The following is a 52,493-nucleotide window of genomic DNA, read 5'->3' as shown; positions in this document are numbered from 1 at the left end:
CGCAGCGCCGCATTGTAGTCGGACCAGTTCGTCGTGCGGTAGCGGGTCGGGAAAGGCTTTGGCATACCCTCGACCTAACCCTCAGGATGCGCTCGGTGAATCCCCCTCACCGAGATGTGCAACAGCGTCCTTCTTCGCGACCTTTCCACAGCTTGAAGACATCCGCTTCACTCATGCCTGGAGCGGGCCGATCGCGCTGACCACCCGCATGGCCTTGCATTTCCAGAGCTATTACGGCGGCAAGGGGCTCTATCCGGGCGGCTATTCAGGCTTTGGCGTTTCGGCCTCGCGGTTCGGCGCGCGGATCGGGCTGGCGCGGCTCGACGATGCGGACGATCCCGATCCGGCTCTCGAATTTGCGCGGACCATGCCCGCTCCGATTCCGCCCGAGCCGCTGCGCACGATCGGCGACCGGGTGACGATGCACGCGCTCAACACCGTCGACGCCAAAGGGGGCTGGCGACGCAGCTGGATCGATTTCGTCGGGCGCCTCGGATTTCCGTTGAGCTGAGGGCTCATGTGCGCACCGTTCTGATGAAGAGATTTGCCCCTTGGCGGGAGGGGGAGGCATCGACCCGTGTCCGAGGCCCGCCCATGAAATGCGGCCTTGTCGAAGCGCACAAGATATGGGCGTTCGCCTTGGCGAAAGCCGAGGGATTCACGAGCAGCGCCACAACCGCTGGTACATGGGTCGCCCAGTCGCTAGAAGGCCCGAAAATCGCGGGCCGACCAGAAAAGAACGGGTGACATGGCAAATACCTCAGCCAAGCTGCGGCAAACCATAGCGGGTATGGACGACGAACAGCTTCCGGTGCCACGGCATCGTCTGCACGGGCCGGGGCATTTCCTCGGCCTCTATGCGGCCGAACACGTGGCGGCGACGGAATTCGTGATCGGCGCGGCCTTCGTGGCGCTCGGTGCCACGATCAACGACATCCTGATCGGCCTGCTGATCGGCAATCTGCTCGCGGTGCTGAGCTTCTGGCTGATCACCGCGCCGATTGCCGTGAAGACCCGGCTCAGCCTCTACACCTATCTCGAACAGAACATGGGTGAGCTGTTCTCACGTCTCTATAACGGGGCCAACGTGCTGATCTTCGTGGTCATTTCGGCGGCGATGATCACCGTCTCGGCCACCGCGCTGAGGGTGCTCTTCGGGGTGCCGCCACAGGACATGCCCTATCCAACGAGCGCGTCCTTCGTGCTGATCGCCGCATCGGCCAGCGTGATCGCCGTGCTGGTGGCCTATTACGGCTTCAACGTGCTCAGCGAATTTGCCTCGATCTGCGCGCCGTGGCTGATGGTGATGTTCACGGCGGGCGGCATGGTGCTGATCCCGGCCCTGAACGACGCGTTGACCGGCCAGACCGTGCTGGCGAGCTTTGGGGACTTCGTGGATCTGGCGGGGGCGACGGTGTTCACCGGCACCAACGCCGAGGGCGAGCCGGGGATCGGCATCTGGGAGGTGATCGGTTTCGCTTGGGCCGCGAACACATTCGCCCATTTCGGCCTGATCGACATGGCGCTGCTGCGCTATGCCCGCAAGAAGCGCTATGGCCTGTGCACGGCGACCGGCATGATGTTCGGCCACTATGTCGCGTGGATCTCCGCCGCGCTGATGGGCGCGGCCACCGCCGCCTTCATGCAGACTTCGATCGCGGTCGTGTCGCCGGGCGACGTCGCTTACCTCGCGCTCGGGGCCAGCGGCTTCGTCATCGTCATCGTCGCCGGCTGGACCACCGCGAACTCCAACCTCTATCGCGCGGGCCTCGCCGCGCAGGCGGTTTTTCCCAACACCTCGCGCACCAAGGTGACGCTGATCGTGGGCGCCGTGGTGGTCGTGGGCAGCTGCTTCCCGATCATCTATCGCAGCTTCCTGCCGCTTCTGACCTATGCGGGCCTGCTGCTGGTGCCCGTGGGCGGCATCGTCTTCGCCGAGCAGCATTTGTTCCCGCGCATGGGGATGAAGACCTATTGGCACAAGCTGCGCGGGGCGCATCAGAACGTTCCGGCGATCGTCACATGGGGCGTGGCGCTTGTCTTCGGCTTCGGGTTGAACCTGATCGACCTGTTCCCCTTCTATTACCTCTTCGTGCCGACATGGATCCTGTCGGTGCTGCTCTACGCTTGGCTGGCAAAGCGCGCCGGGGCGGATGGCGACTGGCCGGAGGCCGAAGCCCAACTCGCGGCGTTCGACGAGGCGGTGAAGGAGCATCACCGGGAGCTGGCGCTGCGCGAAGCCATCGAGCCCTTCAAGGACACCAGCCTTCTGACCAAGATCATCCGGGCGGTCTGGATCGTGATCGGCCTCGTCGTTCCGGCGGTGCTGGCTTGGCGGGTGCTGTTCAACAGCCCCGATCTGGCGGCGTACTACCTGAACCGGGAGCTTTTCTACAGCCTGACCATCTGGTGCACAGTGATCTACTTCACCTTCGCATGGTGGGATCTGCAGCGTTCCAAGGGGCCGCGGCGGGCGGCCACTTCGGCGGAAATTCCGGCTGAGTGAAACGGACATGAGGTAAGGCGCGACCGGCGGGAGAGCCTTACTTCCGCCGGTTGGGCTGGGACTCCAGTCCGCCCCGGTCGGGGAAGCGGTGGTCGCAAACCTTGAGCTTTCGCGGCCCCTGGATTGTAGGGGCGCAAGGCAGCGGCATCTTTGATGAATGTGTGAAAGTCCCGTCGGCGGTCAGGGCGCGGAACTGCTGTCTTGATGGAGCGCCACGAACCCGCCCGACCGCCAGCAAGGCAGGTGCATGGCACCAAGGCGTGTCGTCCACGCCGGTCACGAACCGCGGGCATCGTGGCGCCGCGCGGCTCGCGAAACAAGGCTCAGAGCGAGAGGGCGGCGCGGTTGTCGGCCGGGGGTGCGGCGCGCAGTGGCGCGGCGGGCCGGTTCGGCAGGTCGCCGATCACCATGGCATCGGCTCCGAAATCGTCCTGCGCCTCAGCGGCGATCCTGCGGGCCTCTTCGATCGTCTCGGCGGGCTTGCGCCACAAGAACTCGTTCTTGCCCTTGGCGACCCGGCGCGCGACCACGTCGTATTCGGTTGCGGCCTTGAACTTGGTCCTGAGCCGGAGCCCGGTTTCGGTGCAGTGAAGCGGAACGATTTCGATCGAATGGGTCATCGGATATTCATGCGTTGTTTCGGATGCGCCATCCTTAACCCAAGCGATGCCAAGTTGTAACCGTCGCGCCGATCAAGCCCGCAAAGGTGTGACACAAGCTTGAAAAGCGATGTGTGCAAAGATCGGCTAGAGCGGCCCGTACCACGGATGAAACAGGGCCCTGCCGGGGCTATTCGAGGATAGAAGCACCGGGGTCGTGCCGATTTTGGGGACAGCCTCCGCTCGCACTGAAAGACGGGCGAAATGGCACCTTGAGTCGTAAGGGGAATTTGCGCATCTTCGCGCCGATCCGCAGCGAGTCGGGTCTTGCCCGTATCGTGACCCATCCGGGTCTCTGGCGGGCCGCGGTCCCATAGCTCAACTGGATAGAGCAGCTGACTTCTAATCAGCAGGTTCGGGGTTCGAGTCCTCGTGGGATCGCCATATCACTTCCATTCGGACCGTCCGCTGTCCCGATGCGGGGGAGATGTGTTCTCCGACGAAGCGCGTACCTCGTCGGAGGGCCATGGCCGAACATAGGTGACCGGCGGGGCCGCCTCCGAATGTAGATACGATTTTCGAAAGATGCTCAGCGCGCGGTCGCGGCTCGTGTCAGCGCGGCTCCTGCTTCAGCCGGGCGGCGCGCAGCGCTGCGATCTTGGCATTGCGGTTTTCGGTTTCGGCATCGAGGATGGCGCGGGCGGCGCGGGTGGTCACGTCGCCCTTGGTCTCGGCGACGGGGGCGGGGGCGGGGCGACCGGGGGCGCTGCCTGCGGCCTTGGTCATGCGGGCTTCGAGGTCGGCAAAGGTCGATTCAAGGGCGTTCATGGTCTGTCCTTTGGTCAGGCATCCGGGACGCAGGCGAGACGACCGCGTCGTATGACACATATGCCGCCATTCCGACTCGGCAAGGTCTCGCGCATTCGCCGCGATGTCGCAGCCAGACGCGTCGTACCCTCGAATAGGGCTGTGGAGTCGCGCGGGCGCGGTGTAGAAGCGAGCCCGGACGCGGCATCAAGACCAACCCCACGAGGACAGAGCAGATGATCAAGCAAGCATTCAAAACAGCGGCGCTGATAGGGGTTGGCCTGACCCTTGCGGGTGGCGCTCAGGCGCAGGGTTTCGCGGGGGGCACCCTCGCGATCGAGACGTCGGCCTTCTTCGAGGAAGGCGATGTCGGCTACACGACCTATTCGGGCGGGTTGCAATTCGACCTCGGGCTCGGCTTTGGCACCGAGATCAACCTCGCCTCCTACGGCTTTTCGGGCTTTGGCGCGGATGGCAGCAACGTGACGCTGCACGCGCTTTACGACTTTGGCCCTCTTTTGGCCTTTGGCGACGCCAATCTCGGCGCCTTCATCGGCCGCGACGGTTATGAGGATGGCGATGCCGAGATCTTCGGCGTCGAGGCCTCGGGCGAGATCTACGGCCTTCGTGCGGAGGGCTATCTCGCGCGGCATGACGGCGATCTGGGCCGGATCAACCTCGCCGGGATCTCGGCGCAATACGACATCACCCCGCAGATTTTCGCGATGGGCGATCTCGGCCTTGCCGATGGCGAGGGCGACGCCGAGCTTCTGCGCGCGGCGCTGGGTGGCGGCTACCAGATCGACGGTGGCCCGCGGCTGTGGGGCGAGCTGGGGCGCATCGACGCCGAGGAGGGTGCCTTCACAGGGGACGAGACCTACCTCGCCATCGGTGCCGAGATCAATTTTGGCCCCAACTCCGGCACCAGCTTCGGCTCGCGTAGCCTGTTCGACATAGTGCCGGGGCTCTGAGACCTCAGGGCGCGGCTTGGGCCGCGCCCGCATGGCCTGTGGCGCGCAGGAATCGCGTCACATGGTCGGCCCAGTCACCGGGACGCTCCACGGGTGGCAGATGTCCGGCGCGGCGGATGATCTCGAACCGCGCGCCGGGGATCAGATCGACCGTTTCACGCGCGAGATCGGCAGGCACCGAACGGTCCTCGGACCCCGCGAGCCCCAGCACCGGCAGGCGCAGCCCAGAGGTCGGCGTCCAGAAATCGGTGCCCGACACGGCGGCGCATCCGCCGATGTAACCCTCGACCGACATCGCCCCCAGCACCCGCCGTGCCCTTGCGGCCACGGCCCCGTGGCGTGCGTCGCGCCCGAGCCAGCGGTCGAGCACCGCCTCGGACTGCGCGGCGAGACCGCTGCGGCGGATCACGGCGATCCGCTCCTCCCAGATCTTCGGCGTGCCGATCTTGGCCGCGGTGTTCGACAGCACGAGGCCCCGCACGAGATCGAGCCGCTTGATCGCCAGCCCTTGCGCCACCATGCCGCCGAGCGATAGCCCCGCAAAGACCGTGTCCGTCAGCCCATGCGCCTCGATCACCGCCTCGGCGTCCGAGACCATTTGACCCATGGTATAGGGCGCGTCGGGCGCGTCCGAGCCGCCGTGGCCGCGCAGATCATAGCGCAGCACCCGGATGTCGCCGGGCAGCAGCGGCAGCACCTCGTCCCACAGCGTCATGTCCATGCCGAGGCCATGCGCCAGCACCAAAGCGGGCGCGTGATCCGGCCCCTCGATCCGGGTGGAGAGACGGCAGCCGTCGCGCGCCTCGACGATCATGCCGCGGTCCCCGGCGCCTCGAGCGTCTGCAACGCGCGCGCGTAGAGCGCGCCATCGACATTGCCGCCGGTGGCGACGGCGATCACCGCGTCGCCGACGATGTCTCGCGGCCGGAACAGTGCCGCGGCGAGCGCCACCGCACCGCCCGGCTCGATCACCACCCGCAGGTGCCGGAACGCCAGCGCCATGGCGCGCAGCACCTCTTCCTCGGTCACCGCAAGGCCGGGGCCGCAAAGGCGGTTCAGAATCGGGAAGGTGAGATTGCCCGGCTGCGGCGTGACGATGGCATCGCAGATCGAGCCGCCGAGGCGGTCGTTGCGACGGATCTCTCCAGCCGCAATGCTGCGCGCCACGTCGTCGAAACTTTCGGGCTCGGCAGTGCGCACCCGCAATCCCGGCGCCTCGGCCTCGAGCGCCAGCGCCACGCCCGACGTCAGCCCGCCGCCGCCGCAGCAGACCAGCACATCGGCCTCGGTCACGCCCGCTCGCGCTGCCTGTTCGGCAAGCTCCAGCCCCAGCGTGCCCTGACCCGCGATGACCAATGCGTCGTCGAAGGGCTTAATCAACGTCAGCCCGCGCGCCTCGGCCAACTCCGCACCTAGGGCGTCGCGGTCGTCGCGTTCCCGGTCGAAGAGCACCACCTCGGCCCCGAGCGCCCGCGTGTTGTCGATCTTGGCGCGAGGCGCGTCTTTTGGCATCAGGATCACCGCCGGGACGCCGTGTTCGCGCGCGGCATGGGCCACGCCCTGCGCATGGTTGCCTGAAGAGAAGGCGATGACGCCGCGCGCGCGGATCTGCGGCGCGATGGCCGAGACCGCCGACCAGCCGCCCCTCGCCTTGAACGAGCCGGTGATCTGCAGGCATTCGGCCTTGAGCAGGACGCGCCGTCCGGCGATCTCGTCGAGCGCGGGCGCCGACAGGAGCGGCGTGCGCCGCAGGTTGTTGCCGATGCGGTCGCGCGCGGCGCGGATCATGTCGATATCGCTCAAGCCCTGTCTCCCTCGAAGGGCCGGCAGCGCGCCAGCCAGTCGTTCAATGCCGCGAGCGCCTCCGGCTCGTCAAGAAAGGGGACATGGCCACGCCCCGGCACCTCGGCATAGATCATCCCGGGGTTGCGGCGGCGCATCTCTTCGGCCGTCTTTGCGGTCAGAAGCTCCGAATTGGCACCCCGGATCAGCGCCACGGGCAGCGGCGAGAGCGCTTCGAACAGCGGCCAGAGATCGGGAGCGGGCTGCACCGCGCCGCCCAACACCGCATCGCGCAGCGCCGGGTCGTAGCGCAGCGTCAGCCCTTGGGGTGTCTGATCGTAATGCGCCCGGACCTCGGCGAGCCAGCGCGCCTGCGGCACGTTCTCAAAGCCGGCCCATGTCCGGGCGCGAAACTGCGCGGCCTCCTCCCATGTCGCCTGCGCGGGTGGCAGGCCGAGATACCCCTTGATCGTCTCGAGGCCCGCTGGCGCGATCTCGGGGCCGATGTCGTTGAGCGCCACCCCGATCAGCCGCTCCTTCACGGTCGCGGCAAGCGCCATGGCGATGAGCCCGCCACGCGAGGTGCCAAGGATCGCCGCGCGCGCCAGCCCCAGATGCGCCATCAGCGCCAGCACGTCGCGCGCCTCCTGCCGCACCGTGTAGCTGGCCGGATCGGCCCAGTCGGAGAGGCCGCGCCCGCGGTAATCGGGCCGGATCAGTCGGATTCCCGCCAGATGCGGCGCCACGTGGTCGAAATCGGCCGCGTTGCGCGACAGGCCGGGCAGGCACAGGAGCGGCAGGCCCTCGCCCTCGTCGAGATAGTGCAGCCGAACGCCGTCCTCGGCCCGGAACTCCGGCATCAGGCGAATTCCGCGATATGGGTCAGGTTGGGCAGCACATGGGTCGGGCGCGACCAGAGCCTGTCGCGTGGCTCGTCATGGCGGTTCACCCAAGCGGTGATGAAGCCGTAGCCCGTCGCCCCGGCGATGTCCCAGAAGTTGGAGCTAACGAAGAGCACCTCGTTCTTCTCGCAACCGAAACGCTGGCCCACGAGATCGTAGACCCGCGCGTCGGGCTTGTAGACCCCGGCCGCCTCGGCCGAGAGCACCGCGTCGAGGCTGCCGCCGATGCCGGCGCTCTCGACCGCGCGGTCGAGCATCTCGGGCGCGCCGTTCGACAGGATCGCGACGTTGCGACCCTTGGCCTTGAGGTCGGCCAGCACCTCGCGCGCCTCGGGATAGGCGGGCAGGGTGTCATAGAGCGCCAGCAGCCGGGCGCGGAGGTCCGGGTCCGACAGCCCCGCCTTTTCCAGCGTCCATGTCAGCGCGTCGGCGGTGACATGGCCGAAATCGATGTGATGCCCCGCGATGCTGCGCAGCCATGTGTATTCGAGCTGCTTGGTGCGCCAGTCGCGCGAGACCTGCTCCCAGCTTTCTGCCAGAGCCTCGCCGCCCGGCTCGGCGCTGGCGATGCGGGCCGCGCCGGCCACGTCGAAGATCGTGCCATAGGCGTCGAAGACGATTGTGCTGATGGTCATGTAATCCCCCCTGTGGTGACGAGGCTGGCATGCCTCGCCTCCGGGTAAAAGGCTTCTCGGGGCGATCGGGTTGCGAACCGGGCTCAGTCTTCCTACCTTGGGGGGGACCGACGAGGAGCACCCGCAGTTGCGGCCTCCAGCCATTCACCCCAAGATCCCCAGTTCAAGGAGAGGCTCATGACGCAAGTCAAGCAGGGCGACACCGTACGCATTCACTACACTGGTACTCTGAATGACGGCCAGACCTTCGATTCGAGCGAAGGCCGCGAGCCGCTCGAGTTCCAGGTCGGTTCGGGCCAGATCATCCCCGGTCTCGACAGCGCCATGCCCGGCATGGAAGTCGGCGAGAAGAAGACCGTCGAGGTCGCTTGCGACAACGCCTATGGCCAGCCCGACCCGAACGCGCGTCAGGCCGTGCCGCGCGATTCGATCCCGGACGACATTCCGGTCGATCCGGGCACTCGCCTGCAGATGCAGACCCCGCAGGGCCAGGTCGTGCCGGTGACGGTGATGGAAGCGACCGAGGAGCAGGTCGTGCTCGACGCGAACCACCCGCTGGCCGGTCAGGACCTGACCTTCAACGTCGAGTTGGTCGGCGTCGATCCGGCCTGATCCCGGACGATCGAAGACGAAAGGCCCCGGCGACACACGTTGCCGGGGCCTTTTCATGTCGAACGCCCGGTACGGCCGGTTGCGTCATGCCGGCGGGACGGTTGGCGAGGGGTTGGGTTTCAGCCCTTCTGCGCCGCCATTGCCGCCCGCATCTTCTCGGTGTCCATCCAGCCCGGCTCGAAGGTGTTGCCGTCAGGGTCGCGGAAACAGCGGCCATACATGACGTCGCCATATTCCTGCTTGCGACCGGTGTCGCTGCCGCCATGCGCCACCGCCGCCTCGACGATGGCGTCGACCGCCTCGCGAATGTCGCGCGGGATCGCGACGAGCACCCCGGTGCTCTCGTGCGGATCGGCGACGGGGCCGGGGCCGGGGGCGAAACTGGCGAAGGTCTCGCGGTCAAGCAGCATCAGGCAGGCGCCCTCGGTCAAGCGGATGCAGGTCGTGTGCTCGCCGGTGAACTGCTCCACCGTCGAAAAGCCCAGCCCCTCGTAGAAGGCACGGGCGCGGGCGGCGTCCGCCACCGGCAGGTTGACGTAGACGATATGTGACATGGAAGGGCTCGCGACAGGGTGACCTGTCACGAGCCTATACCCGTCGCGCCATCGCGCAAGCTTTCAGAGATTCTCGCTCTGCGGCATGCCGAGTACGTGGTAGCCGCCATCGACATGGATGATCTCGCCGGTGGTGCAGGCCGCGGCGTCCGAGCAGAGATAGAGCGCGGTGCCGCCCACCGCCTCGAGCGTCGCGTTGGACCGCATCGGCGCGTTGGCGTCGGTGTGCTTGAAAGTCTTGCGCGCGCCGCCGATGGCGGCCCCCGCCAGCGTCTTCATGGGCCCCGGCGAGACCGCGTTGACGCGGATGCCCTCGGGGCCGAGATCGTTGGCGAGGTAGCGCACGGAGGATTCCAGCGCCGCCTTGGCCACGCCCATCACGTTGTAGAACGGCGTCACCTTGTTCGAGCCCTGATAGGTCAGGGTGATGATCGAGCCACCGGCGCTCATCAGCGGATGCGCCCGGCGCGCGATGTCGATCAGTGAGTAGCAGGAGATGGTGAGCGAGTTACGGAAGTTTTCGCGGCTGGTGTTGATGAACCGGCCCGCCAGCTCGTCCTTGTTGGAATAGGCGATGGCGTGGATCACGAAGTCGAGCCGACCCCAGCGCTCCTCGATCTTCTTGAACGCCGCGTCGAGCGAGGCGTCGTCGGTGACGTCCACATCGAGCAGGAAGTCCGAGTTCACCTGCGCCACGAGCGGCGCGACGCGCCGCCCGAAGGTCTCTCCCTGGTAGGAGAAAGCCAGCTCGGCACCTGCGCCATGCAGCGCCTTGGCGATGCCCCAGGCGATCGAGCGGTCGTTCGCCACGCCCATCACAAGGCCGCGCTTGCCCACCATCGAGATCATCGGCTCACTCCGTTCAAAATCGTCAGTCGTTGAAGCGGGACAGCAGCATCGAGCCGTTGGTGCCGCCGAAACCGAAGCTGTTGGTCATCACCGTCTCGAGTCCGGCATTCTCGCGCAGCTCGGTCGCGATCTCGCCCTCGTTGATCCCCTCGGCGAGGTTCTCGACGTTGATCGACGGCGCGATGTAGTCGCCCTTGAGCATCAGCAGGCAGTAGATCGCCTCCTGTGCGCCGGTCGCGCCCTGGCTGTGGCCGGTCATCGACTTGGTCGAGGAAATGGGCGGGGTATTGCCCTCGCCGAAGACGCGGCGGACCGCCTCGACCTCGCCCACGTCGCCCACCGGCGTCGAGGTGCCATGCGCGTTGATGTAGCCGACGCGGCGGCCTTCGGGCAGGGTGGAGAGCGCGATGCGCATCGCCCGCTCGCCGCCTTCGCCCGAGGGCGCCACCATGTCGTGCCCGTCCGAGGTTGCGGCAAAGCCGGTGACTTCGGCGTAGATCTTGGCGCCCCGGGCCTTCGCGTGCTCCAGATCCTCGAGCACCACCATGCCGCCACCACCGGCGATGACAAAGCCGTCACGGTCACGGTCGAAGGCCCGGCTGGCCTTCTGGGGCGTGTCGTTGAACTTGGAGGACATCGCGCCCATCGCGTCGAACAGGCACGACAGGGTCCAGTCGAGTTCCTCGCCGCCACCGGCGAACATCACATCCTGCTTGCCCATCATGATCTGCTCGGCAGCCGCGCCGATGCAGTGCAGCGAAGTCGAGCAGGCCGAGGTGATCGAGTAGTTGATGCCCTTGATCGCGTAGGCGGTCGAGAGGTTCGCCGAGACCGTGGACGACATGCCGCGCGGCACCATGAGTGGTCCGATGCGCTTTGGCGAGCCGGTCTTGAGCACGGTCTGGTGTGCGGCGAAGAGGTTCGAGGTCGAAGGACCGCCCGAGCCCGCGATCAGGCCGGTGCGCTCGTTCGAGATATCGGCTTCTTCAAGACCCGCATCCGCGATGGCCTGACGCATCGAGAGATAGGCATAGCCCGCCCCCGGCCCCATGAAGCGCAGGGTACGCTTGTCGATCTCTTCCTTGAGATCGATCTTCAACGTGCCGGCGACACGACTGCGAAAGCCGTATTCGGACATTTCCTCCGAGGCCTCGATGCCCGAGCGGCCCGCGCGCAGCGCGGCGTCCACTTCCTCAGCCGAATTGCCGATGGGCGAGACGACCCCGAGACCGGTGACGACGACGCGACGCATGGCGTCTCCTTCCTTGACGGGTTCAGCTCTCGGAGAGAGCGACCTTCATGTCCTTGACGAGATAGATGGTTTCACCGTCGGCCTCGACCCGGCCGTCGGCGACGCCCATGGTCAGGCGGCGGGTCTGCACCGCCTTGGTGAAATCCACGTAATAGGTGAGCTTCTTGCGATCGGGGCGCACCATGCCGGTGAGCTTCACCTCGCCGACGCCGAGCGCGTAGCCGCGTCCCTTCCAGCCGCGCCAGCCGAGGTTGAACCCGGTGAGCTGCCACAGCCCGTCGAGCCCGAGGCAGCCGGGCATGATCGGGTTGCCGGGAAAGTGGCACTCGAAGAACCACAGATCCGGCGTGATGTCGAACTCGGCCACGACATGGCCCTTGCCATGCTCGCCCCGGTCGCCCGAGATGTCGGTGATGCGATCCATCATCAGCATCGGCGGCGCCGGAAGCTGGGCGTTGCCTTCGCCGAACAGTTCACCGCGCGCGCATTTGAGCAGCGCGTCCTTGTCGAACTGGGTCGGATATTCTGACATGTGGCCCCGTCGGTTTTAGCATGTTTGTCTGCCCCAAGGCTCTAGCACCGTGCCGCGCGATAGGGCAAGAGCGGCGCGGTCCGGCACGATGTCGTGCAACATTGAAATCGCGTCCGATAAAGGGCATATCTGTCGGGTCATGACGCACAACCCCCATCCTCGCGCCCGCCGCGGCGCCGATTGGCTGGCCACCGCCGGGCTGCGCCCGACGCGCCAGCGGCTGGCGCTCGCTACGCTTTTGGTAGGCGATGGGCAGGACCGCCACGTCACCGCCGAGAGCCTGTTCGAGGCGGCGTCGCAATCGGGGCACAAGGTCTCGCTCGCCACGGTCTACAACACGCTTTCGGCCTTCTGCGCCGCGGGCCTGATGCGCGAGATCACGGTGGATGGCTCCAAGAGCTATTTCGACACCGACATGACGGATCACCCGCATTTCTTCTGGGAGGAGGAGGCGCGGCTTTCGGATGCGCCCGCCGACCAGCTCGAAATCTCGCGCCTGCCTTCGGCCCCCGAAGGGGCGGAGATCGCCAAGGTCGACGTGGTGATCCGCCTGCGCCGCTGCTGATCGGCCTCGATCCTCAAACACCGATGCCCCGACCTCGATGATGCTTGGGCCACCCTGCGAAGCCCAGGCGTCGGGTCATCTGCTTGCAGCTTGCGCCCCGCGCGCCTAGCCTCCCGCGCAAACTCAAAGGAGGTTGCGCCATGCAGATGGATGAAGTTGCGCGCCGGGGCCTCGTGCTCCTTGGCTGCGGCAAGATGGGTTCGGCGATGCTGGCGGGCTGGCTCGATGGCGGACTGCCCAAACAGTCGGTCACCGTGCTCGATCCCAAGCCGTCGGAATGGCTGCAAAAGCAGGGCGTGCGCCTGAACGAGGACCTGCCCGAGGACCCGGCGATCGTGCTGGTCGCGGTCAAGCCGCAGATGATGGGCGACGCGCTGCCCACGATGCAGGCCAAGGGCAACGGTTCCACGCTCTTCGTTTCGGTCGCCGCCGGCACGCCGATCGCCAAGTTCGAGCAGGCGCTGGGGGAAAAGACCCCCATCGTGCGCGCCATGCCCAACACGCCGTCGGCGATCGGCCGCGGCATCACCGCGATCATCGGCAACGAGCATGCGACGGCCGAGCAGGTCGATCTCGCCGAGAAACTCCTCAAGGCGGTGGGGCAGGTGGTCCGGCTCGACAACGAGGATCAGATGGACGGCGTGACGGCGGTGTCCGGCTCGGGCCCGGCCTATGTGTTCCACCTGATCGAGACGATGGCCAAGGCGGGCGAGGAGCAGGGGCTCAGCCCGGAGCTGGCGCTGCAGCTGGCCTCGGCCACGGTGGCGGGCGCGGGCGCTCTGGCGGATGGCTCGGACGAGCATCCGGGCAAGCTGCGCGAGAATGTGACCTCACCCAATGGCACCACGCAGGCCGCCCTCGACGTGCTGATGAACGAGACCGACGGCTTCCCGGTGCTTCTGAGCCGGGCGCTCAAGGCCGCCGCCGACCGCTCTCGCGAGCTTGCGAATGGGTGAGGCGCGATCCCCTGAGATCGTCTTCGACGATTTCGCCAAGGTCGACATCCGCGCGGGCCTCGTGACCCGCGCGGAGCCTTACCCCGAGGCGAGAAAGCCCGCGATCAAGCTCTGGATCGATTTCGGCGACGAGATTGGCGAAAAACGGTCCTCGGCGCAGATCACCACACATTACGACCCCGCAACCCTCGAAGGCCGGCAGGTGCTGGCGGTGGTGAACTTTCCGCCGCGCCAGATCGGCAAGTTCGTCTCCGAAGTGCTGGTCCTCGGCCTGCCCGACGCGGATGGCGCGATCGTGCTGATCGGCCCCGACCAGCCCGTGCCGCTCGGAGGGCGGCTGTCATGAGCAAGAAGACCCTTCTCGTCACGCGGCCCTTGCCGCAATCCGTGCTCGATGCCTGCGCCGACGCCTTCGACGCCACCTTCCGCGACGCGGATCGCGGCCTGACCGAGGCCGAGGCGGCGCAGGCCTTGGGCGATTACGACGCGATCCTGTGCACACTGGGCGACCGCTTCACGGCCCGGGCCTTCGAACAGGCGGGCGAGATCCGCTGCGGCATGCTCGCCAATTTCGGGGTGGGCTACAACCACATCGACGCGAAGGCCGCGCGCACCGCCGGTGTCGCGGTATCGAACACGCCCGACACGGTGACCGACGCCACCGCCGATATCGGCATTACGTTGCTTCTGGCCGCCGCGCGCCGCGCGGGCGAGGGTGAGCGGCTGGTGCGCGCAGGAAAGTGGTCCGGCTGGGCTCCGACGCAGATGCTGGGCGCCCATGTCACCGGCAAGACCGTGGGCATCGTCGGCATGGGCCGGATCGGGCAGGCGGTGGCGACGCGCTGCGCGCTGGGCTTCAACATGCAGGTGCTGTTCCACAACCGGTCGTCCAAATCCGTGCCCCTTCCGGCGCTTCAGGTCGGCGATCTCGAGGAGCTGATGTCCTCGTCGGATTTCATCATTGTCACCGTGCCCGCGACGCCCGAGACGCGGCACATGATCTCGGCCGAGATGATCGCCGCGATGAAGCCCGGCGCAATCCTCGTCAACATCGCGCGCGGCGACGTGGTCGACGAGCAGGCGCTGATCGAGGCGCTGCGAGAGCGCCGGATCGGCGGCGCCGGGCTCGATGTCTACGAGAACGAGCCCGAGGTGCCCCAAAGCCTGCGCGAGCTGGAGAACGTCGTGCTGTTGCCGCACTTGGGCACCGCGGCGCTCGAGGTGCGGGAGGCGATGGGGCGGATGGCGCTCGACAACGCGATCGCTTGGGTCGGTGGCGAGACGCCGCCACAGATCGTCAACTGATCCTCACGCGGGGCGGTCGCCGATCGCCTCGCGGAAATGCCGTCGGCAGAGCGAGACATAGCGGTCGTTGCCGCCGATCTCGACCTGATCGCCGCCCGTGGCGACCCGACCTTGGGCATCCTTGCGCACCACCATCGTCGCCTTGCGCCCGCAATGGCAGATCGTGCGCACCTCGCGCATTTCGTCAGCCAGCGCCAGAAGCGTGGCCGAGCCGGGAAACAGCTCCCCGAGGAAATCGACGCGCAGCCCGTAGCACATCACCGGCACGTTCAGATCGTCCACCGCGCGGGCAAGCTGCCAGACCTGCCGGGGCGACAGGAACTGCGCCTCGTCGATGAAGACGCAGGCGCAGGGCGTCTCCAGCCGTCGCTCGATCTTGTCGAAGAGGTCGTCATCCGTGTCGAAGGTGTCGGCCGGACTGCCGATGCCGATCCGGCTCTTGATGAAGCCCTCACCGCCGCGGTTGTCGAACTTGGCGGTGAGCAGGTAGGTCTGCATCCCGCGCTCGTCGTAATTATGCGCTGCCTGCAGCAGCACCGTCGACTTGCCGGCGTTCATCGTCGAGTAGTTGAAATAGAGCTTGGCCATGAGCCGGTCAGATACAGTGAGCGGCGCGTCGTGACAACGCGCCGCTCCCGGCTGGATGGTTATTTCCGGGGCCCGTGCGTCAGACGCGCGACGGCACCTCGCCCTCGATCCGCATCCGGCCGATCGGGCGCACGCTCGTCGCCTGCGGCCCCATGCCGTTGGGCCCGTCATCGACAATGGAGAGCTCGACCGGCGTGTCCTCCTCGAGCTTCTCGAAGCCGTTCTCGGCCACGCTCGCCTTGTGGAACCAGATGTCGCGGCCGTCGAGCGTCTCGATGAAGCCGTATTCCGTGAAAAGCTGGCGCACTCGGCCCTGCGGCGGACCCTCGTGGTTCTTCACTTCGCCCTGCACCTTCTGGGCGGCGTGTTCGAGCTGCCGTTCCATCGCATAGAAGGCGTCGCGGACCGCGAGGTAAGGGTCATGCTTGTCGCCTTTTCCGGGATCGTGGCTCACCACGAGTTCCTTGCCCGGCACGCGGCACTCGATGCGCACGTGGTATCCCTTGGCCCCCGCCTGACTGCGGTTGGGCACCTCGACCACGACGTGGCAGCTAGTGATATGGCTGTGAAAACGCTCGAGCTTGTCGGCCCGTTCGCGGATCTTGGCCTCAAGCCCGTCGGAGCTGTCCATGTTGTGGAAGGCGATCTCGAGGGGGGTGTCCATGCGTCTCTCCCTTCTGGTTGGTGAGGGAGAAACGCATGGTGCCTTAGGCCGTTCCGGCTGACGTCACGCCTGCAGCGAACGCACGCCCACCTCGCCCTCGACACGGGCCTTCATCGCCTGCGCCGCGGCTTGTGCCGCGGCAGCGGTGGTGAAGTAGGGGATCTTGGCATGCAGTGCTGCCGAGCGGATGTCGCGGCTGTCCTCGATCGCCTGCGCGCCCTCGGTGGTGTTCATCACCAGCGCCACGTGCCCGTCCTTGAGCCGGTCGACGATGGTGAGCCCGCCCTCGTAGAGCTTGTTGACCAATTCCGCCTCGACGCCGTTCTCCTTGAGCCAGCCCAGCGTGCCGCGCGTGGCGAGGATGGTGAGGCCCAGAGAGGTGACGATGCGCGCGGCCTCGGCCATGTCGGCGGTCTTGTCGCCGTCGCGGATCGACAGGAACACGCGGCCCTCGCGCGGCAGATCCGAGCCCGCGCCCATCTGCGCCTTGAGAAAGGCCAGAGCAAAGCTGCGGTCCCAGCCCATCACCTCGCCGGTGGAGCGCATCTCCGGCCCGAGGATGGTGTCGACGCCGGGGAAGCGGGCGAAGGGCAGCACCGCCTCCTTGACCGAGAACCACGGCATGTTCGGGTCGGCCAGCGTCATCGGGTCGGCATAAGGCAGGTCGCTGTCGTAATCGACGTTCTCGTAGGCCGGGCGGAACGGGAAGGCCGACAGCTTTTCGCCCGCCATGAGGCGCGCGGCGATGCTCGCGATGGCGCTGTCGGTCGCCTTGGCGACGAAGGGCACGGTGCGCGAGGCACGCGGGTTGACCTCGATCAGGTAGACCTCATCATCCTTGACCGCGAACTGCACGTTCATCAGCCCGACCACGCCGAGCGCCAATGCCAGCGCCTCGGTCTGGCGCCGGATCTCGGCCTGGATCTCGGAGCTGAGCGAGTGCGGCGGCAGGCAGCACGCACTGTCGCCCGAATGCACGCCGGCCTCCTCGATGTGCTGCATGATCCCCGCGACATGGACCTTCTCGCCGTCGCAGAGCGCGTCCACGTCCACCTCGGTCGCGCCCGAGAGGTAGCTGTCGAGCAGCACCGGGCTGTCGCCCGAGACGATGACGGCGTTGCGGATGTAGCGCTTGAGATGGTCCATGTCGCGGACGATCTCCATGGCCCGGCCGCCCAGCACGTAGGAGGGGCGGATCACCAGCGGGAAGCCGATATCGTCGGCGATGTCGATCGCCTGCTGGTCGGTCGAGGCGATGCCGTTCACCGGCTGTTTGAGGCCGAGACGGTTCACGAGATCCTGGAACCGCTCGCGGTCCTCGGCGAGGTCGATCGCGTCGGGCGTGGTGCCGAGGATCGGGATGCCTTCGGCCTCGAGCGCGCGCGCCAGCTTGAGCGGGGTCTGGCCGCCGAACTGCACGATCACACCGTGCAGCGTGCCGTTCTCCTGCTCGACGCGCAGGATCTCCATCACGTGCTCGAAGGTAAGCGGTTCGAAATAGAGCCGGTCCGAAGTGTCGTAATCGGTCGAGACCGTCTCGGGGTTGCAGTTGACCATTATGGTCTCATAGCCCGCATCGGTCAGCGCAAAGCAGGCATGACAGCAGCAATAGTCGAACTCGATGCCTTGGCCGATCCGGTTCGGACCGCCGCCCAGGATCACGACTTTCTTGCGGTCCGAGGGCCGCGCCTCGTCTTCGACCTCGCCCATCACGGGATGCTCGTAGGTCGAATACATGTAGGGCGTCTGCGCCTCGAACTCGGCGGCGCAGGTGTCGATCCGCTTGAACACCGCCGTGACGCCGAGGCTGCGACGCGCGCGGCGGATGTCGTCCTCGTCGCGGCCCGTCAGCGTGGCAAGGCGCGCGTCGGTGAAACCCATCATCTTGAGGTGGCGCAGCCCCTCCTCGGTGGTGGGCAGGCCGGTCTTGCGCACGTCGTTCTCGGTGTCGACGATCTCGCGGATCCGGTCGAGGAACCACGGGTCGAACTTGGTCACCGCCTGAATCTCGTCATTCGACAGACCCTCGCGCATCGCCTGCGCGATGACGCGGATCCGGTCGGGGGTGGTCTTCGACAGCGCCTTGGTGATCGCCGCGCGGTCCGGCGCGCCGGCGATCTCGATCTCGTCGAAACCGGTGAGACCGGTCTCCATCGAGGCCAGCGCCTTCTGGAAGGATTCGTGGAAGGTCCGGCCGATGGCCATCGCCTCGCCCACCGATTTCATCGCGGTGGTGAGATGCGGCTCGGAGCCGGGGAACTTCTCGAAGGCAAAGCGCGGGATCTTGGTGACGACGTAATCGATGGTCGGCTCGAAGCTCGCGGGCGTCACTTTGGTGATGTCGTTGTCGAGTTCGTCGAGCGTGTAGCCCACGGCGAGCTTGGCCGCGATCTTGGCGATCGGAAAACCGGTGGCCTTGGAGGCCAGTGCCGAGGAGCGCGACACGCGCGGGTTCATCTCGATCACCACCATGCGGCCGTCATCGGGGTTCACCGCCCATTGCACGTTCGACCCGCCGGTCTCGACGCCGATCTCGCGCAGCACGGCAATCGATCCGTTGCGCATGTGCTGGTATTCGCGGTCGGTGAGCGTCAACGCCGGGGCCACGGTGATCGAATCGCCGGTATGCACGCCCATCGGATCGACGTTCTCGATGGCGCAGACGATGATGGCATTGTCGGCGCGGTCGCGCACGACTTCCATCTCGTATTCCTTCCAGCCGAGCAGGCTCTCATCCACGAGGATCTGGCCCACGGGCGAGGCGTCCATGCCGGTGCGGCAGTAATGCTCGTATTCGGCGCGGTTGTAGGCGATGCCGCCGCCCGTTCCGCCCAGCGTGAAGGCGGGGCGGATGATCGCTGGCAGGCCGATCTCCTCGAGCGCCTCGATGGCGAGGCTGACGCCCGCGTTCAGGTCGCGCTTGCCATTGGCCATCTTGGGCGCGGTGACGATCGTGGCCTTGGGGTTCTCGAGTCCGATCCGGTCCATCGCCTCGCGGAACAGCTTGCGGTCCTCGGCCATCTCGATGGCCTCGCGCTTGGCACCGATCATCTCGACGCCGAACTTCTCGAGCACGCCCATGTCGGCGAGCGCCAGCGAGGTGTTGAGACCGGTCTGCCCGCCCATGGTCGGCAAAAGCGCGTCGGGGCGCTCCTTTTCGATGATCTTGGCGACGACCTCGGGTGTGATCGGCTCGATATAGGTGGCATCGGCGAGACCGGGGTCGGTCATGATCGTTGCGGGGTTGGAGTTCACGAGGATGACCCGGTAGCCTTCCTCGCGCAGCGCCTTGCAGGCTTGCGCGCCCGAGTAATCGAACTCGCAGGCCTGGCCGATGACGATCGGCCCCGCGCCGATGATCATGATCGAGCGGATATCGGTTCTTTTCGGCATGGGACCCTCGTGTTTCTCGCGCCGCCTCAGGGGAGGGGGGCCGCGCAAATCGTCGCGGTTATAGACATGGGCGATCTCAGCGCAAGGCCCCGCGGTCCCGCTAGGGAAGGCAATCGCACCGCCCTCTGTTGCCTGACCGCCCGGCGATGTATCGGGGAGGCGCAAAAGAATGTGGGCGAACATGCGGATCGGCTTCGACAAGGGCCCCGAAGGACGGGGCGCCATATTTTCGCGGCCCCGGCGCCTGATCGAGGCGTGGCGGCCCGAAGGCGTGCCCCTCGCGCTCGCCGCGATCGAGGCGGCGCGGGCCGAAGGCGCCTGGATCGCGGGCTATGCGAGCTATGAGTTGGGCTATGCGCTGGAGCGGCGGCTGCGCGCCCTGATGCCGCCCGATCGCCGCCTGCCGCTGTTGCGCTTCGGCGTGTTCGAGGAGGGCCCCGGCGACTGGACGCCAGAGGCGGGGCCCGCGCAGTTGGGTGCGTTCGAGCCGCGATGGACGCCGCAGGATCACCGCGCGGCGCTGGAGCAGGTACGCGGCTATATCGGCGCGGGCGACATCTATCAGGCGAACCTGACATTCCCGCTCGACGCCGAATGCTCGGGCGGCGCAGAGGCACTCTTTGCCGCGCTGTCGCGGGGCCAGCCCGTGGCGCATGGTGCGATGGTCGAGCAGGACGGTCTGCCCGCACTGATCTCGCGTTCGCCGGAATTGTTCTTTGCCACCGACGGGGCAGGGGGCATCGAGACGCGGCCCATGAAGGGCACGCGGCCCCGCGGCGCGACCGAGGCCGAGGACGAGGCGCACCGCGCGTTCCTTGTCTCGGATGAGAAGAACCGCGCCGAAAACCTGATGATCGTCGATCTTCTGCGCAACGATCTGAGCCGGGTGGCCGTGCCCGGCTCGGTCGCGGTGCCGAAATTGTTCGAAGTCGAGACCTATGCCTCGGTGCACCAGATGGTGAGCCATGTGACCGCGAGGCTCGCCCCCGGCGCGGGGCTCGCGGCGATCCTTGCAGCGCTCTTTCCCTGCGGCTCGATCACCGGCGCGCCGAAGCTGCGCGCGATGGAGATCATCCGCGAGTTGGAGCCATGGCCGCGCGGGGCCTATTGCGGTGCGATCGGCTGGGCGGCACCCGACGGGCGGTCCTCGTTCAACGTGGCAATCCGCACGCTGACGGTCGAAGGCGGGCGCGCCACGCTCAATGTCGGCGGCGGCATCGTCTGGGACAGCGAGGCGGCCTCGGAATGGGACGAGGCGTTGTGGAAAACCCGCTTCGCGCGCAGTCTGGCGTGATCCGGCAACTTCGCTTGGAAAATACTCGGATCGCGCATATGCCCCACGCCACCCCGCCGAAGATCATCGAAACGCTGGGCGCCCATCCGGGCGAGGGGCCGCGCCGCTTGGCCGCGCATCTCGACAGGATGGAGCGCACCGCGCTGGCGCTGGGCTATCCCTTCGATCGCGCCCGGGCCGAAGCCCTGCTCGATCTCGCCCCCGAGACCCCGCAGCGCTGCCGGCTCACGCTCGATTCCGACGGCGCGCTCGACCTGACCACCGGTCCCCTGGCCCCGAACCCGACGCTCTGGCGCGTGGCGATCCATCCCGAGCCGCTGAATGCCGGTGATCCGTGGCTGGGATACAAGACGACGCGCCGGGCGCTCTATGACCGGGCGCGGGCCGCGCTGCCCGAAGGCATCGACGAATGGCTGTTCCTGAACCGGGCGGGGGAGGTCTGCGAGGGTACGATCACCAATCTCTTCACCGAGACGCTGACGCCCGCCTTGTCCTCGGGGCTGCTGCCCGGCGTGCTTCGGGCCGAGCTTCTGGGACAGGGCTGGCGCGAGGCGGTGCTGCGGCCCGCCGACCTCGATGGCGCACGCCTGTTCATGGGCAATTCGCTCCGGGGGCTGATCGAGGCGCGTCTCGTGGCTGTCTGACCTCTCGGCTTGCTTGACATCAAGGCCCCAACCCGGTGTATCGGCGCGACACCCGCCGAAAGGGACCCAAGAATGCACGCCTACCGCACCCACACCTGCGCCGCCCTGACCTCTGACAATGTCGGCGATACCGTCCGGCTGTCGGGCTGGGTGCATCGGATCCGCGACCATGGCGGCATCCTGTTCATCGACCTGCGTGACCATTACGGCATGACGCAGGTGCTGTGCGATCCCGACAGCGCCGCCTTCGCAGATGTCGAAAAGCTGCGCTCGGAATGGTGTATCCGCATCGACGGCGAGGTGAAGGCGCGCGCGCCCGAGCTGGTGAACTCCAAGCTGCCCACCGGCGAGATCGAGGTCTTCGTGCGCGGCGTCGAGGTGCTGGGTGCGTCGAAGGAGCTGCCGCTGCAGGTTTTCGGCGATCAGGAATACCCCGAGGAGACGCGTCTCAAGTACCGCTATCTCGACCTGCGCCGCGAGCAGATGCAGGCCAATATGACGCTGCGCTCGGACGTGGTCCGCTCGATCCGCCAGCGCATGTGGGACCAGAACTTCCGCGAGTACCAGACGCCGATCATCACCGCCTCCTCGCCCGAAGGCGCGCGCGACTTCCTCGTGCCGAGCCGCCTGCATCCGGGCAAGTTCTACGCGCTGCCGCAGGCGCCGCAGCAGTTCAAGCAGCTCCTGATGGTGTCGGGCTTCGACAAGTATTTCCAGATCGCGCCGTGTTTCCGCGACGAGGACCCGCGCGCCGACCGTTCGCCCACCGATTTCTACCAGCTCGATCTCGAGATGAGCTTTGTCGAGCAGAGCGACGTGTTCGACACGATCCAGCCAGTGATGCAGGGCATCTTCGAGGAGTTCGGCGGCGGCCGGAAGGTCGACACCGAATGGCCGCTGATCTCCTACAAGGACGCCGCCCTTTGGTACGGCACCGACAAGCCCGATCTGCGCAACCCGATCAGAATGCAGGACGTGTCCGAGCATTTCAAAGGCTCGGGCTTCGCGATCTTCGCCAAGCTTCTGGAGCAGGAGGGCACGCAGATCCGCGCCATCCCGGCACCCACGGGCGGCAGCCGCAAGTTCTGCGACCGGATGAACGCCTTCGCCCAGAAGGAGGGTCTTCCGGGGATGGGCTACATCTTCTGGCGCGAGGCCGAGGGCGGCATGGAAGCGGCAGGCCCGCTCGCCAAGAACATCGGGCCTGAGCGCACCGAGGCGATCCGCCAGCAGCTCGGCTTGGGCGTCGGTGACGCGGCCTTCTTCCTTGGTGGCAAGCCCGAGGGGTTCGAGCGCGTCGCCGGCAAGGCGCGCGTCGCGATCGGCGAGGAGCTTGGCCTGACCGAGACCGACCGTTTCGCCTTTGCTTGGATCGTCGACTTCCCGATGTACGAAAAGGACGACGAGGGCCGCATCGACTTTTCGCACAACCCGTTCTCGATGCCGCAGGGTGGGATGGAGGCGCTGCAGGGCGATCCGCTCGAAGTGCTTGGCTACCAGTACGACCTCGCCTGCAACGGCTACGAGCTGATCTCGGGCGCGATCCGGAACCACAAGCCGGAGATCATGTTCAAGGCGTTCGAGCTGGCGGGCTACGGCGAAGACGAGGTGAAGAAGCGCTTCGGCGGCATGGTCAACGCGTTCCAGTACGGCGCGCCTCCGCATGGCGGCTGCGCCGCCGGGATCGACCGGGTCGTGATGCTGCTCGCGGACGAGGCCAACATCCGCGAGGTCATCCTCTTTCCGATGAACCAGCGGGCCGAGGACCTGATGATGAACGCGCCGTCCGAGCCCGCGAACGAGCAGCTGCGCGAGCTGCGGCTGCGGGTACTGCCGCCCGAAAGCTGATCGGCGCAGGCACCGACAGAAAGAAGGCCGCATCCCTCAGGGATGCGGCCTTTCTCATGTCAGCCGTTGCGACGCGTCGATCAGAACACCAGCCCGCCCAGCACGCAGATCCAGGCCAGCCCCACGGCCGCGCCTGCGACGGCGACGGCTGCGGAGCCCGAATCCTTGGCCTGCTTGGCCAAGGCGCGGCGTTCTTCCGAGACGTCGTCGACGACACGCTCGATCGCGGTGTTGAGACATTCGAAGGCCAGCACCATGACGCCGCCCATCAGGATCATGCCGCGTTCGCCCGCCGAAACCGGCAGCACGAAGATCAGGATGGCCGAGACGATGTTGGCCCACATCCACTGATGCAGGCTGCCTTCGGTACGCCAGATATGCCTGAGCCCCTGCCAGGACCAGACCGCGCGCATGCGCAGCCTCTCGTAATGTTGTCGCATGTCTCGCCCCCGGGCTTCGCAAAAGCAGATATGACCTGTGCGAAAGGGGATGCCAATGAGGGCCCGCATCCTTTGGCATGATCATTTGTTGCCGTTGTCGCCACGTCCTCTACCTATGCGCTCTCCCACGGCACGCGGCATGCGCTAGATAACCACGCATGACACCGCAACACGAAGAATATCCCGCTTACGCACGCTCCGAGCGCATCGCTGATGGCGTGATCCACGCCCTCGGCGTGATCTTCGCCTTGGCCGGGGCCATCTTGCTGGTCTCGCTCTCGGCTTGGAGCGAAGAGGCGCGCATCGACCGGACCGTCGCCGTGGCGATCTATGGTGGTGCGCTGATCGCAACCTTTTCGGCCTCGGCATTCTATCACATGACGCCGTGGACCCGGCTGCGGCCGTTGCTGCGCCGGATCGATCACGCGGCGATCTATTTCAAGATCGCGGGCACCTACACGCCGCTCGTGGTGCTGATCGGCTCGGCCTTCGCCTATGCGATCCTCGCGGTGGTCTGGGCCATCGCGCTGGGCGGGGCCGTGACCAAGCTGTTCTTCTGGAAGAGCCCCGGCAGGCTCGGCCCGACGCTTTATCTTCTGATGGGCTGGCTCAGCATCGCGCTGGTCTGGTCGCTGGCGATGACGCTGCCCGTGGCCTCGACCGCGCTGGTGGTGATCGGCGGGCTGCTCTATTCGGCTGGCGTGATCTTCTTCGTCTGGGAAGGGCTGCGCTTTTCCAACGCGATCTGGCATGGTTTCGTGCTCGCCGCCTCGGCCTGCTTCTTCGCCGCGATCGCGATGGGGGTGCTCGGCTGAGCACCCCCGCCTCGCGTCAGAGCCGGGCGACGGTCTGGCGCACGATGTCCATGCGCTGCGCGTTCGGCGGGTGCGTCCCGAGCAGCCGGTCGCCGGGGTCGGGTATACGCAGGAAGAACTGTGCGCCATTGACCGCGTCATAACCCGCGCGCTGGGCGATGGTCGCCCCGAGGGCGTCGGCCTCGAGTTCGAAATCCTTGGAGTAGCTGCGCGCGCCGAATCCGGCGCCGAGCTGCTGCGCGGTGCGCACCGCGCTTTCGTTGCCGCCCCCCAGCCCGGTGGCGAGCTGTCCGAACACCGTCGCGCCGATCGCGGCGTTGCGGCTCTGGCGGTCGAGATGGCCCGCGATGTGATGCGCCGCCTCGTGGCTCAGCACGAAGGCCAGCTCGTCGGCGTTCTGCACTTCACTCAAAAGCGCCACGGTAAAGGCCAGAAGCGGACGGCCCTGCGCGTCGCGGGTCTGAAAGGCGTTGGCGGGCTGGCCGGGACGGTCGTCGACGACAATGCGGAAATCGCAATCGAGTTGCGGCGCGTTGGCGCGGCAGACCTGCTCGGCCACAGGTTCGAGCCGCTCCACGACCTGCACGAAATTGCGCGCCGCCGTTCGCGCGGCGTCGGGGTTGGCCACCGGGCCCGGACCCTTGGAAATGGTGACATTGGTGGGGGCGGGGGTGCCGGGGCGCGTCACGGTGGTGGTGCGCTGCGGCCCCGAGGCCACGACAACGGGCGGCGCACAGGCCGACAGCCCGAGGCCGGCGACCAGGGCGAAACAGGAAAGGCGAGACAACATCGGCAACTATATCCGGTTCGTCGTGAAGAATTACCACGATCCTAGCCGCCGCCCCGAGGCGCGACCAGCCCTGCGGGCGTGTCTCTCACGCGATCGGCATCGCGCCGCCGCTCGCGGCTTGCGCCGCCTTCGCGCGCCGCCTAGGCTGAGCCCATGTTCACCATCGAGCACGATTTCGACGCCACGGTCGTCACCCTCGTCGACGAAGGCGCCGCGCATCTTCAGGAAGACGTCACCGTCTGCGCCTTCGAGGATTGCGTGACGGTCGAGCAATACGATGCCCGTCGCGACGCGGTGGTGCGGATCACGCTGTCGCTGCATCAGGCGCGCGAGCTGCAGGCGGCGCTGAACCTGCCCGAGGGCATCTACCGCGCGAAACGCGGCGGCTGACCGGACGACCGGTCCGCGATGTCGCACCCGGCCGGAGCCGGGCGCCGTGAATATTCGTGGACTGAAGTTGCGAGGTCGGGCGCCCGTCGGGGCCGCCCTCACTCCTCTTCGGAATGGGCGGGAACCGCCTTGCCGAACTCGCGCCAGATCTCCGCACCGCGGCGGGCGAGGGGGGTGAGCGCGTCCGCCTCGTTGGTATCAAGCATCGCGAACAACCGGTCGCGCATACGTGGCTCCCAGAACGAGCGCAGATGTTCGGCCACGCGCTCGGCGCGTGTGCCCTCGGCCTGGCTCTCGAAGAAGGTGGCGATCTGGTTCGCCATGTAGACGAGCTTCTGGTCGGTGGTTCTAGAGGACATGGGCGGCTCCGATACGGGCGTGATGGGTAAAGATGCGGGTGCCATGGCGGTTGTGGGTGACAAGCGCGATGCCGGCTTCCTCGGCGAGACGCACGGCATGGGCCGTGGGCTGCGAGACCGACAGCATGAGCGGAGCGCCGATCATCGCGGTCTTCTGGACCATCTCCAGCGACAGCCGGGAGGTCAGCACGATGGCGCCCGAAGCGGGATCGGTCCCGGCCGCGGCCATGGCGCCCGCCAGCTTGTCGAGGGCGTTGTGGCGGCCCACATCCTCGCGCGCCAGAACGATGCCTTGGCCGGGGACGTAGAAGCCCGCCGCGTGGACCGCGCGGGTTTCGTCGTGCAGCGGCTGCCGCGTGCGCAGGCCGTCGAGCGCCGCGGCGATCTCGGACACGGCGAGCACGAGGCCGGAGGCGGGCACGGCACGCACCTCCCGCGCCGCCTGCGCGAGGCTGTCGATGCCGCACAGCCCGCAGCCCACCGGGCCAACCTGCGCGCGGCGGCGCGCGTCGAGCGCGGCCTGCCTGTCCTCGGGGAGCCAGATCCGGGCTTCGATGCCGTTTTCCTGTCCGACGATCTCGACATCGCCGATCTCGTGGGCCTCGGCGAAGCCTTCGGTGATGGTGAAGCCGCGCGCGAAATCCTCGATGTCGGCAGGGGTGGTCATCATCACCGCCTGGGTCGAGCCGTTGTAGACCACCGCCACCGGAGTCTCCTCGGGCAGCGACACGGGCGCGGACTCCGCGCCCGTGTCGTGGGCCGCAACCCGGCTATAGGGATGCAGCTCCTCGCTCATTCCGCCGCGGGCAGGATGCGGCGCGATTGCTCGGCCTGCGCCTCGTAGTCCTGCTGCCATTCCGACGGGCCGTTCGACGGGCTGACCTGCACCGCCGTCACCTTGTATTCCGGGCAGTTGGTGGCCCAGTCCGAAAAGTCGGTGGTGATGACGTTGGCCTGCGTCGTCGGGTGGTGGAAGGTGGTGTAGACCACGCCCGGGCTGACCCGGTCGGTGATCAGCGCGCGCAGGCTCGTGTCGCCCGAGCGCGAGGCGAGCCGCACGTAGTCGCCATCCTTCACGCCGCGCACCTCGGCGTCATGCGGGTGGATCTCCAGCACGTCCTCCTCGTGCCAGCGCGAGTTTTCGGTGCGGCGCGTCTGCGCGCCCACGTTGTACTGCGACAGGATGCGGCCCGTAGTGAGCAGCAGCGGGAAGCGAGGGCCGGTCTTTTCGTCGGTCGCCACGTATTCGGTGCGGATGAAGCGCCCGCGACCGCGCACGAAGCCGTCGATATGCATGAGCGGCGTGCCCTCGGGCGAGGCATCGTTGCAGGGCCACTGCACCGAACCCTGCTCCTCCAAGAGCTCGTAGCTGACATTGGCGAAACTCGGCGTGGTCGCCGCGATCTCGGCCATGATCTGCGCGGGGTGGGTATAGGTCCAGCCACCGCCCATCGCGTTCGCCAGCAACTGCGTCACTTCCCAGTCGGCATAGCCGTTCTTCGGCGCCATGACCTTGCGCACGCGGTTGATGCGGCGCTCGGCGTTGGTGAAGGTGCCATCCTTCTCGAGGAAGGTCGAGCCGGGCAGGAAGACATGCGCGTAGTTCGCGGTTTCGTTCAGGAACAGGTCCTGCACGATCACGCACTCCATCGCCGCGAGTCCCGCCGCCACGTGCTTGGTGTCGGGGTCGGACTGAAGGATGTCCTCGCCCTGACAATAGAGGCCCTTGAACGTGCCGTCGACCGCCGCGTCGAGCATGTTGGGGATGCGCAGGCCGGGCTCGCTATCGAGCTTGACCTTCCACAGGCTCTCGAACACCTCGCGCACCTCCGAGCCCGCCACGTGGCGATAGCCCGGAAGCTCGTGCGGGAAGGAGCCCATGTCGCACGAGCCCTGCACGTTGTTCTGGCCGCGCAGCGGGTTCACGCCGACGCCGCGACGACCGATGTTGCCGGTCAGCATGGCGAGGTTGGCGATGCCGATCACGGTGGTCGAGCCTTGGGAGTGCTCGGTCACGCCGAGACCGTAGTAGATCGCGCCGTTGCCGCCCGTGGCGTAGAGGCGCGCGGCGCGGCGCAGTTCCTCGGCGGGGACGCCGGTGAGCATCTCGACGGCTTCGGGCGAATGGCGATCCTCGGCCACGAACTCGACGTAGTCCTGGAATTCCTCCCAGTCGCAGCGGGTGCGGATGAACTCCTCGTCGTAGAGCCCTTCGGTCACGATCACATGCGCGATGGCGGTGACGATCGCGACGTTGGTGCCCGGACGCAGCGCGAGATGATGCGCGGCGGCGACATGCGGGCTCTTGACGAGGTCGATCCGGCGAGGATCGACGACGATCAGCTTCGCCCCCTCCCGCAGCCGCTTCTTGAGGCGGCTCGCGAAGACCGGGTGCCCGTCGGTCGGGTTGGCCCCGATGACGACGACCACATCCGTGTCCTCGACCGAATCGAAATCCTGCGTCCCGGCCGAGGTGCCGTAGGTCTGGCCCAAGCCATAACCCGTGGGTGAGTGGCAGACGCGGGCGCAGGTGTCGGTGTTGTTGTTGCCAAAGACGGCGCGGGCCATCTTCTGGACGAGGTAGGTCTCCTCGTTGGTGCAGCGCGACGAGGTGATCACGCCGATCGACTTCTTGCCGTACTGCTCCTGAATGCCGCGCATTTTCGCGGCAGCGAAGCCGATCGCCTCCTCCCACGACACTTCGCGCCACGGCTGGTCGATCGTGTCGCGGATCATCGGGTTGAGGATGCGATCCTTGTGCGCGGCATAGCCATAGGCAAAGCGGCCCTTGACGCAGCTATGGCCGCGATTGGCCTTGCCGTGCTTGTAGGGGGTCATGCGCACCAGCTCGTCGCCGCGCATCTCGGCCTTGAACGAACAGCCGACGCCGCAATAGGCGCAGGTGGTGACGACCGAGCGCTCGGGCGTGCCGATCTCGATCACCGACTTTTCCTGAAGCGTCGCGGTCGGGCAAGCCTGCACGCAGGCGCCGCAGGACACGCAGTCCGAGGTCATGAAATCGTCGAGCTTGGTGCCCGCGGATACGCGGCTGTCGAAGCCGCGGCCCTCGATGGTCAGCGCAAAGGTGCCCTGCACCTCGTCGCAGGCCCGCACACAGCGCGAGCAGACGATGCATTTCGAGGGATCGTAGGTGAAGTAGGGGTTGCTGTCATCCTTGGGCAGGAACTGCGGGTTGTTGATGCCCACCGGTTCGCGCAGTCGCGCCTCGGCCTGGGAGCGCGCGCCGGTGCCCGAGGGATCGTAGTGGTTGTCGCCCGGCTTGTAGCGCACGTCGCGCAGGCCCACGGCCCCCGCCATGTCCTGAAGCTCGCAATCGCCGTTGGCGCCGCAGGTCAGGCAGTCGAGCGGGTGGTCGGAGATATAGAGCTCCATTACGCCCTTGCGGAGCTTCTTGATCTTGGAGGTCTGGGTGTGGACCACCATGCCCTCGGCCACCGGGGTGGTGCAGGAGGCGGGGGTGCCACGACGGCCCTCGATCTCGACCACGCAGAGGCGGCACGAGCCAAAGGCCGCCATGTTGTCGGTGGCGCAGAGCTTGGGCACCTGGATGCCCAGCTCGGCGCTGGCGCGCATGACGCTCGTGCCCTCGGGCACCGTCACCTCAAAGCCGTCGATGCTCAGCGTCACTGTCCTGGCCGAGATCGACGCGGGCGTGCCCATGTCGGTGTCGTCCTTGAGACCGGTGCCGCCGGGACCGTCGAAGGGGATCAGAAAGTCCTTCATTCCGCTGCCTCCTTGGCATTGGCATGGAAATCATCGGGGAAATGCGTGAGCGCCGACATCACCGGGTAGGGGGTGAAGCCCCCCAGCGCGCAGAGCGAGCCGTCCTTCATGGTATCGCAAAGATCCGTCAGCAGCGGGATCGCGCTCGTGTCGCCGCGCGCGATGCGGTCGACCGTCTCGACGCCGCGCACCGCGCCGATCCGGCACGGCGTGCATTTGCCGCAGCTCTCGACCGCGCAGAACTCCATCGCGAAGCGCGCCATGCCGAGCATGTCGGCGGTGTCGTCGAACACCACCACGCCCGCATGGCCGATAAGGCCACCCTCGCCGTCGAACTCCTCGTAGCCGAAGGGCGTGTCGAACTTGGAGCGCGGGAAATAGGCCCCGAGCGGCCCGCCGACCTGCACCGCCTTGACCGGGCGGCCCGTCTCCGTGCCGCCGCCGATCTCGTCGACCAGCGCGCCCAAGCTCGTGCCGAAGGCGGTCTCGAACAGGCCGCCGAACTTCACGTTGCCGGCAATCTGGATCGGGATGGTGCCGCGCGAGCGTCCCAGACCGAAATCACGGTAATGCGCGGCACCTTTCTCGAAGATCACCGGCACGGTGCCCAGAGAGATGATGTTGTTCACCACCGTCGGCTTGCCGAGGAAGCCTTCGAGCGCCGGCAGGGGGGGCTTTGCGCGCACGACGCCGCGCTTGCCTTCGAGACTGTTCAGAAGCGAGGTCTCCTCGCCGCAGACATAGGCGCCAGCGCCGACGCGGACCTCCATGTCATAGGCGAAATCCGAGCCCAGCACCGAAGCCCCGAGCACGCCGCGCGCCCGAGCGATGCGGATCGCCTCGTTCATGGTGTGAATCGCCTCGGGATACTCCGAGCGCAGGTAGATGTAGCCACGGGTCGCGCCGACGCAGATGCCCGCGATGGCCATGCCCTCGATCAGGCTGAACGGATCGCCTTCCATCAGCATCCGGTCGGCGAAGGTGCCCGAATCGCCCTCGTCGGCATTGGCGACGATGTATTTCTGGTTCGCCTCGGCGAGACGCACGGTGTCCCACTTGATGCCGGTCGGGAAGCCCGCGCCGCCACGGCCGCGCAAGCCCGATTCCTTCATCTCGTCGATCATCGCCGCGCCGGTCATCTCCAGCGCGCGGCGCAGGCCCTTGAGGCCGCCATGCGCTTCGTAGGCATCGAGCGAGAGCGGGTCGATGACGCCGACGCGGGCGAAGGTGAGGCGGGTCTGCCGCTTCATCCATTCGATCTCTTCGGTCGGGCCGAGAGCGAGGGCGTGGCTGCCCCAATCGGCGTCGAACAGCGCGCGGACGTCATGCGGCGTGACAGGGCCGAAGGCATGGCGGACACCGTCGCGCTCGATCTCGACCATCGGTTCCAGCCAGAGCATCCCGCGCGAGCCGTTGCGGACCAGCTCGACCTCGATCTCGCGGATCTTTGCCTCGGCCATCACCGCCTCCGCCACCTTCTCGGCATCGACGGCGAGGGCGGCGGCGTCGCGGGGGACGTAGATCTTCAACTTGCTCATGCGTCCACCTCTTCGAGCAGCGATTTCAGCCGCGCCTCGTCGACCCGCGCCACGACGCGGCCGTCGAGCATCATCGCCGGGCCGTTTGCGCAAAGCCCGAGGCAATAGACCGGCTCGAGCGTGACGCCGCCATTCGCGCTGGTGCCATGCCATTCGACGCCGAGCCGCGCCTTGGCGGCCGCTTCGATGCCCTGGCCGCCACGAGCCTGACAGGCCTCGGCGCGGCAGATCTTGAGCATGTGGCGGCCCGCGGGCTCCTCGCGGAAATCATGGTAGAAGCTGACCACGCCATGCACTTCGGCGCGGCTGATGTTCAGCCCGGCGGCGATGATCGGCAGCGCCTCGGGCGGCACATAGCCCCATTCGGCCTGCACGGCGTGCAAAATCGGCAGCAGCGGTCCTTCGAAGGTCGCGTGATCCGCAAGGATCGCACCAAGGCGGCCCTCCAGATCGGCGGGGGCTGGCGGTGTCGGCATCGGCTGGCTCCTCCTCGAGTCTTCCGCGCATACAACGGCATGCCCACATGCAATATCAATATCGCGGTTTCGTGCCGCGATAGAGAAACCCTATCAAGCCCGGTCGAAGCGCCGCGCCTCGGAGAGAAGCGCCGAGAGCAGCGGCGTGTGCGGCTCGCGCCATGGCGCGATCAGCCCGATCCCGTGCGCGGCGTCGGGATCGGTGACGGGGCGGGCGACCAGTGGCTGGCCCTGCAGGAAGATCGCCGCCGCGCGCTCCGGCAGAATCGTGACCCAGCCCGAGTTCAGCACGTGGGAGATCAGCACGATGGTCGAGTTGGTCTCGACCCGGGGTGCCACTTCGATGCCCGCCCCGGCGAGATGCCCCGCGATGATCCGGCGGTTCTGCATGTCGGGGGTGAGCAGGCACAGATCCGTCCCGCCCAGATCGGCCCAGCGCAGCCGTTCATGCGTGGCCAGCCCGCAATCGGCCCGCATGATCGCGACATAGCGTTCGGTATAGAGCGGCACGGTGACGACCCGGCCCATGGGTTCGTTGTCGAGATAGCCGATCCCGGCATCGACCTCGTGATCCTCGATCGCCGCCAGAAGCTGCGTCGTGGTGGTCGAGCGGACCGAGAACCGCAGGTTCGGATGCGCCGCGGCAAAGCGCGAGGTGAGCTGTGTCACCGCGCCCAGCGCGGTCGGGACCACCGCGAGCCGCAGCACGCCGGTCAGACCCTCGCGCGCGGCGCGCAGTTCCTCCTTCATGCCGCGCACGTCGCCCGAGATCCGCCGTGCCCAGTCGCGCACGCGCTCGCCCTCGGGCGTCAGCCCCTGAAACCGCGATCCGCGCCGCACCAGCATCACGCCGAGTTGATCCTCGAGCTGCCGGATCGCCGCCGAAAGCGTCGGTTGCGTGACCCCCATCGCCTCGGCGGCGCGGCCGAAATGTTCAGCCTTGGCCAGCGCGAGAAACATCTCCAGCCGGTCGATCATCCCGTGGCCCTCGTCATCCCAAGGCCCCCGTGCCGTGATGCAGCAGCACCGGCACCACCAGTTCCTCCTCGTCGACGAGATGCCGGTCGAGAAAGCGCTCAAGACCTTCGAGCCGCGCAGCGAAGCGCGCCGCCTCGCCGCGCATTTCGGCAGGGGCGTCGGCGACGCCGATCAGCGCGTTCGCGGCTTCGACGAAATCCGCCAGATGCGCGTCGAGCGCGTGGTGATCGCCGTCGAGCAGCGCGAAGCCCGCCTCCAGCCGGGGCTCCATCGCCGACAGGCGGGGAAAGTAATGCGCGTCCTCGATGCCGTGATGGCCGTGCAACTCGCCCACGAGCCGCCCACCGATCCGCGACAGCGCGGCGGCAAAGCGCGCCGGATCGGCGCCGTCGGCGGCAGCTTGGGTTTCGCGCGTCAGGATCGCCAGCATCTCGCGGAACGAAAGATGCTTGGAGAGCCAGAATCGCACCAACCCGTCGAAATTCGGATCAGCCTGCCAGCCCGCCCGGGGATAGTCGTCGAGCAGCACGCGCAGCGCGTCCGGCAAGCCGTCGCGGGCCCCGAGTCCCAGCGCGGGATCGTTCGGATCGGTTGTCATCGGATAGGTCCTCCCGTCCGAAAAGTAGCCCGGTGGGGCGTCCGGGGCGAGAGGCGGCAAAATCCCGCGCGTCTGAATGATCACGTTTCTCGGCCCGCCGGGGCAGGACTGAAACGTGAAGTTGTCGTGCAATGGCGTCTGCGCAACATCAATCATGCGAATACACACCCGATTTCGCCATAAGGTTGCTTGGCGCGGATGACGCATGGGAAATGGGGCCGCCGCGCTGTCGCGTGGTCATGCGGCGATAAGTCTTGCAAATAACGGTCGATCGCAAAAGGATCGTGCCACAACCACGCCCGCAAAGGGCGGAGCTGCATCCGACGCGGGCCGACCCGCGTCCTCCAGACAGGGATGACCACATGACCTTGAAGACCCATCTTCTCGCCGGTACCGCGGCGCTTTTCGCGCTTAGCGGCGCGGCGCATGCCGAAAGCCACGCGATGATGGAGCACCCCGAGACCGGGGAAAAGCTCGCCACCGACCAGAGCTTCACCTACCGGGTGCTCGACGAGTTTCCCTCGATCGACCCCAACCTCATCGAGGATGTCGAGGGCTCGGCCATCGGCCGCCAGCTGTTCGAAGGCCTGATGAACCAGGACGAGAAGGGCGACGTGGTGCCCGGCGTGGCGACCGGCTACGAAGTCTCCGAGGACGGGCTGACCTACACCTTCACCCTGCGCGACGACGCCAAGTGGTCGAACGGCGAGCCGGTCACCGCGAACGACTTCGTCTATTCGTGGCAGCGCGCCGCCGATCCCGCGACGGCGTCCGAGTACCAATGGTACATGGGGCTGATGAAGATCGCCAACGTCGACGAGGTGATCGCGGGCGACATGGAGCCCTCCGAGCTCGGGGTGAAGGCCGTGGATGACCTCACTTTCGAGGTGACGCTGTCGCAGCCGCTGCCCTACTTCCCGCAGATGGTGACGCACACCACCACCTTCCCGGTGCCGCAGGCCACCATCGAAGAGCATGGCGATGCCTGGACCCAGCCCGGCAACATGGTCTCGAACGGCGCCTATGTGCTCGAGGACCGCGTTCCGCAGGAATACATCACCCTTGCCAAAAACCCCGAATACTGGGACGCCGAGAACGTCATCATCGAAGAGGTGAAGGCGCTGATCATCAACGACGAGAACCAGGCGCTGACCCGCTATCTCGCCGGTGAGTTCGACCAGACCGATGTGCCCGCAGGCCAGTTCCCGCGTCTCGCGGAGGAGCACCCCGAACAGGCGATCTCGGTGCCGAACCTGTGCACCTACTACTACAACCTGAACGTCTCCGAGAGCGGCCCCGAAGCGCTGGCCGATCCGAAGGTGCGCGAGGCGCTCTACCTCGCCATCGATCGTGACGTGATCGTCGAGAACGTCGTCGCCGGCGGCCAGAAGCCGGCCTATACCCTGACCCATTGGGCCACCGCAGGCTTCGAGGTTCCCTCGGTCGAGGCGGCGCAGATGAGCCAGCAGGAACGCAACGAGCGCGCCAAGGAGCTGATGTCGGAGGCCGGCTATGGCACTGATGGCGAGGCGCTGACGCTCGACCTGCTCTACAACACCTCCGAGTCGCACAAGCAGGTCGCGACCGCGATCGGCCAGATGTGGAAGCAGACGCTCGGCGTCGACATCTCGATGGCCAACATGGAGTGGCAGACCTTCCTCGAGGAGCGCCACAACAGGAACTACGAGGTGGCGCGTGCCGGCTGGTGCGCCGACTACAACGAGGCGTCGTCCTTCCTCGACATCATGGACACGAACTCGTCCTACAACGACTCAGGCTTCAACAACGAGACGTACGACTCGCTGCTGACCGAGGCGAAGACCTCCGAGGATCCGTTGCCGCTCTACACCGAGGCGGAGACGATCATCACGCAGGAGTTCCCGATCCTGCCGATCTACCACTACGCCACCGTGTTCATGATGGACGAGACCATCAAGGGCTACCCGCTCGAGAACGCGCAGGACAACTGGTACGCCAAGGATCTCTACCGCGTCGCCGGTGAGTAATTTCTGATCGAAAGACCGCCGCGCCCCCTGGCTCATGCGCCGGGGGGCGCGGTCCATTTCCGCAGATGCGGAAACGAGGTATCATCCCCCATGTTGAATTACGTTCTCAGGCGCGTCGCCATCGCGATCCCGACGATCCTTCTGCTCGTCGTGATTTCCTTTGTGCTGATGTATGCCGCCCCCGGCGGCCCCTTCAATTCCGAGCGCCCGCTGCCCGCGCAGGTGATGGCCAACATCGAGGCGCGCTACGGGCTCGATCAGCCCTATTGGAAGCAGATGACGACCTATATCTGGAACGTGGTCGTGCATTTCGACTTCGGCCCGTCGTTCCAATACCGCGACCGCACCGTCAACGACGTGATCGCCCAAGGCTTTCCGGTGACGCTCACCTACGGGTTCTGGAGCTTCATCGTCGCCCTCGTGGTGGGCGTGGCGCTGGGCGCCGCCGCCGCGATCCGGCACAACTCGTGGCTCGACTACCTCGCCGTCGGCATCTCGATCGGCGCGCAGGTGCTGCCCAACTTCGTGATGGCGCCGATCCTCGTGCTCGTGTTCACGCTGTGGCTTGGCTGGTTGCCGGGCGGTGGCTGGCAGGGCGGGCAGATCGAATACATCATCCTGCCGGTAATCGCGCTCTCGACCTCCTACATGGCCTCGATCGCGCGGATCACCCGCTCCTCGATGCTCGAAGTGCTCAATGCCGGTTTCATCAGGACGGCGCGCGCGAAGGGCCTGCCGACCAGCCGGATCATCTGGAAGCACGCGATGAAACCGACAATGCTGCCGGTGCTGAGCTATCTCGGGCCCGCCTTCGTCGGCATGATCACCGGCTCGGTCATCATCGACGTCTTCTTCTCGACCGGCGGCATCGGACAGTTCTTCGTCAACTCCGCCTTCAACCGCGACTACTCGGTCATCATGGGGATCACCATCCTCGTGGGGGTGCTGACCGTCACGTTCAACCTCGTGGTCGACCTGCTCTATGCGTGGATCGATCCGAAGATCCGCTACTGAGGAGGGGTCCCATGTCGCTCAATCCCGATCCCGGCACCGCCGACCGCCTGCTCGCCGCGCAGGCCGCCGCCGACGTCAAGGGCCGCTCCTTGTGGAAGGACGCGCGCCAGCGCTTCATGCGCAACCGTGCGGCCACAGCCGGGCTGGTGGCGCTGGTGCTGATCTGCATCTTCGCCTTCTTCGGCGGGTTTCTCGCCCAGTACGAGCCCGATTACGTCGATTTCTCGCTGATCGGCTCCAACGCATCGCAAGGCGTGCCCTCGATCGAGACGGGGCATTATTTCGGCACCGACAGTTCGGGCCGCGACCTCTATGCACGCACCGTGCAGGGCACCCGGATCTCGCTTCTCGTGGGCATCGTCGGCGCGGGCGTCGCGGTGATCGTCGGTACGCTCTATGGCGCCATCGCAGGCTACAAGGGCGGGCGCACGGACGGCGCGATGATGCGCACGGTCGATATCCTGATGTCGGTGCCGTACATGTTCGTCCTGATCCTGATGCTGGTGATCTTCGGCCGCTCGATCCTGATGCTGTTCATCGGCATCGGCCTGATCTCGTGGCTCGACATGTCGCGCATCGCCCGCGGCCAGACCCTGACCATCAAGGGCAAGGAGTTCGTCGAGGCCGCGCATGCCACGGGCGTGCGGCCGATGACGATCATCCTGCGCCACATCGTGCCGAACCTTCTGGGGCTCGTCATCGTCTATGCCACACTCCTCGTACCGCAGATGATCATCACCGAGAGTTTCATCAGCTTTCTGGGCCTCGGGATTCAGGAGCCGAACACCTCGCTCGGCGCGCTGATCTCGAACGGCGCCAGCAACATGCAGTACGGCGTGATCTGGCAGCTTGCCTTTCCGCTCTTCTTCTTCGTCATCACCCTCTTCGCCTTCTTCTTCGTCGGCGACGGTCTGCGTGATGCACTCGACCCCAAGGATCGCTGATGGCCCTGCTCGACATCGAAGACCTGCGCGTCACCTTCACCACCGGCGACGGCGAGGTGAACGCCGTCAACGGGGTCAGCTTCTCGGTGGATGAGGGCGAGACCCTCGCCATCGTCGGCGAAAGCGGCTCAGGCAAGAGTCAGACCGCCTTCGCCGCGATGGGGCTTCTGGCGCGCAACGGCCGCGCCACGGGGCAGATCCGCTATGACGGGCGCAACCTGCTGGAGTTGAAACAGAAGGAGCTGAACCGGGTGCGTTCTGAAGAGATCGGCATGATCTTTCAGGACCCGATGACCTCGCTCAACCCCTACATGCGGATCTCGGACCAGATGGCCGAGGTGCTGACGCTGCACAAGGGCATGACCAAGCGCGACGCGGTGGCCGAGGCCACGAAGATGCTCGACGCGGTGAAGATCCCCGACGCCAGGAACCGCATCACCATGTTCCCGCACGAGTTCTCGGGCGGCATGCGGCAGCGGATCATGATCGCCATGGCGCTGTTGTGTCAGCCGCGCCTGCTGATCGCCGACGAGCCGACCACCGCGCTCGACGTCACCGTGCAGGCGCAAATCATGGAGCTGATGGCCGAGATCCGGGCAGAGTTCGGCACCGCGATCGTCCTGATCACCCATGACCTCGGCATCGTCGCGGACACCTGCGAACGTACGCTGGTGATGTATGGCGGCCAGATCATGGAGACCGGCCCGACCGACAAGCTGTTCGAGCGGCCGACCCATCCCTACACGCTGGGGCTCTTGCGCGCCGTGCCGCGGATCGATCGCGACGATGAGACGCTCTCGACCATCGCGGGCGAGCCGCCGGATATGTCGCGGCTGCCCAAGGGCTGCCCCTTCACGCCGCGCTGCGCTTGGGCGCATGGGCCGTGCCCGACGCTGCGCCCCGAGCTTCTGCCCGCCGAAGGTTTCCCCGAGCTGCGCCGCGCCTGCCATGCCCCCGTCGAGGAGGTGAAGTGATGACCGATCCCAAGGACGACAAATTCGCCGAGGCCTCGGGCCGCGACGAGGCGGGCGACCCGATCCCTGCCGCGCCGCCGGCAAGCGCGACGCCTGTAGCGACGCCGCCATCGCCCGGGCCCGCCGAGGTGGCACACAAGGACGCGCCGGTCGCGAAGGAGGCCGGCAATGGCGGCCGGCCCGACCGCACCGGCACGCTCGCCGCGCCGATCCTGCGGGTCGAGGATCTGCGCGTCGCCTTTGACATCCGCCCGCGCGGCGCCTGGCCCTGGACGCCGTCGAAGAAGCTGCACGCCGTGGGCGGCATCAGCTTCGACCTCGCGCCTGGCGAGAGCCTCGGCGTGGTGGGCGAAAGCGGCTCGGGCAAATCGACGCTGGCGCGCGCCATCGTCGGCACCATTCCCTCGACCGGCGGGCGGATCGAGTTCGAGGGCCAGGACCTCGCCTCGATGTCCGAACGCCAGCGCCGCGTCCACCGCAAGGACGTGCAGATGGTGTTCCAGGACCCTCTGGCCGCGCTCAACCCGCGCATGACGGTGGGCGACATCATCGCCGAGCCACTGGTCACGCACGAGCCCAAGACGCCCCGCAAGGAGGTCCGCCGCCGGGTGGCCGAGCTGATGGAGCGGGTCGGGCTGCTGCCGAACCTCGTGAACCGCTACCCGCACGAGTTCTCGGGCGGGCAGTGCCAGCGCATCGGCATCGCCCGCGCGCTGATCCTGCGCCCCAAGCTGCTGATCTGCGACGAGCCGGTCTCGGCGCTCGACGTGTCGGTGCAGGCGCAGGTGGTGAACCTTCTGAAAGAGCTGCAGCGCGACATGGGGCTGGCGATGATCTTCATCGCGCATGACCTGTCGGTCGTGAAGCACGTATCGGACCGGATCGTGGTGATGTATCTGGGCCGGGTGATGGAGGTGGCGAAATCGAAGCCGCTCGTCACCAACCCCGAACATCCCTACACGCAAGCGCTCATCGCGTCGGTGCCGATCCCCGACCCGGTGCTGGAGCGTGCGCGCAAGCGGCCGGTACTGGGCGGTGAGCTGCCTTCGCCGATGAACCCGCCCTCGGGCTGCGTGTTCCGCACCCGCTGCCCCAAGGCGCATCCCGATTGCGCCGATGGGCTGCCGCCGATGCTCGATCTGGGCGACGGCCACCGCGTGGCCTGCCCTTATCACGAAGAGCCCAGCGTGCTCGACGCCGCGCGGCAGATGGCGGGCTGACGACACAAGAGGGGGCGCGCGGGGCCGCGCCGTCGGTTTGGAGCGTGCAAGTTACGAGGAAGGGGAGCGCGCGGCGTTCCCTTTTTTTCCTGTCGGCGGACCGGTGCTGTCGGGCGAAAGCCCCGAAGCGCCGTCGTGACTTACGGGCCGCTGTCGGGAGGACGTCGACCGCACCTGTGGACAAGCTACGACGCGCAGACCGTATGTCTTCCCTGGGCAGTCAGACCGTCTCAGTCGCCAAGGGCCGCCCGCGCCGCCGCGAGAAGCTGCGTCGGGTCGTAGGGCTTTTGCACACAGCGATGCGCGGCGTAGCCCCCCGCCAGTCCCGCCGCCGCATAGCCAGTGGCGAAGACGAAGGGGATCTCGCGCTGGATCAGCTGCTCGGCCACCGGATAGCTCGTCTCGTTGCCGAGATTGACGTCTAGGATCGCCACGTCGAGATCGGCTTGCTGGACGGCATGCAGCGCTTCGCTGAGCCGCATCGCTACGGTAACGCGGCACCCGGCCTCTGTCAGCACGTCCTCGCCCAGCATCGCAACGAGGCTCTCATCCTCGACCAGCAACACCCGCACGCCATCAAGGCTGCCCTCACCCATGCGCATAGTCCCGTCCGGGTTCGAGCGCCACGGGGTCGGGGAGCTGCGGCAACAGCATCTCGATCCGGCAGGTCAGGCCTTCGGGCGCGAACCCGACCTTGGCGGTGCCGCCGAACTCCATCGTCACCTGGCGCTCGATCAGGCGCAGGCCAAAGCCCTTGCGGCTGGGTTCGACCACGGCGGGACCGCCGGTCTCGCGCCATGCGAGGGCAAGGGTGGTGCGGTCGTCCTGCGCAGGCGTGGCGGTCCAGCTCAGTGCCACCTCGCCGCCCTCGCGGCTCAGCGCACCGTAGCTGCGCGCATTGGCGAGCAGCTCGTGCAGCGCCATCGACAGGCTCACGGCGGCCTTGGGGTGGATATCGATATCCGGCCCCGTCACCGACATCCGCCCCTCGGGCACCTGATCGACGACCGCATCGGCGATGACCCGCAGCGACGCGCGCGCCCATGCGGTTTCGGTCAGCACGTTGTGGGCGCGCGACAGGGTGGTGAGGCGGCCTGAAAACCGCTCGAAGGTCTCGGCGTCGGAGCCCTTGAAGGTCTGCCACGCGATCGACTGCACCGTCGCGAGGGTGTTCTTGACCCGATGGTTCAGCTCGTTGACGAGCAGGCGCTGCCGCTCATCGGCCCGCTTCTCCGCGGAGATGTCGCGCACCTCGATGATGGTGCCGATGGTCTGGCTTTCCTCGTCGCGGATCGGGCTGGCGGTAAAGCCCACGGGGTAGAAATGCCCGTCGCGATGAACGAAGACCTCTTCGCCTTGGGTCTGGTTGTGCTCGGGAAAGGCACGGTCGATCGCGCATTCATGCAGCGGAAACGGCGTGCCGTCAGGATAGGTGTGATGGATGATGTCGTGTAGCGGCCGATCCAGTTCCACGACCTCGTCGAGGGTCCAGCCGGTCAGGATCTCGGCGGCACGGTTCATGTAGACGCATTGCTGCCGGTCATCCATTAGGAAGATCGCGACGCTGGCATTGTTGAGAACGGCATGCAGCCGTCTCTGAGCGTCATCGAGCGGGCGCGCCTGCAGGTCAGTCATTGAACTTCGAGTCTCCGTCGCGAACGCCTGATCGAACATGTCATCCCAACATGATCCCGACCAGCGGCCATTTTCAGACCATCTAGTGCCAGACGCGAGGCGGCAACACCGTTCCCCGCGTTACATTCAATCAACTTCCCACCATCCGACCCCAGAGGTCGTATTCGCCCGCCTCGTCGACCTTGACGGTGAGCATGTCGCCGGGCTTGAGGATCTTGTGGCCCTCGTCGATGAAGAGGTTGCCGTCGATCTCGGGCGCGTCGGCCATGGTGCGGCAGGTCGCGGCCTCCTCGTCGACCTCGTCGACGATCACCTGCAGGTGCCGGCCGACCTTGGCCTGCAGCTTGGCCTCGGAAATCGCCTGCGCCTTTTGCATGAAACGCTCCCAGCGCTCCTGCTTGACATCTTCGGGCACGTGATCGGGCAGGTCGTTGGAGCGCGCCCCGGCGACATTCTCGTATTTGAAGCAGCCGACCCGGTCGAGCTGCGCTTCGTCGAGCCAGTCGAGCATGTAGTCGAACTCGGCCTCGGTCTCGCCGGGATAACCCACGATGAAGGTTGAGCGCAGGGTGATGTCGGGCGCCATCGACCGCCATGCCGCGATTTCGTCGAGGGTCCGGGCCGAAGCTGCGGGACGGGCCATGCGTTTCAGCACGTCCGGATGACCATGCTGGAACGGGATGTCGAGATAGGGCAGCAGCCCCGAGGCCGGATCGGCCATCAGCGGGATCAGGTCGCGCACATGCGGGTAGGGGTAGACGTAGTGCAGCCGCACCCATGCGCCCAAGGAGCCCAAGTCGCGCGCCAGATCGGTGATGTGGGCGCGGTGGCCGCGATCCTCGGCATGGCGGATATCGAGGCCGTAGGCCGAAGTGTCCTGGCTGATCACCAGAAGCTCGCGCACGCCCGCTTCGACGAGCTTTTCGGCCTCGCGCATCACCGCATGGGCGGGACGCGACTGCAGCCGTCCACGCATGTCGGGGATGATGCAGAACTTGCACTTGTGGTTGCAGCCCTCGGATATCTTCAGATAGCTGAAATGCCGCGGCGTGAGCGAGATGCCGCGTGCGGGCAGCAGGTCGACGAAGGGGTCGGGCGAGGGCGGCACCGCGCCATGCACCGCATCGAGGACCTGCTCGTATTGATGCGGGCCGGTGACGGCGAGCACCTTCGGATGCGCGCCGGTGATGTAGTCGGGTTCGGCCCCGAGGCAGCCGGTGACGATCACCTTGCCGTTCTCGTTCAGCGCCTCGCCGATGGCATCGAGGCTCTCGGCCTTGGCGCTGTCGAGAAAGCCGCAGGTGTTGACGATCACCGCGTCCGCGCCGGCGTAGTCGGGGCTGATCGCATAGCCCTCGGCCCGGAGCCGGGTCAGGATGCGCTCGCTGTCGACCAGCGCCTTGGGGCAGCCGAGCGAGACCATGCCGATGGTCGGCTGGCCGGGGCGGGCGACATCGGTGAAGCGCGCCTTGGGGGCGAGGTCGGGACGGAGATCGGGAGGATTCTGCATCCGCGCGATCTAATCGCTCTCACGCCTTCTGGGAAGCCCCCCCGGTCTCGGCGCGGCGGATCGTGAACGACTTCCAGATGAAGGCGGCGATGAAGATCAGCGTGAGACCGAGGATGATCGTCGGCGCGGGCGCGCTGTCGATCCAGAAGCTGGCATAGACGCCGCCCCAACCCGCCACCAGCGTCACCGCCACGGCGACCATGAGCATCGTGCCGAAGCGTCGGGTGACCAGAAACGCGATGGCGCCGGGCGCGATCAAGAGACCGATGGCGAGGATGATGCCCACCGCCGAAAGCGTTGAGACGATGGTGAGCGACAAGAGCGCCAGCAGCCCGTAATGAAACAGCGCGACCGGAAGTCCCAAGGCGCGGGCATGGGCCGCATCAAAGGCGTGCAGCATGAGATCGCGCCAGCGGGCGAGCAGCGCGAGGCTGACCACTCCGCCGACGATCCCGGCGGTCCAGAGATCCTGAGCATCGATGCCCAGCATGTTGCCGAACAGGATGTGGTCGAGATGTACCTCGCTCTCGATCCAAGTGTAGAGCACGAGGCCGATGCCGAACATGCCGGAGAACACGACGCCCATCACCGTGTCCTGCTTGATCCGGCTGTGATCGGTAAGAAAGCCGGTGAGCAGCGCGCAGGACATGCCCGCGACGAAGGCGCCGATCAGCAGCGGGATGTTCAGGATATAGGCCAGCACCACGCCGGGCAGCACCGCGTGGCTCACCGCGTCACCCATCAGCGACCAGCCCTTGAGCACCAGAAAGCACGACAGGAGAGCGCAGGGCACCGCGATCAGCCCCGCGATCACGAAGGCGTCGCGCATGAAGTCGAGCTGAAACGGAAGCAGAAGCTCGTTCATAGCGCTGCCCTCGCACGCGCCCGCGCCGCCAGCCAGCCATGCTTGGGCGCGAAGACGAAGGTGAGAAGGAAGATCAAGGTTTGCAGGCTGATGATCACGCCGCCCGTCGCGCCGTCGAGGAAGAACGAGACATAGGCACCGACGAAGCTTGTGACCGCGCCCAGCGCCACGGCGATGACGATGAGGCGCGGAAAGCGGTCGGTGAGCAGGTAGGCGGTGGCGCCGGGTGTGACCACCATGGCGATGACGAGAAACGCGCCCACGGTCTGCAAGGCGGCGACGCAGGCCGCCGACAGCAGCACGAAGAAGACAAAGCGCAGCAGGCCGGGACGCAGGCCCACGGAGCGCGCATGCGTCTCGTCGAAGAAGGTGACCATGAGGTCCTTCCACTTCAAAAGCAGCACCGCCATGCAGACCGCGCCGATGATGGCGAGTTGCAGCGTGTCCTCGGGCGTGATGGCGAGGACGTTGCCGAGGATGATGGTCTGCACGTCCACCGGGGTGGGCGAGACCGAGACCATGAACAGCCCCAGCCCGAAGAAGCCGGTGAAAATGAGGCCGATCACGGTGTCCTCCTTGAGGCCGGTGCGCTGGTTAAGAAACAGCATCGCGGCCGCCGCCAGCCCGCCCGAGAGGAACGCGCCCAGCGCGAAGGGCAGGCCCAGCATGTAGGCCCCCGCGACGCCTGGCACGATGGAGTGCGAGAGCGCGTCGCCAATCAGCGACCAGCCCTTGAGCATCAGATAAGCCGAGAGAAAGGCGCAGACCGCGCCAACGAGGGCCGAGACCCACATCGCGTTGAGCATGTAGCCATAGGTGAAGGGCAGGGCGAGCGTCTCGATCATTTGCTGCCCCCGCTCTCGCCGCCGGTCTGCTGGCGGTCGTCATAGAAGACCAGCGGGCGTTCGTCATCCGACAGGATGCGCAGCTTGCGCGCATCCTCGTCCTGATGCAGCTCCGCGCCGCCCAGCACGAAATGGCGCAGCACACCGCCGAAGGCGCGTTCGAGGTTGTCGCGGGTGAACACATCGCGTGTCGGCCCATGCGCAAGGACGGTGCCCTTCACCAGCACGGTGCGGTCGCAGAACTCGGGCACGCTACCGAGGTTGTGGGTCGAGACCAGCATCACCCGGCCCTCGTCGCGCAATTCGCGAAGGAGGCGGATGATCGCCTCCTCGGTCTGCACGTCGACACCTGTGAATGGCTCGTCGAGCAGGATCACGCGTCCGTCCTGCGCCAGCGCACGCGCGAGGAACACCCGTTTGCGCTGCCCGCCCGACAGCTCGCCGATCTGGCGGTGCCGGAAATCGCTCATGCCGACCCGCTCCAGCGCCGCCGTGACGGCGCCATGATCGGCCGCGCGCGGACGGCGCAGGAACCCCATGCGCCCGTAGCGGCCCATCATCACCACGTCTTCGACCAACACCGGAAAGGTCCAGTCGACCTCCTCGGCCTGCGGGACATAGGCCACCAGCCCGGATTTCAGTGCCTGCTTCACCGGCTGCCCAAGGATCGATATCGAGCCGCGCGACAGCGGCAGGAAACCCATGATCGCCTTGAACAGCGTCGATTTGCCCGCGCCGTTGACCCCGACCAGCGCCGAGATCGTGCCCACGGGCAGCGAAAAGCTCGCATTGCGCAGCGCCGTGACGCCGTTGCGGTAGGAGACGGTCACGCCATCGGCGGCGAGCCCTGCGCCCGCGCCTTGCGCATGTTCGGGAAAGGCGCGCGCATCCATCATTCGACCCCGTTCAGGCCGCGCGCGACGGTCTCGGTGGTGACGCGCAAAAGGTCGAGATAGCTCGGCACCGGGCCGTCGGCCTCGGAGAGCGAATCGACATAAAGCTCGCCACCGTAAGCCGCGCCTGTTTCACGTGCGACCTGCTTCGCCGGGTCGGTGTTGACGGTGCTTTCGCAGAACACCGCCGGGATCTCGTGCTCGCGCACCCCGTCGATTACCTTTCGCACCTGCTGCGGCGTGCCGGTGGCGTCGGCGTTGATCGGCCACAGATAAAGCTCGTTCAGCCCGAGGTCGCGGGCGAGATAGCTGAACGCCCCCTCGCAGGACACGAGCCAGCGCTTGTCTTCGGGCACCCGTGCGATCTCGGCGCGCAGCGGCTCGATCACCGCCGCGATCTCCTCCTTGTAGCTTGCAGCGTGCGCGGCATAGGTCTCGGCGTTCTCCGGGTCGGCCTCGCTCAGCGCGTCGCGGATGTTGTCGACATAGATCGCGGCGTTGTCGGGGCTCATCCACGCATGCGGGTTGGGCTTGCCGTCGTAATCGCCCCCCGAAATCGAGATCGGCTCGATGCCTTCGGAGATCACGGCGGTGGGCCGGTCGCCCGCGTTGTCGAGGAACTGCTCGAACCACAGCTCGAGATTCAGCCCGTTCCACAGCACCAGATCGGCGTCCCGCACGCCCAAGATGTCGCGCGGCGTGGGCTGGTAGTTGTGGATCTCCGCGCCGGGCTTGGTGATCGACACGACCTCGGCCGCGTCGCCCGCGACATTGGCCACCATGTCGGCGATCACGGTGAAGCTCGTCGCCACCTTGATCTTGTCTTCGGCGGCGGCGGGCAGGGCCAGCAGCGAGGCGCCGAGGGCGAGAAGGGGCAGGGTGCGCATGGATGTCTCCGGACTGCTAGGGGTGTCGCAGGGGATAAGATGCGAACGGTTCGCAGGAAGTCAACTGGATTGAGAATAATTCGCAACTAAACGCGTGGTGCCGACGTGGCCGGGGCAGGGCGCGGCGTTCGGCAAACGAAAAGGGCCGCTTCCGAAGAAGCGACCCTTTGTTCAGGCCCTTTGGTTTGCGGCTTCAGCGGCGGCGGTCGCGGCGCGAGGACATCGGTTGGAAGGCGACGCCGACATGGGCCTCGCAATAGGGCTTGCCCGATTGGGTCGGCAGGCCGCAGAACCAGAAATTGTCGGTCGCGGGATCGCCCACCGGCCATTTGCAGGTCTTCTCGGTCAGCTCCATCAGGGTCAGCTTCTTGGCGCCCTTCTCGATCTCGGACACCTTGGCGAGCGCCTCGGGGCTGATTTCGTTGGCCGAGGGCTGCGGCGGCAGCGGCTGACCGGCCGGGATGATGGCGCGCCGCGCCGCGCTCATCGGGATCGGCGCGTCGTCCTCGTCCTCCGCCTCGGTCTTCGGTTCGGGCTTGGCCTGCGGCGCGGGCGCGGGCTCGGGCCGCGCGGCCGTGGGCTGCGCAGGCGCGGAGGGCGCCGTCTGGGGCGCGGGAGGCGCGGGCTGCGGCGCCACGCCGGTGCGGTTCGACAGGCCCAGGCGATGGACCTTGCCGATCACGGCGTTGCGCGTCACGCCACCGAGTTCCTTGGCGATCTGGCTCGCCGACTGGCCCTCGTTCCACATTTTCTTGAGCGTTTCGACGCGCTCGTCGGTCCAGGACATGCAATGCCTCCGATCGGTTGGGCGGTGGCCCGCCGTTTCAGTTGCGACGTGCCGATTTACACAGCCACGCGCGGCAGTTCAACCCGCACCGCGCGTCGCGGCGCGTGTCGATGCAGATGCGATGCCATCTCCACCAGCCTTGCCACCGCGCGCATGACGGCTACAACCCCGACCTCAGGAGGCACGCATATGAGCATCGACACCGACCAGGGGATCCGCCGTTTCGGCCGGTTCAACACATTGGGGACCGCAACGCTCGCAAGCCGCGAGATCCGCCGCTTTCTCAACGTCTGGGCGCAGACGGTGATGGCGCCGCTGATCAACGCGGCGCTGTTCCTGCTCATCTTCACCATCGCCATCGGCCCGCAGAGGGGCGACGTGATGGGGGTGGCTTTCCTGCATTTCCTCGCCCCCGGCCTGCTGATGATGACGGTGATCCAGCAGGCGTTCGCCAACACCTCGTCCTCGCTGGCTTCGGCCAAGGTGCAGGGCAACATCGTCGACACGCTGATGGCGCCGCTGTCACCGGCCGAGGTTCTGGCCGGCTACGTCGCGGGATCGGTGGCGCGCGGGCTGATCGTCGCGGTGGTCATCACCATCGGCGTCTGGCTATTTCTCGGCGTCGGTCTGGCGCATCCCTTCTGGGCGCTGGTCTTCTGGGTGTTCGGCTCGATCTTCATGGGATCGCTCGGACTCATCGCCGGGATCTATGCGCAGAAGTTCGACCAACTCGCCGCGATCACCAATTTCCTCGTGACGCCGCTCGCCTTCCTGTCGGGCACCTTCTACTCGATCGACGCGCTGCCGGGCTTCATGCAGGTGATGAGCCACGCCAACCCGTTCTTCTACCTGATCGACGGGGCGCGCTACGGCATGATCGGCGTGTCAGACAGCTCGCCCGTTCTGGGCCTCGGCGTGGCGCTGGTGTCCTGCTTGGTGGTGGTCGGCCTGGCCTGGACCTGGCTGCGAAAGGGCTACAGGCTCAAGCCGTGAGCCTGCTGCGCGACGCCGTTCCCGCCGATTTCGAACGCCTCGCCGTCGGGCTGCCGCCGCAGGGGCTCTTGCTGCCCGAAGCGGGGCTGGTGACGGCGCCGGTGGCGATGCTGCTGGCGCGGCGCTGCGAGGATCTGCGCGCGTTGCAGGGCTGGGGCGCCTGCCTGATCGTCGAGGGCGATCTCATGGTCGGCTTTGTGCTGCTCAACGGCACGGATGCGGCGGGTCATGCCGAGTTCGGCTATGCCGTCTCGCCGGGCCAGCGCGGCCGCGGGCTTGCGGGCGCGGCGGTCGGGGCCTTCGTGACGCGCGCGGGCGACGAGGGGCTCGGGGCGCTTCTGGCCGAGACCGATCCCGGCAATGCGGGCTCGATCCGGGTGCTGGAGCGCAACCTCTTCACCCCCGTTCCCCCGACGCGCGAGGGGCGGCTGCGCTGGCGGCGCTACCTGCGCCGATAGAACGGGTCATCGGCAAGATCCGGCGCGGACGGCTGTTTCCGGGGTCTGATCTGCATCTGCCGTAGCTTCGATACGGATTGCGAGATTGCGCCGCGCCATGTGCCTCCGGGCGTTCGGGATCATCCGACATCGCCTCCGGCCCGCACGGCGGTTTTCCTCTTTTCGTCCGCGTCTTCCTCGCCTAACGTCGCGCCCATGACGCAGATCGCCGCCTTTGCCGCCCCCCGACGCCGACGCTGAAGCCCACCCGCTTCGCGACGCGGCCTCTTTTGCGTCTTCCTCCCCCCGCGACAATTGACTCGCCCCTGCCGCTGCGGCACCAACGGGGCCTCTTACAGGACCATTGCCATGATCCCCTCGATCCTGCCGACCTACAACCGCGCGCCGCTGTCCTTCGTGAAGGGCGAGGGCGTCTGGCTGCAGACCGAGGACGGGCGGCGATATCTCGATCTCGGCGCGGGTATCGCGGTCAACGCGTTGGGGCACGCCAACCCCGATCTCGTGGATGCGCTGACCACCCAAGCGAACGCGCTGTGGCATGTGTCGAACCTCTACCAGATCCCGGCGCAGCAGAAGCTGGCCGACGCGCTGGTCGAGCGCACCTTCGCCGACACCTGCTTCTTCACCAACTCGGGCACCGAGGCGATGGAGCTGGTGGTGAAGATGGCGCGGAAATACTGGCATGATCAGGGCCAGCCCGAGCGGACCCGCATCCTGACCTTCGAAGGCGCGTTCCACGGTCGGTCCTCGGCCGCGATCGCCGCCGTCGGGACCGAGAAGATGACCAAGGGGTTCGGGCCGCTTCTGTCGGGTTTCACGCAGCTGCCATGGGGCGATCACGAGGCGCTGCGCGAGGCGGCGGCGCAGGCCGATGTCGGCGCGATCCTGATCGAGCCGGTGCAGGGCGAGGGCGGCATCCGGCCCGTTCCCGACCAGTGCCTGAAGGGGCTGCGCGACCTGTGCGACGATATCGGCGCGCTGTTGATCTTCGACGAGGTGCAGTGTGGCATGGGCCGGACCGGCAAGTTGTTCGCCCATGAATGGGCGGGCGTCACGCCGGACATCATGATGGTCGCCAAGGGCATCGGCGGCGGCTTTCCCCTAGGTGCGGTGCTGGCGACCGAGGCGGCGGCGGCCTGCATGGTGGCGGGCACGCATGGCTCGACCTATGGCGGCAACCCGCTGGCCTGCGCCGTGGGGGCGAAGGTGATGGAGATCGTCGCGAGCGAAGACTTCCTCGACGGCGTCCGCGCCCGGTCGGGACGGCTGCGCCAAGGGCTCGAAGGGCTCGTCGCCAGCCACCCGGAGGTGTTCGAGGGCGTGCGCGGAACCGGGCTGATGCTCGGGCTGAAATGCAAGGGCGCGCCGGCCGATCTGGTGCAGGCGGGCTATGCCGAAGGCGTGCTCACCGTGCCTGCCGCCGACAACGTGGTGCGCCTGCTGCCGCCTCTCAACATCGCCGAGGCCGAGATCGACGAGGCGCTGTCCCGGCTCGACCGGGTGGCGGCGCGGGTCGGGTCCGATGCCGGGTAACTACCGCTTCAGGCCGCTGGTCGCCTCCGACCGGCGGCTCTTCGACCGCTGGCTGGCGGAGCCGCATATCGGCGGCTGGTGGGGCGATGCCGCCACCGAATGGGCCGAGATCACCCGCGACTGGGCCGAGGGCAACACCGGCACCGACATGCGCATCGTCGAGCATGAGGGGCATCCCTTCGCCTATGTGCAGGATTACGAAGCGCATTTCTACGACATGCCGCATTACGCGCAGCTCCCCAAGGGCGCGCGTGGCATGGATTCCTTCCTTGGTGATCCGGCCTATCTCGGGCGCGGCCACGGGGCGGCCTTTTTGCGGGCGCGGGCCCTGCAGCTGATCGCCGCGGGCGCACCGCTCGTCGCGGTCGATCCTTCGCCCGACAACACCCGCGCCATCGCCGCCTATCTGCGCGCAGGCTTCGAAGGCGACGCCGTGATGCCCTGCGAGGACGGCACGCCGATCCGGCTGATGACGCTGGCGCGGGCATGAGATCACCGTTCACCCATGACGCGGGAGGAGGTCGCGGCAGCGACGACGGGCAACGCCCGCTTTCCGACACCAGACCGAAGAGACAGCCATGACCCATTTCCTCGACATCCTGCCCACGCCCACCGCCGATCTGCGCCAGATGATCGGCCAGGCCCGCACCATGAAGGACGCGCGCCGCGACCGCCCCAAGGGGATGTGCGACGACGAGACACCACTGGACGGGCGGATGGTCGCGCTGATCTTCGAGAAGCCCTCGACCCGCACCCGTGTCAGCTTTGACGTGGGCGCGCGGCAGATGGGCGCGCAGACCATGGTGCTGTCGGGCACCGACATGCAGCTCGGCCATGGCGAGACCATCGCCGACACGGCGCGGGTGCTGTCGCGCTACGTCGATCTCATCATGATCCGCACCTTCGAGGAGCAGACCCTGCTGGAGATGGCCGAGAACGCCACCGTGCCGGTGATCAACGGTCTCACGAACCGCACCCACCCGTGCCAGATCATGGCCGACATCATGACCTTCGAAGAGCATCGCGGACCCATCAAGGGCCGCAAGGTCGTCTGGTCCGGCGATGGCAACAACGTCTTCGCGAGCTTTGCGCAGGCCGCCGCGCAGTTCGAGTTCGACCTCGTCTTCACCGGGCCGCGCCCGCTCGACCCCGAGCCCGAGATCCTCGAGGCGGCGCGCGCGGCGGGCGGCAATATCGAGATCGTCCGCGATCCGATGGCGGCGGTCGAAGGCGCCGATCTCGTGGTCACCGACACATGGGTGTCGATGCACGACCCGGTCTCGGCGCGCGAGCGTCGGCACAACCAGCTGCGCGGCTATCAGGTCAATGCCGAGCTGATGGGTCGCGCCAAGCCGGACGCGCTCTTCATGCACTGCCTGCCCGCGCATCGCGACGACGAGGCGACGAGCGAGGTGATGGACGGGCCGCATTCGGTGATCTTCGACGAGGCCGAGAACCGGCTGCATGCGCAAAAGGCGGTCATGCGCTGGTGCTTGGGCGTGTGACGCCCCCGTTCCGGCTGGTGCCGCTCGCCGTCGAGGATGCCGAGGCGCTCGCGGCCTTCGAGGTGGCGAACCGCGACTGGTTCGAGCGCGAGGTGCCGCCGCGCCCGGCGGCCTATTTCGACGCGGACGCGCTGCGCGAGATCCTGCGTGAGATGCTGGAGGGGCCGGAGGCCGAGCGTGCCCGCTTCTTTCTGGTGCGGGCCATGGACGGGACGATCATGGGCCGGGTCAACCTGACCGGCATCACCGATGGGCCGCGCGGCCGCGAGGCGGAGGTCGGCTACCGCGTCGGGCCCGCCCATGCGCGGCAGGGCCTTGCCCGCGCGGCGCTGGGCGTGGCGATCCACATGGCGCGCGAAATCGGGCTCGATCGGCTGAAGGCAAAGGTCCCCGAATACCATGTCGCCTCGATCCGGGTACTGGAGGCCAACGGCTTCATGCCCACGGGGGAGGCGCCCGTGATGGCCGAACTGCACGGCGCGCCGCTGTCGCTTTCGCACTACGCTCGCGATCTGTGACGGGGAACGCGGGCCTGCGCCTTGCGTTGTTTCCGGATTCCAAGCACCGGAGACCGCCATGCCCCGCCCCGACGCCATCGCCTTCGACGCCGTGGAGACGCTGTTCTCGTTGGAAAAACTGCGCCCCCGGATGGAGCAGGCCGGCCTTGAGAGTTACCAACTCGAGAGCTGGTTCGCACAGATGCTGCGCGACGCCTTCGCGCTGGGCGCGCTCGACATCTACAGGCCGTTCCGGGAGGTGGCCGAGGCCACGCTCGATGGGATGATGACCGCCAAGGGCATCGGGGGGCGTGCGGAGAGGATCGAGGCGATCCTTTCGGGCTTTACCGAGCTTGACGCCGAACCGGATGTAAAGCCCGCGATGCAGGCGGTGGCGCGGGCCGGCGTGTCGATCGCCACGCTGACCAATGGCAGCGAAAAGATCACTCGCGCGCTGATCGAGCGAAACGGGCTGTCGGAACTGGTCTCGCAGGTGATCTCGGTCGACGAGGTAGGCCACTGGAAACCGGCGGCTCGGGTC

The 52,493-nt window shown here is 67.0% G+C and carries 54 protein-coding genes, 1 tRNA gene and 1 pseudogene (1 of these 56 only partly in view); 26 read left to right on the top strand and 30 right to left on the bottom strand.

The features are described 5' to 3' along the window. Together ACJASC_RS13165 and ACJASC_RS13160 are read left to right on the top strand one after the other, a co-directional pair. A pseudogene (locus ACJASC_RS13165) lies at positions 1–511 on the top strand (hypothetical protein); the annotation flags it as partial. A 237-nt stretch (positions 512–748) separates the two neighbouring features. Further along, on the top strand, positions 749–2,506 hold the full coding sequence (locus ACJASC_RS13160; RefSeq protein ID WP_415146437.1) for a purine-cytosine permease family protein: 1,758 nt from the start codon (positions 749–751) through the stop codon (positions 2,504–2,506). Between the two features lie 323 nt (positions 2,507–2,829). On the opposite strand, the gene ACJASC_RS13155 is transcribed toward ACJASC_RS13160, so the two are convergent. Further along, the gene (locus ACJASC_RS13155; protein WP_415146436.1) at positions 2,830–3,126 is read right to left on the bottom strand and encodes a hypothetical protein; all 297 of its coding nucleotides are present in this window, start codon (positions 3,124–3,126) and stop codon (positions 2,830–2,832) included. Between the two features lie 346 nt (positions 3,127–3,472). Between ACJASC_RS13155 and ACJASC_RS13150 the strand changes: the two genes are divergently transcribed. Beyond that, positions 3,473–3,549 (top strand) — tRNA-Arg (locus ACJASC_RS13150). A 168-nt stretch (positions 3,550–3,717) separates the two neighbouring features. Here ACJASC_RS13150 and ACJASC_RS13145 read toward each other — a convergent pair. After that, the gene (locus tag ACJASC_RS13145; protein WP_021694786.1) at positions 3,718–3,933 is read right to left on the bottom strand and encodes a hypothetical protein; all 216 of its coding nucleotides are present in this window, start codon (positions 3,931–3,933) and stop codon (positions 3,718–3,720) included. Positions 3,934–4,148: 215 nt separating this feature from the next. Here ACJASC_RS13145 and ACJASC_RS13140 point away from each other — a divergent pair, with 215 nt between their 5' ends. Continuing rightward, positions 4,149–4,883, top strand: coding sequence for a hypothetical protein (locus ACJASC_RS13140; RefSeq protein ID WP_415146435.1), 735 nt, complete (start codon positions 4,149–4,151; stop codon positions 4,881–4,883). A gap of 4 nt (positions 4,884–4,887) precedes the next feature. Here ACJASC_RS13140 and pcaD read toward each other — a convergent pair whose 3' ends face one another. The 4 genes from pcaD to ACJASC_RS13120 are packed head-to-tail and all read right to left on the bottom strand — an operon-like array spanning position 4,888 to position 8,202. After that, on the bottom strand, positions 4,888–5,697 hold the full coding sequence (gene pcaD, locus ACJASC_RS13135; RefSeq protein ID WP_415146434.1) for a 3-oxoadipate enol-lactonase: 810 nt from the start codon (positions 5,695–5,697) through the stop codon (positions 4,888–4,890). Continuing rightward, a complete protein-coding gene (locus tag ACJASC_RS13130) occupies positions 5,694–6,686 on the bottom strand; it encodes a threonine ammonia-lyase (RefSeq protein ID WP_415146433.1) in 993 nt (330 codons plus the stop codon). Before ACJASC_RS13130 ends, pcaD begins: the two co-directional genes overlap by 4 nt. After that, positions 6,683–7,525 (bottom strand): alpha/beta fold hydrolase, encoded by an 843-nt coding sequence (locus tag ACJASC_RS13125; protein ID WP_415146432.1) that lies wholly within the window; start codon positions 7,523–7,525, stop codon positions 6,683–6,685. The genes ACJASC_RS13130 and ACJASC_RS13125 overlap by 4 nt, the downstream gene beginning before the upstream one ends. Then, positions 7,525–8,202, bottom strand: coding sequence for a haloacid dehalogenase type II (locus ACJASC_RS13120; RefSeq protein ID WP_021694791.1), 678 nt, complete (start codon positions 8,200–8,202; stop codon positions 7,525–7,527). The genes ACJASC_RS13125 and ACJASC_RS13120 overlap by 1 nt, the downstream gene beginning before the upstream one ends. A 177-nt stretch (positions 8,203–8,379) precedes the next feature. Between ACJASC_RS13120 and ACJASC_RS13115 the strand changes: the two genes are divergently transcribed. Next, positions 8,380–8,814 (top strand): FKBP-type peptidyl-prolyl cis-trans isomerase, encoded by a 435-nt coding sequence (locus ACJASC_RS13115; protein WP_415146431.1) that lies wholly within the window; start codon positions 8,380–8,382, stop codon positions 8,812–8,814. Between the two features lie 119 nt (positions 8,815–8,933). On the opposite strand, the gene ACJASC_RS13110 is transcribed toward ACJASC_RS13115, so the two are convergent. The 4 genes from ACJASC_RS13110 to fabA all read right to left on the bottom strand — a co-directional run bounded on the left by ACJASC_RS13110 (position 8,934) and on the right by fabA (position 12,001). Then, positions 8,934–9,368, bottom strand: a complete 435-nt coding sequence (locus ACJASC_RS13110) for a VOC family protein (protein ID WP_415146430.1) — start codon at positions 9,366–9,368, stop codon at positions 8,934–8,936. A gap of 63 nt (positions 9,369–9,431) precedes the next feature. Beyond that, positions 9,432–10,217, bottom strand: a complete 786-nt coding sequence (locus tag ACJASC_RS13105) for an enoyl-ACP reductase FabI (protein ID WP_415146429.1) — start codon at positions 10,215–10,217, stop codon at positions 9,432–9,434. Positions 10,218–10,239: 22 nt separating this feature from the next. After that, on the bottom strand, positions 10,240–11,469 hold the full coding sequence (fabB, locus tag ACJASC_RS13100) for a beta-ketoacyl-ACP synthase I (protein ID WP_415146428.1): 1,230 nt from the start codon (positions 11,467–11,469) through the stop codon (positions 10,240–10,242). Between the two features lie 22 nt (positions 11,470–11,491). Next, the gene (gene fabA, locus ACJASC_RS13095) at positions 11,492–12,001 is read right to left on the bottom strand and encodes a bifunctional 3-hydroxydecanoyl-ACP dehydratase/trans-2-decenoyl-ACP isomerase (RefSeq protein ID WP_021694796.1); all 510 of its coding nucleotides are present in this window, start codon (positions 11,999–12,001) and stop codon (positions 11,492–11,494) included. Between the two features lie 139 nt (positions 12,002–12,140). Here fabA and irrA point away from each other — a divergent pair, with 139 nt between their 5' ends. From irrA to ACJASC_RS13075, 4 genes are all read left to right on the top strand, one after another. Next, positions 12,141–12,566, top strand: coding sequence for an iron response transcriptional regulator IrrA (gene irrA / locus ACJASC_RS13090; protein WP_415146427.1), 426 nt, complete (start codon positions 12,141–12,143; stop codon positions 12,564–12,566). A 140-nt stretch (positions 12,567–12,706) separates the two neighbouring features. After that, the gene (proC, locus tag ACJASC_RS13085; protein WP_415146426.1) at positions 12,707–13,522 is read left to right on the top strand and encodes a pyrroline-5-carboxylate reductase; all 816 of its coding nucleotides are present in this window, start codon (positions 12,707–12,709) and stop codon (positions 13,520–13,522) included. Further along, positions 13,515–13,868, top strand: coding sequence for a tRNA-binding protein (locus ACJASC_RS13080; RefSeq protein ID WP_415146425.1), 354 nt, complete (start codon positions 13,515–13,517; stop codon positions 13,866–13,868). Before proC ends, ACJASC_RS13080 begins: the two co-directional genes overlap by 8 nt. After that, positions 13,865–14,827 carry a 2-hydroxyacid dehydrogenase gene (locus ACJASC_RS13075; protein ID WP_415146424.1) on the top strand — a complete coding sequence of 321 codons (963 nt, stop codon included), beginning with the start codon at positions 13,865–13,867 and terminating at the stop codon, positions 14,825–14,827. Before ACJASC_RS13080 ends, ACJASC_RS13075 begins: the two co-directional genes overlap by 4 nt. Positions 14,828–14,830: 3 nt before the next feature. Here the strand turns inward: ACJASC_RS13075 and ACJASC_RS13070 are convergent, their stop codons facing one another. The 3 genes from ACJASC_RS13070 to carB all read right to left on the bottom strand — a co-directional run bounded on the left by ACJASC_RS13070 (position 14,831) and on the right by carB (position 19,472). After that, positions 14,831–15,415 (bottom strand): thymidine kinase, encoded by a 585-nt coding sequence (locus ACJASC_RS13070; RefSeq protein ID WP_415146423.1) that lies wholly within the window; start codon positions 15,413–15,415, stop codon positions 14,831–14,833. 79 nt (positions 15,416–15,494) lie between these two features. Then, a complete protein-coding gene (locus ACJASC_RS13065) occupies positions 15,495–16,079 on the bottom strand; it encodes an HPF/RaiA family ribosome-associated protein (protein ID WP_415146422.1) in 585 nt (194 codons plus the stop codon). Positions 16,080–16,142: 63 nt separating this feature from the next. Next, on the bottom strand, positions 16,143–19,472 hold the full coding sequence (gene carB, locus ACJASC_RS13060; protein ID WP_021694803.1) for a carbamoyl-phosphate synthase large subunit: 3,330 nt from the start codon (positions 19,470–19,472) through the stop codon (positions 16,143–16,145). Positions 19,473–19,653: 181 nt separating this feature from the next. On the opposite strand from carB, the gene ACJASC_RS13055 reads away from it, so the two are divergent. From ACJASC_RS13055 to aspS, 3 genes are all read left to right on the top strand, one after another. Then, positions 19,654–20,766: an aminodeoxychorismate synthase component I gene (locus ACJASC_RS13055; RefSeq protein WP_021694805.1), complete on the top strand. Its 1,113-nt coding sequence runs from the start codon at positions 19,654–19,656 to the stop codon at positions 20,764–20,766. A gap of 38 nt (positions 20,767–20,804) precedes the next feature. Then, positions 20,805–21,410: an aminotransferase class IV family protein gene (locus ACJASC_RS13050; RefSeq protein WP_415146421.1), complete on the top strand. Its 606-nt coding sequence runs from the start codon at positions 20,805–20,807 to the stop codon at positions 21,408–21,410. A gap of 72 nt (positions 21,411–21,482) precedes the next feature. Continuing rightward, on the top strand, positions 21,483–23,258 hold the full coding sequence (aspS, locus tag ACJASC_RS13045; protein WP_415146420.1) for an aspartate--tRNA ligase: 1,776 nt from the start codon (positions 21,483–21,485) through the stop codon (positions 23,256–23,258). Between the two features lie 80 nt (positions 23,259–23,338). Here the strand turns inward: aspS and ACJASC_RS13040 are convergent, their stop codons facing one another. Beyond that, positions 23,339–23,698, bottom strand: a complete 360-nt coding sequence (locus ACJASC_RS13040) for a diacylglycerol kinase (RefSeq protein ID WP_045320176.1) — start codon at positions 23,696–23,698, stop codon at positions 23,339–23,341. Positions 23,699–23,856: 158 nt separating this feature from the next. On the opposite strand from ACJASC_RS13040, the gene trhA reads away from it, so the two are divergent. Next, on the top strand, positions 23,857–24,513 hold the full coding sequence (gene trhA, locus ACJASC_RS13035; RefSeq protein WP_415146419.1) for a PAQR family membrane homeostasis protein TrhA: 657 nt from the start codon (positions 23,857–23,859) through the stop codon (positions 24,511–24,513). A gap of 16 nt (positions 24,514–24,529) precedes the next feature. Here the strand turns inward: trhA and ACJASC_RS13030 are convergent, their stop codons facing one another. Continuing rightward, a complete protein-coding gene (locus ACJASC_RS13030) occupies positions 24,530–25,303 on the bottom strand; it encodes a M48 family metallopeptidase (protein ID WP_415146418.1) in 774 nt (257 codons plus the stop codon). Positions 25,304–25,456: 153 nt separating this feature from the next. Between ACJASC_RS13030 and ACJASC_RS13025 the strand changes: the two genes are divergently transcribed. After that, on the top strand, positions 25,457–25,693 hold the full coding sequence (locus ACJASC_RS13025; protein WP_021694812.1) for a hypothetical protein: 237 nt from the start codon (positions 25,457–25,459) through the stop codon (positions 25,691–25,693). Between the two features lie 98 nt (positions 25,694–25,791). Here the strand turns inward: ACJASC_RS13025 and ACJASC_RS13020 are convergent, their stop codons facing one another. From ACJASC_RS13020 to ACJASC_RS12990, 7 genes are all read right to left on the bottom strand, one after another. Further along, positions 25,792–26,052, bottom strand: coding sequence for a formate dehydrogenase subunit delta (locus tag ACJASC_RS13020; RefSeq protein ID WP_021694813.1), 261 nt, complete (start codon positions 26,050–26,052; stop codon positions 25,792–25,794). Next, on the bottom strand, positions 26,042–26,848 hold the full coding sequence (gene fdhD, locus ACJASC_RS13015; protein WP_415146417.1) for a formate dehydrogenase accessory sulfurtransferase FdhD: 807 nt from the start codon (positions 26,846–26,848) through the stop codon (positions 26,042–26,044). The genes ACJASC_RS13020 and fdhD overlap by 11 nt, the downstream gene beginning before the upstream one ends. Next, positions 26,845–29,796 (bottom strand): formate dehydrogenase subunit alpha, encoded by a 2,952-nt coding sequence (gene fdhF, locus ACJASC_RS13010; RefSeq protein WP_415146416.1) that lies wholly within the window; start codon positions 29,794–29,796, stop codon positions 26,845–26,847. Before fdhF ends, fdhD begins: the two co-directional genes overlap by 4 nt. Further along, positions 29,793–31,325: a formate dehydrogenase beta subunit gene (locus tag ACJASC_RS13005; RefSeq protein WP_415146440.1), complete on the bottom strand. Its 1,533-nt coding sequence runs from the start codon at positions 31,323–31,325 to the stop codon at positions 29,793–29,795. The genes fdhF and ACJASC_RS13005 overlap by 4 nt, the downstream gene beginning before the upstream one ends. Before the next feature lie 5 nt (positions 31,326–31,330). Beyond that, complete coding sequence (locus ACJASC_RS13000; RefSeq protein WP_415146415.1) at positions 31,331–31,810, bottom strand: formate dehydrogenase subunit gamma; 480 nt, start codon at positions 31,808–31,810, stop codon at positions 31,331–31,333. Between the two features lie 93 nt (positions 31,811–31,903). Continuing rightward, the gene (locus tag ACJASC_RS12995) at positions 31,904–32,788 is read right to left on the bottom strand and encodes a LysR family transcriptional regulator (RefSeq protein ID WP_415146414.1); all 885 of its coding nucleotides are present in this window, start codon (positions 32,786–32,788) and stop codon (positions 31,904–31,906) included. A gap of 13 nt (positions 32,789–32,801) precedes the next feature. Then, on the bottom strand, positions 32,802–33,386 hold the full coding sequence (locus ACJASC_RS12990; protein ID WP_415146413.1) for a hemerythrin domain-containing protein: 585 nt from the start codon (positions 33,384–33,386) through the stop codon (positions 32,802–32,804). Between the two features lie 362 nt (positions 33,387–33,748). On the opposite strand from ACJASC_RS12990, the gene ACJASC_RS12985 reads away from it, so the two are divergent. From ACJASC_RS12985 to ACJASC_RS12965, 5 genes are all read left to right on the top strand, one after another. Next, a complete protein-coding gene (locus ACJASC_RS12985; RefSeq protein WP_415146412.1) occupies positions 33,749–35,392 on the top strand; it encodes a peptide ABC transporter substrate-binding protein in 1,644 nt (547 codons plus the stop codon). 90 nt (positions 35,393–35,482) lie between these two features. Then, positions 35,483–36,406 (top strand): oligopeptide ABC transporter permease OppB, encoded by a 924-nt coding sequence (oppB, locus tag ACJASC_RS12980; RefSeq protein ID WP_021692428.1) that lies wholly within the window; start codon positions 35,483–35,485, stop codon positions 36,404–36,406. 11 nt (positions 36,407–36,417) lie between these two features. Then, the gene (locus tag ACJASC_RS12975; protein WP_021692429.1) at positions 36,418–37,350 is read left to right on the top strand and encodes an ABC transporter permease subunit; all 933 of its coding nucleotides are present in this window, start codon (positions 36,418–36,420) and stop codon (positions 37,348–37,350) included. Beyond that, entirely contained in the window at positions 37,350–38,324 is a 975-nt protein-coding gene (locus tag ACJASC_RS12970; RefSeq protein ID WP_415146411.1) for an oligopeptide/dipeptide ABC transporter ATP-binding protein, read from the top strand. The genes ACJASC_RS12975 and ACJASC_RS12970 overlap by 1 nt, the downstream gene beginning before the upstream one ends. Beyond that, complete coding sequence (locus ACJASC_RS12965) at positions 38,324–39,544, top strand: oligopeptide/dipeptide ABC transporter ATP-binding protein (RefSeq protein ID WP_415146410.1); 1,221 nt, start codon at positions 38,324–38,326, stop codon at positions 39,542–39,544. Before ACJASC_RS12970 ends, ACJASC_RS12965 begins: the two co-directional genes overlap by 1 nt. Positions 39,545–39,774: 230 nt before the next feature. Here the strand turns inward: ACJASC_RS12965 and ACJASC_RS12960 are convergent, their stop codons facing one another. The 8 genes from ACJASC_RS12960 to ACJASC_RS12925 form a co-directional block, all read right to left on the bottom strand. After that, a complete protein-coding gene (locus ACJASC_RS12960) occupies positions 39,775–40,140 on the bottom strand; it encodes a response regulator (protein WP_021692432.1) in 366 nt (121 codons plus the stop codon). Then, positions 40,133–41,179: a sensor histidine kinase gene (locus tag ACJASC_RS12955; protein WP_415146409.1), complete on the bottom strand. Its 1,047-nt coding sequence runs from the start codon at positions 41,177–41,179 to the stop codon at positions 40,133–40,135. The genes ACJASC_RS12960 and ACJASC_RS12955 overlap by 8 nt, the downstream gene beginning before the upstream one ends. A 130-nt stretch (positions 41,180–41,309) precedes the next feature. Then, entirely contained in the window at positions 41,310–42,689 is a 1,380-nt protein-coding gene (gene rimO / locus ACJASC_RS12950) for a 30S ribosomal protein S12 methylthiotransferase RimO (protein WP_415146408.1), read from the bottom strand. 19 nt (positions 42,690–42,708) lie between these two features. Next, complete coding sequence (locus ACJASC_RS12945; RefSeq protein WP_415146407.1) at positions 42,709–43,554, bottom strand: metal ABC transporter permease; 846 nt, start codon at positions 43,552–43,554, stop codon at positions 42,709–42,711. Next, positions 43,551–44,399 carry a metal ABC transporter permease gene (locus ACJASC_RS12940; protein ID WP_415146406.1) on the bottom strand — a complete coding sequence of 283 codons (849 nt, stop codon included), beginning with the start codon at positions 44,397–44,399 and terminating at the stop codon, positions 43,551–43,553. Before ACJASC_RS12940 ends, ACJASC_RS12945 begins: the two co-directional genes overlap by 4 nt. Further along, entirely contained in the window at positions 44,396–45,292 is an 897-nt protein-coding gene (locus ACJASC_RS12935) for a manganese/iron ABC transporter ATP-binding protein (RefSeq protein ID WP_415146439.1), read from the bottom strand. The genes ACJASC_RS12940 and ACJASC_RS12935 overlap by 4 nt, the downstream gene beginning before the upstream one ends. Next, entirely contained in the window at positions 45,292–46,179 is an 888-nt protein-coding gene (locus ACJASC_RS12930; protein WP_415146405.1) for a metal ABC transporter substrate-binding protein, read from the bottom strand. Before ACJASC_RS12930 ends, ACJASC_RS12935 begins: the two co-directional genes overlap by 1 nt. A gap of 193 nt (positions 46,180–46,372) precedes the next feature. Next, positions 46,373–46,966 carry a GcrA family cell cycle regulator gene (locus tag ACJASC_RS12925; protein ID WP_021692440.1) on the bottom strand — a complete coding sequence of 198 codons (594 nt, stop codon included), beginning with the start codon at positions 46,964–46,966 and terminating at the stop codon, positions 46,373–46,375. Positions 46,967–47,155: 189 nt separating this feature from the next. On the opposite strand from ACJASC_RS12925, the gene ACJASC_RS12920 reads away from it, so the two are divergent. The 7 genes from ACJASC_RS12920 to ACJASC_RS12890 form a co-directional block, all read left to right on the top strand. Further along, entirely contained in the window at positions 47,156–47,959 is an 804-nt protein-coding gene (locus tag ACJASC_RS12920) for an ABC transporter permease (RefSeq protein ID WP_415146404.1), read from the top strand. Further along, on the top strand, positions 47,956–48,417 hold the full coding sequence (locus ACJASC_RS12915; protein ID WP_415146403.1) for a GNAT family N-acetyltransferase: 462 nt from the start codon (positions 47,956–47,958) through the stop codon (positions 48,415–48,417). The genes ACJASC_RS12920 and ACJASC_RS12915 overlap by 4 nt, the downstream gene beginning before the upstream one ends. 348 nt (positions 48,418–48,765) lie before the next feature. Continuing rightward, positions 48,766–49,950: an aspartate aminotransferase family protein gene (locus ACJASC_RS12910; RefSeq protein ID WP_021692443.1), complete on the top strand. Its 1,185-nt coding sequence runs from the start codon at positions 48,766–48,768 to the stop codon at positions 49,948–49,950. Continuing rightward, a complete protein-coding gene (locus tag ACJASC_RS12905; RefSeq protein WP_021692444.1) occupies positions 49,940–50,440 on the top strand; it encodes a GNAT family N-acetyltransferase in 501 nt (166 codons plus the stop codon). Before ACJASC_RS12910 ends, ACJASC_RS12905 begins: the two co-directional genes overlap by 11 nt. 88 nt (positions 50,441–50,528) lie before the next feature. Continuing rightward, positions 50,529–51,455 carry an ornithine carbamoyltransferase gene (argF, locus tag ACJASC_RS12900; RefSeq protein ID WP_021692445.1) on the top strand — a complete coding sequence of 309 codons (927 nt, stop codon included), beginning with the start codon at positions 50,529–50,531 and terminating at the stop codon, positions 51,453–51,455. Beyond that, positions 51,452–51,973, top strand: coding sequence for a GNAT family N-acetyltransferase (locus tag ACJASC_RS12895; RefSeq protein WP_415146402.1), 522 nt, complete (start codon positions 51,452–51,454; stop codon positions 51,971–51,973). The genes argF and ACJASC_RS12895 overlap by 4 nt, the downstream gene beginning before the upstream one ends. 58 nt (positions 51,974–52,031) lie before the next feature. Then, a protein-coding gene (locus ACJASC_RS12890; RefSeq protein ID WP_415146401.1) for a haloacid dehalogenase type II crosses the window boundary here: on the top strand, positions 52,032–52,493 show its 5' portion. The gene runs 210 nt beyond the window's last position; only the first 462 of its 672 coding nucleotides appear in the window; the start codon lies at positions 52,032–52,034; its stop codon lies off the right edge, out of view.

The organism is Limimaricola cinnabarinus (assembly GCF_047631075.1).
Lineage (GTDB): Bacteria > Pseudomonadota > Alphaproteobacteria > Rhodobacterales > Rhodobacteraceae > Limimaricola > Limimaricola cinnabarinus.
This window is presented reverse-complemented; position numbering and strand designations above follow the sequence as displayed.

Coding starts and splice junctions, on each gene's coding strand:
- ACJASC_RS12945 (WP_415146407.1), bottom strand. CDS start 43,554: ATGAACGAGCTTCTGCTTCCGTTTCAGCTCGACTTCATGCGCGACGCC.
- ACJASC_RS12965 (WP_415146410.1), top strand. CDS start 38,324: ATGACCGATCCCAAGGACGACAAATTCGCCGAGGCCTCGGGCCGCGAC.
- ACJASC_RS12940 (WP_415146406.1), bottom strand. CDS start 44,399: ATGATCGAGACGCTCGCCCTGCCCTTCACCTATGGCTACATGCTCAAC.
- ACJASC_RS13160 (WP_415146437.1), top strand. CDS start 749: ATGGCAAATACCTCAGCCAAGCTGCGGCAAACCATAGCGGGTATGGAC.
- ACJASC_RS12920 (WP_415146404.1), top strand. CDS start 47,156: ATGAGCATCGACACCGACCAGGGGATCCGCCGTTTCGGCCGGTTCAAC.
- ACJASC_RS13115 (WP_415146431.1), top strand. CDS start 8,380: ATGACGCAAGTCAAGCAGGGCGACACCGTACGCATTCACTACACTGGT.
- fdhD (WP_415146417.1), bottom strand. CDS start 26,848: ATGAGCGAGGAGCTGCATCCCTATAGCCGGGTTGCGGCCCACGACACG.
- ACJASC_RS12970 (WP_415146411.1), top strand. CDS start 37,350: ATGGCCCTGCTCGACATCGAAGACCTGCGCGTCACCTTCACCACCGGC.
- ACJASC_RS12925 (WP_021692440.1), bottom strand. CDS start 46,966: ATGTCCTGGACCGACGAGCGCGTCGAAACGCTCAAGAAAATGTGGAAC.
- ACJASC_RS13030 (WP_415146418.1), bottom strand. CDS start 25,303: ATGTTGTCTCGCCTTTCCTGTTTCGCCCTGGTCGCCGGCCTCGGGCTG.
- argF (WP_021692445.1), top strand. CDS start 50,529: ATGACCCATTTCCTCGACATCCTGCCCACGCCCACCGCCGATCTGCGC.
- ACJASC_RS12975 (WP_021692429.1), top strand. CDS start 36,418: ATGTCGCTCAATCCCGATCCCGGCACCGCCGACCGCCTGCTCGCCGCG.
- oppB (WP_021692428.1), top strand. CDS start 35,483: ATGTTGAATTACGTTCTCAGGCGCGTCGCCATCGCGATCCCGACGATC.
- ACJASC_RS13120 (WP_021694791.1), bottom strand. CDS start 8,202: ATGACCATCAGCACAATCGTCTTCGACGCCTATGGCACGATCTTCGAC.
- ACJASC_RS12935 (WP_415146439.1), bottom strand. CDS start 45,292: ATGGATGCGCGCGCCTTTCCCGAACATGCGCAAGGCGCGGGCGCAGGG.
- ACJASC_RS13105 (WP_415146429.1), bottom strand. CDS start 10,217: ATGATCTCGATGGTGGGCAAGCGCGGCCTTGTGATGGGCGTGGCGAAC.
- ACJASC_RS12990 (WP_415146413.1), bottom strand. CDS start 33,386: ATGACAACCGATCCGAACGATCCCGCGCTGGGACTCGGGGCCCGCGAC.
- ACJASC_RS13020 (WP_021694813.1), bottom strand. CDS start 26,052: ATGTCCTCTAGAACCACCGACCAGAAGCTCGTCTACATGGCGAACCAG.
- ACJASC_RS12995 (WP_415146414.1), bottom strand. CDS start 32,788: ATGATCGACCGGCTGGAGATGTTTCTCGCGCTGGCCAAGGCTGAACAT.
- ACJASC_RS13065 (WP_415146422.1), bottom strand. CDS start 16,079: ATGGACACCCCCCTCGAGATCGCCTTCCACAACATGGACAGCTCCGAC.
- ACJASC_RS12955 (WP_415146409.1), bottom strand. CDS start 41,179: ATGACTGACCTGCAGGCGCGCCCGCTCGATGACGCTCAGAGACGGCTG.
- ACJASC_RS13155 (WP_415146436.1), bottom strand. CDS start 3,126: ATGACCCATTCGATCGAAATCGTTCCGCTTCACTGCACCGAAACCGGG.
- ACJASC_RS13070 (WP_415146423.1), bottom strand. CDS start 15,415: ATGGCCAAGCTCTATTTCAACTACTCGACGATGAACGCCGGCAAGTCG.
- ACJASC_RS13110 (WP_415146430.1), bottom strand. CDS start 9,368: ATGTCACATATCGTCTACGTCAACCTGCCGGTGGCGGACGCCGCCCGC.
- ACJASC_RS13040 (WP_045320176.1), bottom strand. CDS start 23,698: ATGCGACAACATTACGAGAGGCTGCGCATGCGCGCGGTCTGGTCCTGG.
- fabA (WP_021694796.1), bottom strand. CDS start 12,001: ATGTCAGAATATCCGACCCAGTTCGACAAGGACGCGCTGCTCAAATGC.
- ACJASC_RS13140 (WP_415146435.1), top strand. CDS start 4,149: ATGATCAAGCAAGCATTCAAAACAGCGGCGCTGATAGGGGTTGGCCTG.
- fabB (WP_415146428.1), bottom strand. CDS start 11,469: ATGCGTCGCGTCGTCGTCACCGGTCTCGGGGTCGTCTCGCCCATCGGC.
- trhA (WP_415146419.1), top strand. CDS start 23,857: ATGACACCGCAACACGAAGAATATCCCGCTTACGCACGCTCCGAGCGC.
- ACJASC_RS12905 (WP_021692444.1), top strand. CDS start 49,940: ATGCCGGGTAACTACCGCTTCAGGCCGCTGGTCGCCTCCGACCGGCGG.
- ACJASC_RS12930 (WP_415146405.1), bottom strand. CDS start 46,179: ATGCGCACCCTGCCCCTTCTCGCCCTCGGCGCCTCGCTGCTGGCCCTG.
- ACJASC_RS13025 (WP_021694812.1), top strand. CDS start 25,457: ATGTTCACCATCGAGCACGATTTCGACGCCACGGTCGTCACCCTCGTC.
- ACJASC_RS13125 (WP_415146432.1), bottom strand. CDS start 7,525: ATGCCGGAGTTCCGGGCCGAGGACGGCGTTCGGCTGCACTATCTCGAC.
- carB (WP_021694803.1), bottom strand. CDS start 19,472: ATGCCGAAAAGAACCGATATCCGCTCGATCATGATCATCGGCGCGGGG.
- proC (WP_415146426.1), top strand. CDS start 12,707: ATGCAGATGGATGAAGTTGCGCGCCGGGGCCTCGTGCTCCTTGGCTGC.
- ACJASC_RS12985 (WP_415146412.1), top strand. CDS start 33,749: ATGACCTTGAAGACCCATCTTCTCGCCGGTACCGCGGCGCTTTTCGCG.
- ACJASC_RS13075 (WP_415146424.1), top strand. CDS start 13,865: ATGAGCAAGAAGACCCTTCTCGTCACGCGGCCCTTGCCGCAATCCGTG.
- ACJASC_RS13000 (WP_415146415.1), bottom strand. CDS start 31,810: ATGCCGACACCGCCAGCCCCCGCCGATCTGGAGGGCCGCCTTGGTGCG.
- rimO (WP_415146408.1), bottom strand. CDS start 42,689: ATGCAGAATCCTCCCGATCTCCGTCCCGACCTCGCCCCCAAGGCGCGC.
- ACJASC_RS12960 (WP_021692432.1), bottom strand. CDS start 40,140: ATGGGTGAGGGCAGCCTTGATGGCGTGCGGGTGTTGCTGGTCGAGGAT.
- pcaD (WP_415146434.1), bottom strand. CDS start 5,697: ATGATCGTCGAGGCGCGCGACGGCTGCCGTCTCTCCACCCGGATCGAG.
- ACJASC_RS13080 (WP_415146425.1), top strand. CDS start 13,515: ATGGGTGAGGCGCGATCCCCTGAGATCGTCTTCGACGATTTCGCCAAG.
- aspS (WP_415146420.1), top strand. CDS start 21,483: ATGCACGCCTACCGCACCCACACCTGCGCCGCCCTGACCTCTGACAAT.
- irrA (WP_415146427.1), top strand. CDS start 12,141: ATGACGCACAACCCCCATCCTCGCGCCCGCCGCGGCGCCGATTGGCTG.
- fdhF (WP_415146416.1), bottom strand. CDS start 29,796: ATGAAGGACTTTCTGATCCCCTTCGACGGTCCCGGCGGCACCGGTCTC.
- ACJASC_RS12910 (WP_021692443.1), top strand. CDS start 48,766: ATGATCCCCTCGATCCTGCCGACCTACAACCGCGCGCCGCTGTCCTTC.
- ACJASC_RS13050 (WP_415146421.1), top strand. CDS start 20,805: ATGCCCCACGCCACCCCGCCGAAGATCATCGAAACGCTGGGCGCCCAT.
- ACJASC_RS13145 (WP_021694786.1), bottom strand. CDS start 3,933: ATGAACGCCCTTGAATCGACCTTTGCCGACCTCGAAGCCCGCATGACC.
- ACJASC_RS13055 (WP_021694805.1), top strand. CDS start 19,654: ATGCGGATCGGCTTCGACAAGGGCCCCGAAGGACGGGGCGCCATATTT.